Below are 57,671 nucleotides of genomic sequence, written 5' to 3' on the forward strand. Positions count from 1 at the left end.
GCGTCAGCATCGCACGTGCGCTGGTGAACGACCCCGAACTGATCCTGGCCGACGAGCCCACCGGCAACTTGGACCCCGAGACCACGGCGGAGATCGTGGAGCTGCTCTACACCATCAGTTGCGGCGGCCGCTGCGTGATCATGGCCACGCACGACTACACCCATATCAAGAAGGTGAACGCCCGGGTGGTCCGCTGCGAGGAGGGAAAGTTGCTGGAGGTGAGCGCTGCGCCCGTCGTGTGATGGAACGCAGATAACGCTGAAAGGGCTGATCTACGCGGATAAGACCGACCACGCGGCATTTCGAAATTGGCACCAAGCCCCCGGCCGACCACACGCCCACGCGGAAGCACTACACCCGGCCAACACGCAGGTTCAGTTGCCAACGAACATCGCGGCTCGTTGACGGATCACCCCAGGCGGCAAGTAATTCCACATGGATCAGGTCCACGGGATCGATGCCATGTTTGGCGCGATACTTCACACTTGCGCTCCACGTACGCATGTAGCCTTCAACCCCGGCCAGGTCCATCTGGCTGATCATCTCGAAGGACGGCGCATGGACAGGTTCGAAAGCGAAATGCAGGTCCCCGTATCCCCGTTCCACAATGCGGTTCGGCCCGATCCAGAACGGATCAACGATCTCATCATGCAAGCGGTGGATCAAACGGTCCACATCGGGTCCTATGTACGCGAAGGCGAAACTCCACGCGGCGATCACGCCATTGGGATCTAGCACGCGCCGCACCTCCCGTTCAAATGCCTCTCCATGGAACCAGTGCATCGCATTGGCCACGGTCACCAAGTCGATAGATGCATCGTCCAATCCACTGGCCAACGCATCGGCCTTTCTATAGTGGATGCGCTCATGAGGGTCGGCCTGCCCCAACAGTTCCTCGCTGATGTCCGTCGCCACGACTTGATCAAAATGGTCCACCAGACTTGCAGCCGCCTGCCCACTGCCGGTAGCACAATCCCAAACGACCCGCTTTGATGGTGCGATCGATGCCAGATAGGCGAATAGTGCGTCAGGGTAGCGGGGCCTGAAGCGTGCATAATCCTTGGCGATGGACGCGAAGAAATTTTCCTTCATGTTGACTTGGAATGTTGTCAACGTATTTCAGGCTTTGACAAACTGACAACGTTCAACCGACAACTATACCCAGTATCACCTTCGCATTCGCGGTATTGCAGAAGCGCTCCTCCAGCACGCGCACCCGTTTTTCCAACGCGGCCCCACTGGCGGGCACGGCCATACAGGCCTGAATGCTGAGCCGCATGGTCTCCGGATCATCATGCACGCGACAGAGGCTTTCCAGCCCGGTGTCCTGCACCATCGGGGTGTTGCAGACCACATGGCGGCCGATGAAAAGGCAGAGCAGCAGCTTCAGCTTGATCCCGGTGGCCTGAAAGGTGGGCAATACGTTCACTTGTGCGGCGCGCACCAACGCGGTGATCTCCGCCGTGGGGATGTTCTCGCGCAGCTTCACGTTGTTCGCACGGGCCACAGCGGCCCGCAGCTCCGGGCTCGCGCCACGCCCGGCGATCACCAAGGGGATCGGCAGGCCGCGGAACACCTCGTTCACCAAATAGAGCGCGGCCCTGTCGTTCTCCGGCACGCTCAGCGCGCCGTGGTAGAGGCAGAAATCACCCAAGCCGCCGGGCACATCCACTTTGGCGCTGGGGTGAAAGGCGGGCACATGCCTTACATCGCGGAAATGGGAGGCGAAATAGTGCTGGTCGTTGGGTGAGATCGCCAACAGCACATCGGCTTCGCTCAGGATGGTCTCGAACTTCCGGAGCTTCCGCGCTTCTTGCACGAAATATGTCCGCTTGAACGTGCTCCGTTCCGCCAGCGCCAACGCGGCATAGTAGTCGTGTTCCACGTTGTGCGTGCGCACCAAGCGCTTGCGACCGAGCAGGCGCCGGTCACCGAGGTGATAGCAGGAATGCAGCCCTTCGAAAAGGATCGGATGCTCGTCCGAACAGAGCCGGTCCACAAGTTCCTCGCTCCTGCGGCTCTGGACCACATAGGGCAGGCTGCTCAGTAGCTGGTGCTTGCCGGTATCGCGCTTGTAATAGTGGACGCTTTCGCAGATCTCCGCCAGCTCCGGTGCCTCTGCCCTGCCGTATTCGAAGCAGTGCAGATGGATGCGCACACCGATTTCCGCCAAGGCCTTCACCTTGTAAAAGACGTCGATCACCCCGCCGTAATCCGCCGGCCATGGGACATCGAAACTGACAATATGCAGATGGGGTTCAGCCAAGGTGCTCCAAGATCGATCGCAACTTCGCGGTTTCCTCTTCACCGTCCAGCTTGCGGGCCGCGAAAGTAGCGTTTGCGCGCAAGGCGGAAATGCGGGCGGGATCGGCAAGGAGTTGCTGCACGGCTTGGACGATCGCCCCGGGCTCTGCCTGCTTCAGTACCACACCACAATCAAATTCCCTTACAATGCCCGCCACCTCCGGCAGGTCCGTGGCCAATACCGGAATGCCGGCGTGCAAGTAATCGAACAGCTTGTTGGGCAGACTGAAGCGGTAGTTCAGGTTGGTGTCCTTGTCCAGCGTGAGGCCCAAGTCGGCGTTGCGCGTGTAGGCCATCATGCGCTCGTAGGGTAACTTCCCCAGCAGCCGCACCCGGTCTTGCAGCGCATGTTCCTTCACTAGTTGCTCCAGCACCGGCCAAGCATCGCCACCTCCGATGATCAGCAACAGGCACTCCGGTAGCTCCCGCATGGCCAGCACCGCTTCTTCCGCGCCGCGATCGACATTGATGCCAGCGCCCTGCATCACCAGGATGCGCTTGTCTGCTGGTAGCTGAAGGGCTTCACGCGAAGGCATCGGGCCGAGATCGCGCTTCATCGGGATGTTGCGCACCACTTGCACCGTGTTGCCATAGCGCGCATGGTACTGCTCCGCGATGCTCCGGTTCACGGTGATCACGGTCTTCAGTTTCGGGAAGATCCACTGTTCGATCGCGAGCCACACGGCACGGATGCGTGGCCTTCGCACCAGCTCCGGGACTTCCGTATAAAACTCGTGCGTGTCGTAGATGAGCTTCTTCCCCCGCATCCGCGCCACCAAATAATTCGGAAGCAGCGTGTCCAAGTCATTGCTTAGCAACAGCGTGGACCGGCTGAAGAGCAGGAACAGAAAAAGCCGGGTGTTGTATTCCGCGTAGAACAGCGGTCCCTTGTTGAAGAGCAGCCGCATGCGCCGCGTGCGGTACGGCCGTTCCAAAGGCAGGCTGGCCGGGAGTTTCCTACCGACCAACAACACCTCGTAGCCCAGGGCCACAAGCACGGTACAACTGCGGTGGACGCGGTTGTCCGTGGCCAGGTCGTTGGTGACGCTGACAAGGGCGGCTTTCATCCACGCAAAGAAAGGGTCCGGGACCCGTATTTATCCCGGACCCTTCTTTGGCCGTAGAGCACGGAGGTCCTCACTTCACCTTCACCGCACGCTTCACCACCACGGCACCATCCAACATGAAGGTGCAGAAGTAAGTGCCCGCAACTAGCTTAGTGGTGTTCCAACTGTAGGTGTATGCACCAGCTTCTGCCAGTTCCTCACGCAAGGTGGCCAAGCGCTTGCCCTCGCTGGTGCTCACTTGCAGGCTCACTTTGCCCGCCTTTGGCACGTAGTATTCCAGTGTGGTGAGATCTGCCACCGGGTTGGGGATGATCAACAGGCGCTGCTCTTGAAGATCGTTCTCTTGCTGTGTGGATCCTTGCTCCAAACTTCTTCCTGGGGCCGCATCACCTTGTGCCGCACAGCAATGGTTGATCTGGTCCTGCAACTGGGCGATGGTGGCTTGTTGCTCTTGAAAGGCGGCAACGAGCATCGGGGTGATGCCCCCGAGGTTTACAGCTTTGAACGTCACTGCCGGATTCACTTCGTTCCCTAGCGAATCATATTCCGCAGGTTGGACCGTCTCCATCACCATCTCGGGAAACACAGTTTCCAATTCGGAAGCCAGGAAACCATACTGTTGTTCCACTGGGAGACCTATGGTGGGAAATTCGTCGGTACGGAATCGATACGCCTTCGGATTCAGTTGCATGATCCGTTCGCTCGCTTCTGTCAACACGGTGATCTCAGTCTTAAGCGACTCATCCGATGAGGTCCACACACCCCCGGGAGAAAATGTACGTCCATTAAAATACCCCGCCCAATCATTGGCGCCGGAGCCAAAGTTGACACCATAGATGCTATAGTTCTGGTAACCACCTGAGGCATCGCCATAAACCCCATAATTCAAAGCTCCTTTGACCGCGCTTCCCCACACACCTTTTGCGTTGGAAACCACGGTCCCTGCAATGGCCGTAGCATTGCAGCGCAGGCCATACAACTGCGCGGTTGTCCCTCCCACTTGGTTCTCGGCTTTTATCCATGCTCCGTAGGTGAAGCCGTTGTTCGCAACGTTGTTCGTAGCAGACACATCCAAGCCATAGTTGTACAATGCCGCATTTTGAGTCGTCACCTTAAGCCCTGTGATCTGATGGGTTGCACCGGCAGGTGTGGAGGCTACAGAAATGTGCGAACCGTTCACATTACCGGCAGCATCACTTTTAACCTCCACATTGGTCCCACCAGCAACACCACAATTAATACAATCCGTTTCATTCGCGCTGATAGTCAGCTTGTAATACCCTGTGGTCGATGGATGCCCGATCAGCACTCTCCAACTTGCATCAGTACAGCCTCCCACAGGTGGACCAGGAGCTGTATAAACTTGGCGTGAGTAGGCATCCAGATCCCATTCGCAGCCGCTTCCCGTTCCCGGTGGCACGTTCCTCCATTTCACCACGCCAAAGTCCGGGCCCGGCGTATCATCTACCACCAAGAACTTCGTGAGCGTGGGGGCAATAGCGTCAGTGGGCAGTTGCCGAATGCGCAACTTGCCGTTCAGGATATCCAAACGCTCTGTGGGTTCGACCACGGTGGAAGGAAAGGCCAAATTCCCGGCATAGAAGTCACCAAGCCCCACGTTCACATGGTCGTTATCCACGGGGAACAGCCGCATGCCCTCCAAACCCTCCCGGCTGGAGGCACCGCTGGTGGCCGTGGGATCGTAGCCGCTGGTGAAGATCATACGCAAGCGGTCTTTCAGGTATTTGGTGGGGTTGTCGCTCCAGTGATACACCATGTCCGTGAAGTCCAGCTCACCTGCTTTCTGACCAATGTAGCCTTGGTCGGCATTGCCGGTGAAGGTGATGCCGGTCTTCATCCAGTCGCGGTAGCTGCCTTGCTGGGCGGTGTTGTCTGCGGCCGCGAGGTGCAAGAGGCTGTAGGGGCCAAGGGCGCCCGCACCAAGAAAGGTGTTCACATCCGGGCTTAACAATAAGCTACCATCCTTGGTCTGGCTTGGAAAGCCGCCGATGGTGTAGGATATGGTGGGGTTCAATCGCGCTCGCAAAAGATTTCCTGCGCTGAAATCTATGGAAAGGTTAGTAGGCACCGTCTTCAAAAGAAGCGGCACGGTACTCATGCTGTTGGCCCCCAAGTACTCTGTAGTGGTTATCGAATTCCCGCCAAAGTCATTCCATTGCCCGTATGTGGGAAGCAATCCCAGAAATGCAACGGAAGCCAATATGGTTCTTGCGTTCTTCATGGTTTTGGTGTTTTTGTTTGTGCTGTCGTGTTGACTTGTTACTGATGAACGAACTTCAACATGCTTCTACCCTGTTTCTCTCTAAGAACCACCACATAAACCCCGTATCCCAGTTCGGATGGGGTCCAAGTGAAGTGGCCTGAAACTGTTTGCACCGAAAAAATAATCCTTCCTGTTGGGTCCACAATGTGGATTTCTGCATGGTGGTTAACAGGCCATTCCACATGCAATGCGTCGGAATCCCCATCGTACCAAATTCCACGTAACGGGTCATTTTCCGACACGCCATTTCCATTTGACACAGGTGTAACAGAAACGGAATCCACAAAGTAGTACGCTCCTGCTGTGGGTCCATAATCCACGTTGATCGTATCCGTGAGATCATCCTCAAAGAAATTCCCGACCACCAGATAGTTGTATGCACTATCCGCCGTGAAGGTGCCAGCAATCAGGGACCATTGTGCGGTGTCCGCGAGGATCTGGTCAGCTACGACATGTGCGTAATTCCGAAACCCAAAGGACGGTCCGGGAATTGTCGTCCATTCATTGGAATTCATCGTAAAAAGCAGGCCCATCCTATCGGCAGCCACTTTTGAAGGCCAAGTGCTACCTCCCATCGCCAAGTTGACCCGCATCTTAACGGAATACGCTTGACCGATCGCCAATGGTTCCAACAGCTCAACGCCTACGTACTCCCTAAAATTATCGCCCATACTATAAGCGAGCATTCCGACATAGGCATTACCATCCCAAGCATTCTGGAAGCCCCAGCCATTCTGCGGCACACCTACAAGGCTATCTGTTGAACAGCCGTGAAAATACTCCGGAGATTGGCTCCAAGACATCCAATAGAGTGGCCGGTCACCTTCTTGGAACCCAATTGTGTAGGGGCACGTATCCAGCAGTTCAAAGCTTGGGTTTGGCACCAAATTCTGCGCTTCGCAGCGCGGAGAAGCAACAAACAACAGGCAACCCAAGAGCCAAATTGCTCCGGGCCACCTGCCGTTCATTGTTGAGAGAAGCATTCGTTTCAAATCGTTCGTTTACCCCGAACTAAGTCGAGGGGTTCGTGTCGACCGGTTTTCGCATCAGTCCGGTCAAAATGCCGCTCCTTTCCTTGCTCTCCCAACTCGCGGCTTGGTCGGGTGCATGTGGGTCCGGTTCTCCACTCAGACGGAGCCTACTCTGCTTCAGCCTTCGCCTTACCTTTGCTCAGCTTTTGTTCATCTTACTTTCCGGTTTGGTGGGACATTTGCGACTTGGCCCTCGGTGTTACAAGCATCGGGGGCTTTTTTTGTTGCTATGTGAAATAGCGTTCATCACGCCTTGAAGGTAGCATAAATTTTGTTTATGGAAGGTTGATATGGATCACTCTTTGAGCTTGGCATCCATCCCAGATCGCCTGCCTTATGGCCAACGTAATCCTGATCGGCATTACCGGTGAAGGTGATGCCGGTCTTCATCCAGTCGCGGTAGCTGCCTTGCTGCGCCGTGTTGTCCGCAGCGGCGAGGTGGAGGAGGCTCTAAGGGCCGGGTGCGCCGGCGGCATAGAAGCCATCAACATCAGGACTAAGCAAGAGCGAACCGTCCTTAACCTGAGCAGGGAAACCGCCTATGGTGTAGGTGGCATCGGGTAGCAACCGGAAGCGCTTTTCGGCATTTGTGCGAAGAATGAGGTCCGCATTGTTTTGTGTTCCGAGGTAGTCCGTGGTTGGATTAACGGTGCTGTTCCCTGGGAGGACCCAAGGAGTTTGTGCAACGGCCATGGTAGTGATCAACCATGCGCCTATCAACAATTGAGTTTTCATTGCTTGACGGGTATTTCCGCTCGCAACACTTCTTCTTCACTTGACGAACCTTGCTACATACTGGGCGTTTGTGGTACTTGCGATAGCGATGTAGGCCCCAGCGGAAAGTCGAGAAGGTATGGGGAATCGCTTGCTTCCTTCTGAACCACCTGCCACCCAAACGGTACGGCCCGCCGCATCGGTTACGATCAACCTATCGAGATTGAAACCACCCGACCAAACGATGTCCGGCCCTTGAACGGAAAGTAAATGCTCGTCGGGGTTCAATGGCGCAACAGTCTGGCTTGTTACGGCCACTACAGAGATCAGGTCCATGTAGTAGTATACCGCTGGCGGATAGGAACCCCAACCCAACCAGATGCCATCAACATCATCGCCATCAGCAAATGTGCCTACCGTGATCCATTCCTCGTTCCCCGCCGCTTCGATGGTATCGGCCAACTCCTGCCAATCCGTATCCTCTATTTACGCCGAGGTGGACGACCGCAGATGGGCCTGCGGTACAAAAGGCAGAGTAGTCGGGAACGGTGCATGTACACTATCAGGACCGAAATACACCCCGATCGCATTGATGGCACCGTTCACACCACTGGGTTTTGCACAAAACAGCGACACTTTATATGCTACTCCGGCCTCCAATGGCTGCAGCAGCTTTGCTGTGACGTAGTCGCGGGCATTCGAATTCCCGGGCCCGTACCATTGATATCCCCCAAAGAAGCGCTCCCCCTCATATGCGTACTTGTAACCCTGCAATTGGATGGATGGATCATCAGGATCCATAATGTGGTATCCGCAAGGATCCGCCACATTGCAGTTCCAAATATCAGGTGTCGCCGTATTCGCGGTGTACCAAGAAGTAGCTTCAAGCTGTGGTGGTGGCCAACCCGAGCAATAGGTAGTATCCTCAAATCCGGGGTTGGGGACAAGGTTGATCTGTGCCGTCGCTATCCCAGCGAGAGCAAGGTTCATCAAAAAAGCCGCAGCACAGCGGGTTCTGGCTTGTTGCCGGAACCCACTGGCTTTGGCAGTAAAAGGAAGAAGTGCTTTGAGCATTTTGTTTCTTCTTTCTTGTTCACCGCTTCTTCGGCACTTGGAAGACACGCTTGGTTTTCCCAGCATTGTCCTGCGCTTCCGGCCACGTGATCGTGGATACCGGGTGCTCACCGTCCCGCCCGGCATGCGGCTTGCTCCGGGGAGGATCGTACCTTTGCTATCTCTGTTTCATGTTCATTCGCGTGTTCGTGGGACTTGAGTTACGGCCCTCGGTGTTTGCGCACCGGGGGCTTTTTTGTTGAGGCTATCGATGGTTACTACCTTTTCTGCACATTATTGAAGTGTCTTGGCAAAGGGGTATTTTGGCATAGGGTTCGAATTCCTCATGGCATTTACAATATATAGGTTCTTTTCGGTTGGAAGTAGTTCATGGCTGATAAGTTGTCCGTTCAGGTCAGAAGTCTTTCTTGCATGTATTCGGGGGCACGGGAGGACGGCCCACAACGCACATGCCCGCGCTCGCCTAACTCCCGCGCCAGAAATTATTTATGGAAGACTCGCGCGAGTTGGGGGTTACCGAGGAAGGTATTGTCCGGACTGATCAGGGTAAATCCGTTGGCCGGTACACTGCTGAAACCACCCAAGGTCGGATAGGTTTCCGTGGCGTTGACACGGATACGGAACAGATTGTCCGTCCGGAACACCAGTTGATTATTGTCCGTTGTGCCGACAAAATCGGTACTCGGAAAGGTTCCTCCGTTACCGGGCAGCACCCAAGGGGTGGATTGTGCGGTACAGCTCCAAATGGTCAGCAGACCTAGGCCTGCCATGCTTATGCGTTTCATGGGATTTAAGCTTTTCGCTCAATCCCTCCCCCCCTTGACAAAGCTCACCGATCGCCTTTCCGTATCACTGAATACGCTCAGTACATATACCCCTGTTGCCAAGTTCGTTGGCAACATATAGGGTAGTTCTGCTGAACCGTGGATGGGCTTCCATTGCCGGATGACCCGCCCGGTGGCATCAAACAGCATGGCATCCGTCAATGGGGATGATCCATACCAATAGAAGGCATCACCCCTCAGTTCCAAAGAGGGTTTCACCGGTCCTTCAGCTATTCCACTGCCAGCATCAACAGGCTCCACACGGATGTCGTCGAAGTAGTAGTAAGCAGCTCCCAACGGAAAACCGGGAATGACGATGCCGTTCACATCATCCACATGGGTGAAGGTGCCAAAGATCATCCAGCGTTCGTTTCCAATGGCCATAAAGGTGTCTGCCAGTTCCACCCAATCCGTGCTCACCAAGTAACCACTGTCCGGGCTGAACAGTTGCACCTGTGGGATCACTTCAATGGTGTAGAGATCATCTTGGAACAAACTGTCCTGTGCGAAATAGACGCCGATGCGGTCAATAGCCATGTGGGCAGGCGGAGCCAGTGCATAGTGCATTGAAACCCGGTAGGAGTCACCCGCCTCCATTGGCGCCAAAAGCCTTGCCATCAAGTATTCATGGACATCGGAACTTCCAGCGCCATACCACTGCCAGCAACCAGCGAACCGTTCACCTTCATACGGTTCCGTATAGATGTCGCTACCGGGCACCAGATCAACTCCGCATCCACGGACCAAGTCGGCATCGTACATATCTGGCGTGGCTGTGTTCGCGCTGGTCCAATGCAGCGCACTTGTGAAGGGCGGATCCCACCCTGTGCAATGGACCGTATCCTCAAAGCCGCCATTTGGCACGAGGTTTTGTGCCGTCGCTTTTACAGCGAGGGCTGCCACAAGCGCCAAGGGGATGGTGCGAGTGGTGAGGTTTGTCAAGGAAGGAAGGAGTGTATTGAGCATGTTTTTGTTTTTCTCCTTTCTTGTTCACCGCTTCTTTGGCACCTTGAGGACGTGCTTGGTTTCCCAGCATTGCCCTGCGCTTCCGGCCACGTGATCGTGGATACCGGGTGCTCACCGTCCCGCCCGGCATGCGGCTTGCTCCGGGGAGGATCGTATCTTTGCTTAGCTTTTGTTCATCTTACTTTCCGGTTTGGTGGGACATGAGCGACACGGCCCTCGGTGTTAGTAGCACCGGGGGCTTTTTTTTGTGGCATTGCCAAGATGACTTTACCTTGTTTGGTCCAAAAATGGACTGGCGACTGGCGACTGGCGACTGGCGACTGGCTGTACACCGCGCTCATGGCCAAAATTGCTCGTGAGGCATAGCCGAAGTGAAAACCCTGTTGTGTTATGATCGAAGGCTTTCATGCCGATAAAGCTACGCGCAAAATCGGGTCTTCCAAATTTTTGTGAATGCACGTTCTTGGATCGTTGCTCAGTGCATCGCGATGTGGATCACACATACCGGAATGCACGGGCCTTTCCAATTATCAGGACCACACCATTGGATGTTGAGGTCCGTGTTTCCCGAGTGGACCTGGCCCGTCGGAGCAAGCTCTTTCGCAACACTGACAATGGCGCGTTGAAAGGGCGGCGGCATGAGGCCAAAGTAAACGCGCGGTGCCCGGTAAACTTGCACTGCCTACGGAACCAATTTTTCCGCAGCGGACCCCATGGACATCCAGCACGACGTCGAACTCCTTCCTTTCAACACCTTTCATGTGTCGGCCCGCGCGGCGCATTTGGCACGGTTCCGTTCGTTGGACGAGCTCCGTGCCTTGCTGAGCGCCCCGGAACTGAAGGGCCTGCCGCGCTTGGTGATGGGCGGAGGCAGCAACATGCTTTTCACCCGCGATTGGCCCGGCGTGGTGCTGCTGAACGAGATCGAAGGCATCACCGTGGTGGAAGAGAATGATGACCATGTGATCGTCCGTTCCGGTTCGGGCGTGGTGTGGCACGAGTTCGTGGCGCATTGCGTGGGTGAAGGCTGGGGCGGGATCGAGAACCTGTCGTTGATCCCCGGCAAAGTGGGTGCCACGCCCATGCAGAACATCGGGGCCTACGGCGTGGAGATCAAGGACGTCTTTGACCACTTGGAAGCACTGCGGATCAGTGACGGCGAAGTGGTGCGCTTCAATGCGGAGGAATGCCGGTTCGGTTATCGCGAAAGCTTTTTCAAGCATGAAGGCAAGAACAAGTACATCATCCTGAGCGTGGCGTTCAAGCTGTCCAAGCATCCGCTGGTGCGCACTTATTACGGCAGCATCAAGCACGAGCTGGAGCAGCGCGGCATCACCGCGCCCACGATCCAGGACGTGAGCGACGCCGTGATACACATCCGCCGCAGCAAGCTCCCGGACACGCACGTGCTGGGCAACGCGGGCAGTTTTTTCAAGAACCCGGTGGTGGCGGCGGAACTGGCGGAGCGCATCAAAGCGACCCATCCGGACCTGGTCTCCTTTCCCGGTGATGAGGGCCATGTGAAACTGGCTGCCGGTTGGCTGATCGAGCAGGCCGGCTGGAAGGGCTTCCGCGAAGCGGACCTCGGCGTACACAAGGACCAGGCCTTGGTGCTCGTGAACTACGGCGGCTCCACCGGCAGCGCGATCTTCGACCTCTCCACCCGCGTGCTGGAGAGCGTGAAAGAGAAATTCGGAGTGGAGCTGGAGCGGGAGGTGAACATCATTTGAGTCTCTTGGGTTTGGGACGCAGAGACGCGCATCCTTCGTGTCCTTAGCGTCCTTCGTGGTACCCTTTGACCAGCATTCACTTTCTTCGCACCCTCAATCCTCCACCATGCTACGTCGCGCGCTTTTGTTGATCTCGCTCCTCGCAACCACGTTGCTTTCCGCACAGGAGAAAAAGGAACTCACGCTCAAGGCCACCATCCTCGATCGGTCCCTGTATCCGGAACGGATGAGCGGCCTTCAATGGATCACCAGCATCAACAGCTACTCATTCGTCAAGGACAGTGCGCTGATGCGGGGTGGGGCCAGTGAACGCACGGACCGTGTGATCGCCACCTTGAACGACCTCAACAATGGCCGTAGCACCGGTGATAGCCTGAAGCGCTTCCCGGATGTGGAATGGACCAATGCCACCACCTTCATGTTCGGGCAAGGCGATCGCACCTACACCTTCGACGTGACGAAGAAGACCTCGAACCTGCGCCTCACCACCGCCAGTGATGCGGAGAACGAGGACCATGACGATGCCTATGACAAGATCGCTTTCACCCGCGGGGAGAACCTCTTCATCGCGGGCCTCGGAGACAGCATCAAGCAGGTAACCTTCGACGGTAGCGACGGCATCGTGAACGGCAAGAGCGTGCACCGCGAGGAGTACGGCATCACCAAAGGCACCTTCTGGAGCCCGGACGGCAACCTGCTCGCCTTCTACCGCATGGACGAGACCATGGTGACGCCCTACTACGTGGAGGACATCACCACCACACCGAGCACCTTCAAGAAGTTCCGCTACCCCATGGCGGGCCAGACGAGCCACCATGTGACGCTCGGCGTGTACGACACGCGCACCGGCAAGACCGTCTTCATCAACCCGGACGGGCCTGCGGACCATTACCTCACGAACATCAGCTGGGACCCGGACAACACCCACATCCAGATCATCTTGTTGAACCGTGCCACGGACAACTTCAAAGTGATCCGCTATGACGTGAGCACCGGGCGGGCCGTGCGCACCCTTTTCGAGGAATCGGACAAGAAGTGGCTGGAGCCCGAACATCCCCTCACCTTCCTGAAGAAAACTCCTTCCCAGTTCATCCACTGGAGCCAACGTGACGGCTGGTGGCACCTTTACCTGTATGACACGGAAAAGGGCATGATCCGGCAGTTGACCAAGGGTCCGTGGGTGGTGAAGGACATCCTCGGCCTCGATGCCAAGGAGCGTTTCGTCTATGTCTCAGGCACGGCCATGATCGACCCGAAAGATCCGAAAGGTGCTATGGAAACGCAGCTTTACAGCGTAGAGCTGGCCACGGGGAATACCGTGCAATTGACACAGCAGCCCGGCACACACAACGGCCAACTGAGCAGCGACGGCAAGTACATCATCGATCAGTGGAGCAGCGTTAGCGTCCCCGGCCGCGTTGAGGTGTTGGATGCCAGCAACGGTAAGGTCGTGAAGACGTTGTTGAACAGCAAGGACCCGCTGGCGAGCTACAACGTGGGCACGGTGGAATTCACCCAAGTGACCGGCGAGAATGGCGATATCCTGAATGCGCGCATCATCAAGCCCAGCGGCTTCCAAAGCCGGGAACGCTATCCGGTGATCGTTTATTTGTACAACGGCCCGCACGTGCAGTTGGTCACGAACAGTTTCAATGGAGGTGCGCCTTTGTGGATGCTGGAGGCGGCGCAACGCGGTTACATCGTCTTCACCGTGGACGGCCACGGCAGCGGCAATCGCGGGCAGGCGTTCGAGCAGGTGATCTACCGCCAGCTCGGCGTCACCGAGGTGAAGGACCAGTTGGACGGCGCCGAATACCTGAAGAGCCTTCCCTACGTGGACGGCACGCGCATGGCGGTGCATGGCTGGAGCTTCGGCGGGCACATGACCACGGCCCTGATGCTGCGTGACCCCGGCGTGTTCCAAGTGGGCGTGGCCGGCGGTGCCGTGCAGGACTGGAAACTGTATGAAGTGATGTACACCGAGCGCTACATGGACACACCGGAGGAAAACCCGGAAGGCTATGCCGCTACTGCGCTTCCACCGTTAGCGGACAAACTTCAAGGCGACCTGTTGCTGATCCAGGACAACATGGATGAAACGGTGGTGCCGGAGCATGCCCTGCGCTTCCTGAAGAGCTGCGTGGACAAAGGGATCCACCCTGATTTCTTCTACTACCCCGGCCATCCGCACAATGTGCGCGGCAAGGACCGCGTGCATCTGTACACGGAGATCCTGGACTACATCGACGCGAAGCTGGGCGTGAAGAGACCGTAGTCATTTTCACCACAGAGGCACAGAGGGCACAGAGGGGTCCGCCCGCGCTTGCAGCGCGAGTTTATCTGCCGAAGGCACGGCCCGCATGCCGGAGGCATGGCGTGCGAGGTCCGCGCCTGTGGCGCAATGAGGAGCTCACGGAAGCCGCAAAAACCGCTTAGACACTTCTGTGTTTCCGGAACGGAGACTCACGATATAGGCACCGGGCGCAAGGCCACTGACATCCACATCCACCGCTCCTGAACCGCTCATAACAGGCCGTGGCTGACCGATCATTCTGCGGTCCGCCCGCGCTTGTAGCGCGAGGCGTGCGAGGTTTGCGCCTTTGGCGCAACGAAGATCTTAAGGCAGCCGCAAAAAACGCTTGGATACTACTATACGTCCAGAGCGCAAACAGGCGATATATGCACCGGGCGCAAGCCCGCTGACATCCACCGTTCGCGAGCCGTTCTCCATAGATCTTGGCCGGCCTACATCCCGCCCCGTCGCATCTATGATCGACAAGATTGTCGTGGTGGCTGAACTTGTATCGAAGCGAATGTGAAGCAACTCCCGCACAGGGTTCGGGAACAGCTCGATCTCCGCCGCATTGGCGAGAACCGCGGATGACACCTGCGTAGCCGAAACCGGCACCGCCATGGCCGACGCGGTGCCAATGGTCAATTTCGTCAAGCCCTGCCAATAAGCGAGGTCCATGTACTCCATCCGATCGCTCGATGTGTGGTAATGTGGGTTGGGGTCGTTATCGAAATCCTCGATCACCAGGATCGCGCCGTAGCCCTCCGACCAGAACGAGGCATGATCGCTATACGTGGCGCCGGGGTTATTCACCACGATCGGCAGGCCCAGACCGTAGATGGTGTTCACCATCAGCACGGAATCCTTGATGGCGATGCTGTTGGCCACGGGCCGCGTATGGATCCGCATCAGGCCGTCGCCGTTGCCGTCATAGCCGATAGCATCCATCTGCACCGCGGCCAGGATCTCCTCATCATTCCCTGCCGCCGCGCTGGTGTAGTAGGCGCTACCGATCAGGCCCTGCTCCTCCTCATCCCAGAGCGCAAAGACGACCGTGTTCTCAAAGTCATGACCGGCCATGACACGAGCCGCTTCCATCACAGCGCATACTCCGCTCCCATCATCATCCGCTCCGGGCGCGGTGGTTCCGCCGGGCATGCTGTCGTAGTGCCCGCAGATCACCACCTTCCGCTCCGGATGCACCAAGCCTGTTTTCACCGCAAGGACATTCCCGCCTTGCGCACCGAAGACCTGTACCTCCGGCGCATAGCCCATGCGTGTGAATTCCTGCTGCAGCCACTGCGCTGCCAACGCATTCCCCGGCTGGAATTTGTTCCGTGAAAGGATCGTTTGCGCGCCATTGCCCACATCCACCGGCTGCATCCCGCTCAGCCGCTCCAAGCGCCATGTGAGGGAATCAACGTTCACGGCGTCCACGATCTGTTGGATGGTCGGGTTCTGGGCATTGGCCCATATCGGCAGGACTATTAAAAGCAGGACCGCGGCGTGGGGAAGTATGCGCATTGATGCAAGTTATGCCACTCCGTCCTAAAGGTCCCGATCTTTGCTGAATGAAAGATCATACGCTCATCATCCGCAACATGGTCTGCGACCGTTGCAAAGCCGCAGTGAGCAAGGTGATGGAACAACTGGACCTGCCGATCCGCCGGCTTGATCTGGGCGAAATCGAGCTGATGCAAGAACCATCAGCACAAGCGATCGCGGCACTTCATGTCGCCCTTCAACCACTGGGCTTCGAACTGGTGGAGGACCGCGATGCCGCGACGATCGCGCGCATCAAGTCCGCGGTGGTGCAACTTGTGCATCATGCGGATGGTGATGCGGACAAGATGAAATTGAGCACTTGGCTCAGCGATGCGCTCCACAAAGAATATTCAGGCTTGGCAGCGCTGTTCAGCAGTGTGGAAGGGATAACCGTAGAGCACTTCTTCCTGCTTCAGCGCATCGAACGGGTGAAAGAGCTTGTGCGCTATGGCGAACTCACCATCAGCGAGATCGCCTTTTCCACCGGGTTCAGCAGTGCTGCTCACCTGTCCGGGCAGTTCAAATTGTTCACCGGGATGACGCCCACGGATTTCCGCAAGCTCGGTGGCCCACGCATCCCACTGGATCAGGTGGGTTGATACGGCTGACCGTTCCGATGTAAGGCATTACCGGAATGATGTAACCTGCTCCGGCGCGATAGTCCGTTGCTTTGTGTCCTTATCACATCGAAATGGATCACGAGCATTCAGTTACAGGCCCTTCACATTCCGACGAGCAACTCGCCAAAGACCCCGTCTGCGGTATGGATGTGGACCCTACCACCGCCAAGTACAGCAGCGAACACGAAGGCAAGACCTATTACTTCTGTTCCGAAGGGTGCAGGAAGAAGTTCGAGGCGGAACCCGCGAAATACCTCGCAGCAAAGAAGGTGAAGGACCCCGTCTGCGGCATGGACGTGGACCCCGCCACCGCCAAGCACAGCAGCGAACACAAAGGCAAGTCCTATTACTTCTGCTGCGAAGGATGCAAGAAGAAGTTCGACGCCGATCAGGAGCGCTACCTGCAACCGAAGCTGGCCCCGCTGCCACTGATCGGCAAGCAGGTAAATTACACCCATGCTGGCGCGAGCGTCCACGCTCGTGCCAATGCGAACGTGATGTACACCTGCCCGATGGACCCGGAGATCCGCCAACTGGGCCCGGGCACCTGCCCCATCTGCGGCATGGCGCTGGAACCGGAAGTGTACAGCCCGGATGCCGGCCCCAACGAAGAGCTGATCGATATGACGCGGCGCTTCTGGATCGGCGTGGCGCTCACCAGCCCTGTGTTCCTGCTGGAAATGGGCTCGCACATTTTCCCTTCGTTGCACAACATCGTACCCCCACAGGTCTCTGCATGGATCCAGTTCCTGCTGGCCACGCCCGTGGTGCTCTGGGCCGGTTGGCCTTTGCTCCAACGTGGCTGGGCCTCTGTGCGCACCGGCAACCTCAACATGTTCACGCTGATCGCTATGGGCGTGGGCGTGGCGTGGGTGTACAGTGTTGTCGCGCTCTTCGCACCGGGGCTCTTCCCGGAGGCGTTCCGTACAGCGCACGGTGTGGTGGGCGTCTACTTTGAAGCGGCGGCCATGATCACCGTACTGGTGCTGCTGGGCCAAGTGCTGGAGCTGCGGGCGCGTGAAAGCACCGCCGGCGCCATCAAAGCCCTGCTGGACCTCGCCCCCACCACCGCATTGCGTATCAACGCGGACGGTAGCGACGAAGTAGTGGATCTGGACCGCATCTCCGTAGGCGATCGCCTGCGTGTACGGCCCGGCGAAAAAGTGCCGGTGGACGGCGAAGTTCTCGAAGGCCGCTCCGTGATCGACGAGAGCATGATCACCGGCGAATCCATGCCGGTGACGCGTACCGTGGGCGATACCGTGATCGGTGGCACCATGAACAGCTCCGGTGCCTTGGTGGTACAGGCAGGAAAGGTGGGCGCCGATACCGTGCTCTCGCGCATCGTGCAGCTGGTGGCCTCCGCCCAGCGTTCCCGCGCACCCATCCAGCGCATGGCGGATAAAGTTTCCGGCTGGTTCGTGCCGATCGTGATCGGCGCGGCCGTGCTCACCTTCATCGTCTGGATGTTCGTGGGGCCGGAGCCGCGCTTCACCTACGCACTGGTGGCAGCGGTATCGGTGCTCATCATCGCATGCCCGTGCGCATTGGGCCTGGCCACACCCATGAGCATCATGGTGGGCGTGGGCAAGGGCGCGCAAATGGGTGTACTGATCCGCGACGCGGAAGCGCTGGAGCGCATGGAGAAGGTGGATACGCTGGTGGTGGACAAGACCGGAACGCTCACCGAAGGCAAGCCGAGCGTCACCCACATCTTCCCGGAAGAAGGTTTTACCGAAGCGGAAGTGCTGCGCTTCTCAGCAGCCGTGGAGCGGCTATCCGAGCATCCCTATGCAAAGGCCATCGTCGGCGCGGCGCGCGCCAAGGAACTGCAAGTACCGGCCGTCACGGACTTCGATTCGCCCACGGGCAAGGGTGTGCTGGGTACGGTGGAAGGCAAGCGCGTTCTCCTCGGCAGCGCCGAATTCCTGAAGGAGCATAAGATCGAAACGGAGCGACTTTCCGAGCTGGCGGGCGTACGCAGGCGTGAAGGAGCCACAGTGATCTTCGTCGCCATCGATGCCCAAGTGGCGGGCATGCTCTCCATCGCCGATGCGATCAAACCCACCACCGCCAAAGCGTTGGACGGCCTGCGGAAAGAAGGTCTGCACATCGTGATGCTCACCGGCGATGCACAAGCCACCGCCGAAGCCGTGGCCCGCAGCCTCGGCATCAGCGAAGTGGAGGCCGGCGTGCTGCCCGAGCGGAAGAGTGCCGTGGTGCAACGCCTGCAGAAGGAAGGCCGCATCGTGGCCATGGCCGGCGATGGCGTGAACGATGCGCCCGCATTGGCCGCTGCCGACGTGGGCATCGCCATGGGCCACGGCACCGATGTGGCCATGGAAAGCGCAGGCATCACGCTGGTGAAGGGTGACCTCATCGGCATCCTGCGCGCACGCCGCTTATCACAGGCCGTGATGCGCAACATCAAGCAGAACCTGTTCTTCGCTTTCGGTTACAACGCTTTGGGCATTCCCATTGCGGCGGGTGTGCTGTACCCGGTGTTCGGCTGGCTGCTCTCGCCCATCATCGCGGCAGCAGCCATGAGTTTCAGCAGCGTGAGCGTGATCACGAACAGCTTACGGTTGCGGGGGAAGAAGTTTGATCGATCGTAGCATAGCAGGCACTCGCGTACTTCAACCGGGAGAATGGCTCAACGCACCGGAATAAAGCGGTCGGCCAAATGCCCGTCCACCACCGCTATGTACACCGCCATGCTATGCTCGGTGAAGGGGATGCTTGCACTGCGGCCCGCCGCGCTGCGAACCTCCCGCTCCAGCACCAAGCGCCCCTGGGGGTCGTACACCCGCAATTGGTGCGGGCCGTCGCTCAAGTTCAAGAGGTTCAGCACACCGGAAGACGACCATGCCGTCCGAAAAACCTCCTTTGCCGGACTGTTACCATCTATGCCTAATGTGCTGCACTGGTAGCGGATGTCATCGCCCAGGTAGCGCATGAAGCCGTTGCCGAAGCCTGCGGAGATGTACAGCGTGTCGTGGTAGAAGACCGCGTTGGCCGCGCCGGTGGTCGGGGAGATGTCCCCGCCGCCGGGCACGCAGTAGGTGCTGCCGTCCCACACGGCCACGCCGGGGGTGCCCATCAGGCTGGCAAAGCGGAAGCCGCCCACCACCAAGAGCAGACTATCATGCACCACCAAGCGTTCGATCTTCGGGGCGTAGGCATCGGAGTTGTAGATGGTCTGCACCCCTTGGCCCGGCTCGCCGATGGAGTACGCCTGCTCCCCGTCCCAGCGCAGGCCGCCCTGCCCGGGGTTGCCGCTGCTGTAGTGCGACCTGCCCCCGATGTACAGCTCATCCTTGTACACCGCCATCTGCCCGCCGGAATCGAAGCCCCCTTGCAGGCAGTAGCTGCACAGGGGTTCCCAGGCAGTATCCACCAATTGCATCAGGTTGCGGATGGAATTATCTGCGAAATCGAAGATCCCGCTCACCACCAGCTTCCCTTGGTACTTGGCGATATCCTTCATGATCGGCGTTCCTACATATTCGGGCACAGGCCCTACGTTTTCCCAGTGGCCTCCCACGCGCTTGGCCAGGCCGTTGCAGTAATAGCCGTCCGCGTGTGTAAAAGGACCCGTGGCGTACATCTCACCATCGATCACACGCAACGACTGGACATATGCCCCTTCAATGCCACTGTTGATGTCTCCGTACGATTGCCATGTACCGCCAGCAAAGCACGCGATCCTTTTGATCGGCTCGTCCAAGATCGACTTGAATGCTCCACCCACGATCAGCGTGTCGTGGTACATCACCGCTGTCTTCAACTCGTTGCCGAACAGCCCGAGGGTGTCCCAATGCGTGCCATCGTAGCGGTAAAGCGGCCAATAACTTGCCGTGTCCGTATTGAACCAATCACCGCCACCGGCATAAAGCACGTCGTTTACGGTGTCGTTCATGCATATCCAAGCGTTCCCAAGGAACATGCCTTGCCCGGCATCCTCCCAGAACTGCTGGGAGAATGCCGGGCCGCATAAGCATGCCGCCACCATGCAGGCGGCCTTTTTAAAACGGTGCAAAACAGACATGGCTCAGCGCAGCGGGATAAAGCGGTCGGCGAGTTGCCCGTCCACAACCGCTATGTACACAGCCATGGAAGGCTGCGCGAAGGCGATGGCCCCGCTGTGACCCGCCGCACTGCGTACTTCCCGCTCCAGCACCAAGCGGCCCTGGGGGTCGTACACCCGCAGTTGGTGCGGGCCGTCGCTCAAGTTCAACAGGTTCAGCACGCCGTCAACTGTCCAGAACGCCCGGAACCCGGACCGGTCCACCGCTTGGTTTTCCGCAACGCCCACGATGCTCTCGTCACAGAACTGGGTGATGAAGGCGTCGGAAGCGCCGCCCAGCAAGCCGTTGTAGTTGTACAGGGGATTAAAGAAATAGCCGGCGTTCTCCTCGCCGTCCAAGGGGAAATAATTGCCGGGAGCACCATTGGGCATGGTGGTATAGCCCACGGCATAGATGGAACCACCGAAGTCGCTCACGGCCCTGACGTTCTGTGGCTGGGGCAAGCCCCCGGCATCGCCACCGAAGAGGGTGTACCACCGGAGGTCTTGATGTTGATCGAAGTTGGCGATGAACCCATCCTGTGCCAAGAGATTTTGGTCGAGGTTATAGGTCGGCTGGTAATAGTGGCCCGGCCAAGGATGAAGGCCGGGTGCCGCCTCATTCGTGTATCCCCCGACGGTCAGCTCGTCGTCCTGGCCCAGGGTGAGGCAATACGGTGAATGGTTGTCTCCCCCGCCGAGGTAGGTGATCCATTTGCCGGCATTGCTCAGGTGTGCAAACTCCGCAATAAACCCGTTGTTCCCTGATAGATCGCTTTCCTGATCATTCCATCCGTCCCCTTCCACCATTGTGGGCAATGTGCCGCATGAACCCGTGAGGTACAGGTCCTTGTTCACGGCGATACCCTTTGGCGCCAGCTCATCCGCATCCGGTCCCCCCAAATAGGTGGCCCACTCCACGTTCCCGGTATAGCTGTATTGGGCGATGAAGATATCGCGGCTGCCGTGGTAGGCTTCCGCAAAGCTTAGCGTGGGCACATTGGCCAAAACCGGAATGTTGGAGCTCTCCGTATTCCCCGCGAGCACGATCCGATCTTGTGCGGCCTTTACCAGTGCAAGGTTCTCGTTGTTCGCCCCGCCGTAAAAGCGGCTCCAAAGGGGGGACTCGTTGGCATCGAACAAGGCGACGAAGGCGTCCTTCCCGCCGTGATGATCGTTCAGGTGATCCCCGGGCAGGTTGCCCTCGGTGGTCCCCGAGATCACGATCTGGTCCGCATGGGGCACCACGTCCACCGCGTGGATCTGCACCTTCGACATACCGTAAATGGTGGCCCAGTCCCTTACTCCTTGGTCATCAAATCGTGCAAGGAAGCCCTTGTCCTGCGTGTTGTGGGGGTCGACCTCGTTGTAGGCACCAGCCAAAAACGTAGGGAAGAAATTGAAGGAAGCGGTGTTCCCGACCAGGTAAATGCGGACGGGGTCGGCCTTGATCGCCAGGCCCGTGGCCTCGGTATAGCCCCCGTTCCAGATATTCGAGTTGCCGAGGAAGGCCGTCCATTGCAAGAGGTGGGATTGGTTGAACTTGGTGAGCGTGGCCAAGCTGTGTACGTCCCCGGGTGTTATGCTGGTGCCCGTAACACTGGGGAAGTTCAGTATGGGCGATTCGGTCCTTCCGGCCACGTAGAAGTTACCCTCGCTGTCCGGTTTGATGTCGGTGAGCATATCGAAATCCTCGGCGCCGTAGTAGGTGCTCCAGCACAGGCCCTCCTCTTCGTAGATTGTGTTCCCGCCCAAGGCCGGCGGACCGACCAGGAAGACCAGGGGCTTCCCGTGGTCGTAGTTGCTGAAGTTGAAGTAGGCCCTCCCCACGTTTTCGTACGCGTCGTATCCCGCCGTCCAGTTCACCGGGATGATGCTTCCGTCATTGGCCACCTGATAGGCCATGGCCTGGGGGATTGTCACCCATTCACCCTCGAGCAGCAGCTTCAGGTTGCCGTAGATGTCCACGTCCATCTGGTCCTGGCCGGTGAACTTCAACTCGATGTCCTTGGGGTGGCCCTCGGGATTGATGACGAAGGCGATCTTCTGCCCCACCATGCCGCTGTAGATGTGCATGTCGATGTGGGGATAAATGCCGGGGTAGATCACCCGGTGGTAGGGGTGTACGAAGGTGGCACCGTCCGGCGCGCACGAGGGCAGGTAGAAGTGTGCGTACTGGTCCTTCATCTCCCAGACCACCGGATCCGGGTACTGTGCATGTTCTCCGGCGCAAGTGATGTCCAAACGCCGCAGGGTGTCGCCGCTGAGGCTGTCGCCCGGGGTGGCGACCACCAAGGAAAAGGTACCTTCCTTGTGGAAATAGGCGCGGGGCAATGCGCCCGTGGTGTAGAACTTAATGTAGGGGGTGGCGCTGTCCTGAAGGTCCGTCACCTGCCCCATGTTGGGCCAGATGCCGTAGCTCTCCTTCAGCATATCGTTGAAGGGATCAGGCGGTATGTAGTACTGGGCGGATGCTGTCAGGCCCACTGTAAGCATTGCGAGCGTAGAGAGAGAGAGAGAGATTTCATGGCCAATGGGGTGTTGATTAGGTGATGTGAATGTATAATCCAAATTTTGGACATGGCAAATTTTCTTAATGCGTGTTTTGGATTATGGATGTCACGGATGATGATCGCATCCTGCGCAATGCGCAACATCAAGCAGAACCTGTTCTTCGCTTTCGGTTACAACGCTTTGGGCATTCCCATTGCGGCGGGTGTGCTGTACCCGGTGTTCGGCTGGCTGCTCTCGCCCATCATCGCGGCTGCGGCCATGAGTTTCAGCAGCGTGAGCGTGATCACGAACAGCTTACGGTTGCGTGGGAAGAAGTTTGATCGAACGTAGTTCCGCAGGCACTCCCGACAGGCGAATGCCTGCCGAGTTCCCTCAGTGCGGGTCCGACAAGGCCGGGTTGTTCAGGAATTCCGGGTCCGTGAGCGAGCGCATGAAAGCCACCAGTGCAGCGCGTTCATCCGCGTCGAGATCGATCGCACCGGCGATCCAAGGCAGCATGTGCTGCGAGATGTTCGGTGCGTTGACATTCACTGAATCCGCATAGAAGTCGACCACTTCCTCCAGCGTTGCAAAGCGCCCGTCGTGCATGTAGGGCGCCGTCACCTCGATGTTACGCAGCGTGGTGGTCTTGAACTTGCCCCCGTCCGAATGAAGACCTGTCACTTCCTCCAGTCCATGGTCGATCACACTGCCACCATCCATGCCGATACTGAGGATCGAATTGTCAGAGAAAAACGGGGCGGCATGGCAATCGTTGCAATGGGCCTCACCGAAGAAGAGCTCCCTCCCGGCTATTTCCTGCGCCGTGAGCGCCGAGATATCCCCGCCATGCTCGTATCGATCGAATCGCGAATTGAAAGAGAGGAACGTGCGCTCGAACTGTGCGATGGCCTTCACCACACGCGTGCTGTCCACGCCCGGGGATCCGAAGGCCCGTTCGAAAAGCAGCGGATAATCGGGATGCGCGGCCAAACGATTTTCCACCTCAGGCCAGGTATTGCGCATCTCCACCATGTTCGCCACGGGACCAAAGGCCTGCATCTCAAGCGTCGGAGCGCGGCTGTCCCAAAAGAACAGATGGTCCCAGGCCGGGTTCATGATGGCCATGGAATTCCGCCTGCCCGGGGTACCGTCCGTGCCGAGCGAAACAACGCGCGGGTCTGTGAAGGCAAATTCCTGTTGATGGCACGTCGCACAGGACATGGAGTAGTCGTCGGACAGCGCTTTCTCGTAAAACAACTTCCGGCCCAAGGCGATCCCTTCCACGGTCAACGGGTTGTCCGCCGGGAAGATCAATTCGTGTAACGGGTCGGCCGCCCATGCTGGGAACGCCAGTTGGAAGGGCGTTGGGCCGTTCCAAGCACTGGAGGGCTGGGCCATATCGGGGTCCCGCTGGCAGGAATACAGCCCCACCAAGCTCGTACAAAGGGCTGCCAAGACATAGGTGCGTGGGTGCTTCATCCGGGGTAAATATCGCTGAACTTATCCGTGAACATCAATTACTATCTTGTCTATTCTTGGAATGGTGGATCTGGGGTGCCATTGGTCATGGCCGCCACATGCTCCCGGAACGCTGCACATGGACAGACAGACTTCTGAAGGACCGAGCAACGGATGTCCATAACGCTTCATGCACGCTGCACTACTTGCAGGTCATAGGTAGTTCCGTGCAGCAGTCCGAAGTCCGCCGGAAGCTCCTGTGCCATGATCGGTCCTTGGATGTACGCACCCACAAGTCGCCCCGGCCTGTTCCGGTCAGGATCTCTTTGTATCGTCAGGCCGCGGTGGCATGCGGGAGCGGGGAAGTCCCGCCCGATCGGGTGTCGGCGGAAACCTTAGGCGAGTGAGCGTTTTATTACATTACTCCCAAACCTCCCCGGATCATGAAACGTAGCAGGGAAGTTCACCGAAGGTTTAAAACAGCCACCATGACCACTAGAATGAACCCCATGCCTCTACATGACCGGCCTGTGCAGATCCATATGGGATCGTATTTCGGCCCGAACCGGGACAAATTACCGCCGTCCATCAAGTTCTTGAACAAAGTCTTTGGCAGATTAGGTGTCCCCTATGTATTGCTCCCTCGATTTGATCACCAGCACCACATGCTGAGCATCGAGCAAGCGTCCAACATCCATCACCTTGTCGATCGGGTCCTGGATACGGGTGTTCCCGGCGCGTTCGTGGAATTGGGCTGTTATACGGGGAGCAGTGCGGCTCTTATCAGTGGCCTGCTCGAACCACCGGGTGCGCAACGTGAATTCCATGTTTACGACCGCTTTGATATCGAGCTTGGAAAGCAGCAGAACATCCACGAAGTGTTCAAGAACACGATCCATGCGGAAGGTGTGCCTATGCCGATCATCCATGTGGGTGACTTTCTTCAAACCGTGCCAACGGACCTCCCGGAAGTGATCGCATTCGCCCACCTTGACTGCGGTACGGGAGGGAGTGCCGAAGAACATGCGGCATTGATCACCCATTGTTTGGAAGGTGTATACCCGCGGCTGGCCCAAGGTGCGGTGGTGCTACTAATGGATTATCATAGGGCCGGTGCAACGTTGGACGGGTGTAATTCAAATCCCGGTGTACGGATGGCCTGCGATGCCTTTTTCCTGGACAAACCGGAGCAGATCCAGCTTTTATATGGTGGCCCTTGCTCCCATGCATTTGTCCGCAAACGATGATCTGGGAAAATGCGGAGGTTCCCCGATCCACCTTCCACGCGCAGGAGCGTGGGGAGGATGCTGGATCGCGGCATGGCCAGGGGTATGTCCCCCACTTCCTCCAGTTCGGCTTCCAAGGGGTGAGGCCATTTCAGTACTGAACCACTGGATTACTGACTACCTTGTGACTGCATGTGGAAGTTCTCCTTCATCCGAAAGAGCAAGTTGGTGATCCTGCCGCTTGCCGCGTTGCTGCTGTTCGCGGCATTTGCGCCGAAACTTTCGCGGATGACCTGCACCTCAAGTGGCCGTACTTCCGTCAGCTTGGGTGAGGCCAAGGATTGCTGCCCGTCTTCGGAACATCCCGGTTCACAGTTCACACCCACCTGCTGTGAGTTCACCAGTGTGCAGTCTGAGATCCCAACATTCACCTTCGATAAGGTCTTGGTGCCGCCTTCGGTGCATGCCGTTGCTATTCCCTGGCGCACGGTGATCGAAGTGCCCCTTTCCGGGCATGCTTGGACCATCAGGCCGCAATGCCGTCCTCCACGGCTCTTGAAAGCCCGCTTGGCGGAGCTTCAGACCTACCTCATTTAGGATCGTCCCTCCCGGACCCGTTGGTCCGTCGCGCTTGATGGCTTTGTCCCGTCGCGCATTTCTACGACCGTTCCATTTTCATTTCAGCCGTCGGCATTGCCACGCGGCTACACCTTCCGGAAATTGCTCAGGGCCAAGAACGGTGGTCCGTCACTTCCAAAAACCATAAAACAACAACACGACCATGAACAAGTACAGCCTGATCATCCTCGCCCTTGCAGTGACCACCTGGACCGCCTGCGGTACCAGCTCGACCAACGATCAACACCACGACCACATGATGAACGACAGCAGCGCCATGCACTCCAACGAACAGGGCTCCATGCACATGATGGGCGACAGCACCACCATGCACTCCGCGGAGGGAATGGCCTATGCCTGCCCGATGCATCCCGAAGTGACCGGGAAGGAAGGGGACAAATGCTCGAAGTGCGGGATGTACCTCGAACCTGTCAAATAAGCGCAACACCAAAAAAAAACGACCATGAACACCTGGGAGCTCCATCCGGCCTTCGTCCACTTTCCGATCGCGCTGCTGCTGAGCGGCGTGGTACTGGACCTCTATGGTTGGCGAAAGAAGCGGGTGGACCTTTCACGCGTGGCCTTCGGGTTGATCGTGGCAGGGGTGATAACGGGCCTCTTGACGATCATTACGGGTGTGATGGCCTACTACACAGTGCCCGCCCACACCGAGGCTGCGCACGAGCGCATGACCTGGCACATCTGGATCCAGTCCATCGCCATCGGGGTGTTCGGGCTGATGTGCCTGCTGCGCTGGAAGCGGAGAAAAAGCCTCGTCGCGCCAAGTGCCTTGTTCCTGAGCGTGTCGGCGGCGGTGCTGCTGATCGTTGGTTCTTACCTCGGTGCATGGATCGTCTATCGCGGCGGTGCCGGGGTGGATCCCGCGATCCTTTCCCACGAAGTGCGCGAAGGGCACCACCATCATCACGGCGGGGAGATGGACGATGACCACGACGGCGATCATCATGATGGGGATCATCACGATGACGATCACGACGAAGACCAGCATCATTGACCCCTGAACAGGCCCACTCCTGATGGTACACGCCCTCATCCGCTTCGCACTCCGCAACCGCTATTTGGTGCTGTTGACTGCCGCCGCCTTGTTCGGCTGGGGCATCTACTCGGTGCAGCGCAACCCCGTGGACGCCATCCCGGACCTCTCGGAGAACCAAGTGATCGTCTTCACGGAGTGGATGGGGCGCAGCCCGCAGGTGGTGGAGGACCAGGTGACCTATCCCTTGGTGAGCAACCTGCAGGGCATTCCGCATGTGAAGGACATCCGGGCCACATCGATGTTCGGGATGAGCTTCGTGTACGTGGTGTTCGACGACGATGAGGACATTTATGCGGCGCGCACGCGGGTACTGGAGAAGTTGAACTACGCCCAGCGCGCCTTGCCGCCCGGGGTCACGCCGAGCCTCGGCCCCGACGGCACCGGCGTGGGCCACATCTTCTGGTACCATTTGAACGCGCCCGGGATGGATCTCGGCGAGCAGCGCGCCTTGCAGGATTGGTACGTGAAATTCGCGTTGCAAACGGTGCCGGGCGTGGCGGAAGTGGCCTCGTTCGGCGGCTTCGAGAAGCAGTACCAGTTGGTGATCGACCCGCTGAAGCTCCAGTATTACGGCCTGTCCATGAAGGATGTGATGGACAAGGTGAAGGCGAACAACAACGAGGTGGGCGGGCGCAAGTTCGAGATGTCGGACATGGCCTACATCATCCGCGGGCTGGGCTACATCAAGAGCAAGGCGGACATCGAGCGCATTGCGCTTACCGAGCGCAACGGCATCGCGGTGCGCGTCAGCGATGTGGGCACGGTGCAGATGGGCGGCGACCTGCGCCTCGGGATCTTCGACGAGAACGGGGACGGGGAAGTAGTGGGCGGCATCGTGGTGATGCGCTACGGGGCCAATGCCGACCAAGTGATCCAGGATGTAAAAGCGAAGATGAAGGACGTGCAAAAAGGCTTGCCCGAAGGGGTGACCTTCCGCACCTCGTACGACCGGAGCACGTTGATCGACGAGGCGATCGCTTCCGTGAAAGGCACCTTGATCGAGGAGATGATCGCGGTGTCCCTCGTGGTGCTGCTCTTCCTCTTCCATTGGCGCAGCGCGTTGATCATCCTTATTCAGTTACCGATCTCCGTGGCGATCAGTTTCATCCTCCTGCAGGCCTTCGGCATCTCGTCCAACATCATGTCGCTCACGGGAATTGCCTTGGCCATCGGGGTGGTAGTGGACGATGGCATCGTGATGGTGGAGAACGCGTATCGGCATCTTTCCGAGGAACAGTTGAAGAAGATGCCGCTGCCGCAGAAGGTGGCCTTGGGCTGGCGCTCGTGGTTCACGCGCCGGCCGGACCCGCTGGGCGCGGATGAACGGGCCTCCATCATCGAGCGGGCCGCTGTGCAGGTGGGTCCGGGCGTGTTCTATTCCACCATCGTGGTGATCGCGTCCTTCCTGCCGGTCTTCATGCTCACCGGCATGGAAGGCAAGCTCTTCCATCCGCTGGCCTGGACCAAGACCTTCATCCTGCTGGTGGACGCCTTCCTCGCGATCACCCTCACCCCGGTGCTGGTAACGCTGCTGCTACGGGGCCGGATGCGCCCGGAATCCGCCAATCCCATCAACCGCTTTCTGGAGCGGCTCTACACTCCGGTGCTCCGGTGGTGCATGCACTGGCGGCGCACCACGTTGGCGATCAACATCGCGGCGCTGGCCATCGGCGGCTTCATGCTTACCCGCTTGGGCACGGAGTTCATGCCGCCCTTGGATGAAGGTTCTATCCTCTTCATGCCCGTCACCTTGCCGGACATTTCCAACGCGGAGATCAAACGGATCCTACAAACGCAGGACAAGTTGATCACTTCCGTGCCCGAGGTGGACCATGTGCTGGGCAAGGCCGGGCGGGCGAGCACGGCCACGGACAATTCCCCCATCAGCATGATCGAGACGCTGATCATGCTGAAGCCGCGGGACCAGTGGCGGCCGGGCATGCGCAAGGCGGACATCATCGCGGAGCTGAACGCGAAGATGCAGATCCCGGGCGTCACCAACGGATGGACGCAGCCGATCATCAACCGGATCAACATGCTCTCCACTGGCGTGCGCACCGACGTGGGCCTGAAGATCTACGGGCAGCAGTTGGACACCATCTACGCCGTGGCCCAGCGCCTGAAGAAAGCATTGGTCGGCATCGACGGGGTGAAGGACCTCTACGTGGAACCGATCACCGGCGGAAAGTATCTCGACGTCTCCATCAAACGCGACGAGCTGGGCCGCTACGGATTGACGGTGGACGACGTGAACGCCATGGTGGAAACGGCCATCGGGGGCCTGCCCATCACCACCACCATCGAAGGGCGACAGCGGTTCAGCGTCAGCGCGCGCTTCGGGCAGGACTACCGGAACGACCTGCCCGATTTGCGACCGCTGCCCGTGCAGACCATGTCCTTCGGTGCCATACCGCTGGAGGCCGTGGCGGACGTGTCCCTCAGCGATGGCCCTTCGATGATCAACTCGGAAAACGCGATGTTGCGCGGCATGGTGCTGTTCAACGTGCGGGATCGGGACATGGGCAGTACGGTCAACGAGGCGCAGCAGCGGATCGCCGCGCTGCACCAGCCACTGCCCAAGGGCTACTACATGGAGTGGAGCGGGCAATGGCAGAACCAGATCCACGCGAACCGGACGCTCAAGCTCGTGCTCCCGATCGTGCTGATCATCATCGTGCTGGTGCTCTACTTCACCTACCGCTCGGTGAAGGAGGCCCTGCTCACCTTGATCACCGTGCCCTTCGCACTGATCGGCGGGGTGTTCATGGTCTACTTCTACGGCATCAACCTGTCAGTGGCGGTGGCGGTGGGCTTCATCGCGCTCTTCGGCATGGCGGTGGAAACGGCGATGATCATGACGATCTACCTCAACGAGGCGATGCTGGAGCTGGTAAAGAAGAAGGGCAACAGCAGCGACACCATCACCAATGCGGACCTGCGGGAATATGTCTTCGACGGAGCGGCCAAGCGCCTGCGCCCGAAACTGATGACCGTATCGGTGGCGCTCTTCGGCCTCATCCCCATCCTGTGGGCCACCGGCGCGGGCTCGGACGTGATGCTGCCGATCGTGGTACCGTTGATCGGCGGCACGCTCACCTCCTCTATCTACGTGCTCCTGGTAACGCCTATTGTTTTCGAGATGACCAAAGAGCGGGAGCTGAAACGCCACGGAAAGATCGAGATCATCGAAGCGCAATGAACATGGACAAAGCACGATATATCCTCCTCCCGTGGCTGTGCCTCTTCGCATTGCACACCTCCGCCCAGACGATGAGCTTGGGCATGGTGCTGGACAGCATCACCGCGCACCACCCGGCCCTGCTGATGGCGGATGCGGATATCAAGGCCATGGACGCGGAGGCGAAAGGCGCACGCAACTGGATGCCCACGCAGCTCGGTACCGGATTCAACATGACACCCTATGATGCCTCGACCTGGCAAAAAGGAGCCAATGGAATGAATGGCATGGGCAGCTACATGTTCTCCATCCAGCAGATGTTCCCCAAGGCCGGCCAGCTGAATGCGAACGCCGACTACATGGGCCGCTTGGCATCCGTGGGGCGTGAGGACAGCGTGAGCACCTTGGCCGACCTGCGCGCACAGGCCGAAGTCAGCTACAACGCGTGGCTCGTGGGGTTGAAGAAGCTCGAAGTGCTGCGCAAGGACAAGGCCTTGCTGCAAGCGATGGTGGTGAACGCCGAGCAACGATACCGCGACGGCAGTAGCGCCCTCGGGGCCTACTACAAGGCCACCGCCGCCGTGGGCGAGGCCGATCGCATGATCTCCGTGGTCTCCGCCGGGATCGATCAGCAACGGATCGCCTTGAACACCCTGATGGCGCGCGACCCGCTGCTTGTGTTCACCATCGACACCACATACGTCATCCGGGACTATGCCACCCAGCCGTTGGACACCGCGGCGTTCAATGCCGACCGCAGCGACCTGCGCGCGATCGACCGGCGCATCGGCATCGCTGCCGCCCAAGCGGACTTGGCGCGTACGGACCTCAAACCGGACTTCGGCTTGCGCTATGACCACATGATCGGCTTCGGTGGATCCTACGATATGTTCAACCTGATGGCGATGGTGAGCGTGCCGCTGCCGTGGTCCACGCGTTCCGCAAAGGCCCGCGCCACCGGCTTCGAGCTGCGTGGCCAGGCCCTCCGCGAGCAGAAGGTGATGAAACGGAATGAACTGATGGGCGCCGCGCATCAGCTCTTAGCCGAATTGAAGGCCGGTCGCGAGCAGATGGACCTTTATGCGAACGTGATCATCCCCGGGGCGCAGCGCAATCTCGACGCCGTGCGCTTGGGCTATGCGCAACAGACCGATGACCTCTTCACCTACTACGATGCGTGGGAAACCGTCTACTCTGCGGAGTTGGCCCGGCTGGACCGCCTGCTCGAGATCCTGAACGCACAGGCTCGCTTGGAACGCGTGCTGCAGATCAATTCAGCAACCCCATGAGCGTCCGGATCCTGCCTCTGTTGATGCTTTCCGCTCTGCTGTTCGCCGCCTGCGAGGAGCGGAACACTGGCGGGCAGCGCCATGCTCCGGTCCCGCCGGACAGCGTGCTCGCGCCGCTGCTCCGCTCCACGGACGAATACGCATTGAGCCAGCTGCCCACCGTGGAACTGCGGCATGGCACGGAAACCATTTCGCTGAACCTCGAAGGGCTCTTGGCGTGGGACACCCGGGCCGTGGGCTCCATCACCGCACGCGTCAGCGGCCGCATCCAGAAGCTGCACGTCCGGTCCATGTTCGCAAGGGTGACCAAGGGACAGGCCATTGCGGAGATCTACAGTCCCGAGCTGGCCACGGCCCAAGAAAACCTCTTGTTCATCCTGAAGCAGGACCCGGGCAATTCCTCCCTGATCGCGGCGGCACGGAGCAAATTGCTTCTGCTCGGAATGACCGAGGGACAATTGAAGCGGATCACGGACCAGGGCACCATCGACCCCACGGTCACCATCGTCAGTGCGTACTCGGGCCGCGCGATCGATCCCGGCATGGAAATTCCCGGTCCCACAACTTCAACCTCCGGCCTTCAGCCTACGGCGGCGTTGGCATTGAAGGAAGGCGACTACGTGGCGAAAGGTGCAACGCTGATGAGCATCGCAGATGATCGGAAGATCTGGGCCTTGATCAAGATCCCGCCGGCGCAAAGCGATGTGCTCGCTTCCGGCGACAGCATCACGATCGTTACGCCCGCAGGTAGCGGACACAGCGTTAGGGCGCGCATCGGGTCCATCGAGCCGTTCTTCCGCGAAGGGGAATGGAACCTCACAGCGCGCGTGCCGCTGGACAACTCCACACTGGGCCTTCCTGTGGGCATGCCCGTTCATGCCATCGCAAAGCGCAAGGTGAAGGATGCGGATTGGTTGCCGCGACCGGCGGTAGTTTCCCTCGGTACGGAGCAGGTCGTCTTCGTCGCTGCCGACGCGGGCTTTACCGCACGAAGCGTCCAGGTCGGCGTGCGTTCAGACAGCCTCGTGCAAGTCCTCGGCGGCATCAAACCGGCCGAACGCGTGGCCGCCAACGGCCAGTTCCTCATGGACAGCGAAAGCTTCATCCAGACCACACCATGATGCGATACCTGCAGCTCCTCCTCTTCACGGCCCTGCTCTTGGCGGGTTGCCGTTCTTCCACTCCTGAAAAGGCGACGGATCCGGACACCTACTACACCTGTTCGATGGATCCCCAAGTGATCGAACATCAGCCGGGCTTGTGCCCTATCTGCCACATGGAGCTGACCCCGGTTAAGAAGAGCATGGCCGACATGGAAGGACAGGTCCGGCTCAGCAAAGAACAGATCAAGTTGGGCAATATCATCACGGACACCGTTCGCGCGGGCAGCGTGGTGCAGCGTGCGGCGTTCAGTGGCGCGCTCGGCCTGGATCAGGATAAAGTGACGGTTGTCGCGGCCCGTGTCGGAGGCCGCATTGAACGGCTGTACCACAAGAGCATCGGTGAGCATGTGCGGCAAGGGGAGCCGCTGTTCGACATCTACAGCGAGAAGATGAACCTCTCCAAGCGGGAATATCGGACAGCGACGCAAGCGGCTGTTGGCAACAGTACGGATACGCTGGTGCTGCACGCAGCGGCGGAACGGCTGAAGCTCTGGGGCCTGTCGAACGCGCAGATCGCATCGTTGGGCACTGCTGCATCCATCCCGGTGAACACCACCATCCTTTCCCCGTCAAGCGGGATCATCACCGCCCTTGATGTGTTGGAAGGCGGGCAGGTGATGGACGGCGGCGCAGTGGTGGAGATAGTGGACCTCAGTAGCCTCTGGGTGGAAGCGGATGTGCTGTGGAACGGCCCGGTAAACAGCGATGGACATTCCGAGGCGGAGGTCACCTTGCCAGACCGGTCGGGCTACTCTTTCCGAGGGCCGATCGAACTGGTGCGACCGGAAGTGGCCATGGGCTCGCGCCTTACCCGCATCCGCCTGCGTGTACCCAACCCAAAGGGTGATCTAATGCCCGGACTTCCCGCAACGGTCCACTTGCTCGGCAAGACTGTTGACGGCCTCTCCCTGCCCACCGATGCCGTGATCCGCGACGGGAAGGGCGCGACCGTATGGGTGCTTACCTTGCCGGGTACCTACATGAACCGCATGGTGATGACGGGTGTCGAGGCAGGCGGCCGTATCGCCATCACGGACGGGTTGCATGCCGGCGAGGTGGTCGTGGTCACAGGTGCCTACCTCATCAACAGCGAATACATCTTCAAGCACGGCGCGGACCCGATGGCGGGAATGGCGATGTGACAAGCAGCGCTCCAACGAACAAGATCCACGATCCCTCTCGACCGGAATAGAAACACGAAACCAAACCACCAAGCACACCAAAACCCAAAGACGCATGAAGAAGCTTTTACCCCTCGTATTGGGAATGCTGCTGTTCCCCGGACTGCTGCAAGCTCAAGTACCCATCACCATAGACATCCTGACCGATGCCTACGGTTATGAAGGTTATTGGCAATTGGTCCCTGACGGATCCGCTTGCGGTAGCAACACCATCGCATTCGGCGGCAACAGCGCCGTGGGCTGCAACGGTGGCGGCGCGCAGAACCAGACCCCCGGTGGATATGGGAACAACCTGTCGATTACATCAGGTCCGTACGACCTCACCGACGGTGCCACGTACAGTTTGATCGTCGTTGACGATTGGGGCGATGGCGGCATCCACTACAACGTGCGTGCGAACGGTTTTCTCATCGGGGAGTTCGCTGCCACCGGAACGGGTAACACCTTCTCATTCGTGGCGGCACTGCCCGCTGCACTGGACCTCGGCCTCAGCGACCTGAGCAACCCGAAGTACGCCTTCGCGAACCAGCCCATCACTGTTTCGGGGACGCTCCGGAACCGCGGTACAGCTACCATCACCTCGATGGACCTGAACTACACCATCGATGGTGGCACGCCAGTGGTCGCTTCACTCACGGGTCTCAGCATCGCCGCTGGTGATATGTACGCTTTCCAGCACAGTACGCCTTGGACACCGACGCAGACCGGCACCTACGACCTGGACGTGTGGGCCAGCAACCTGAACGGTGCTGCGGACCAAGTACCGGGAAACGACCATGCCATGATGCAGGAGGTGATCAACGAACCGATCCCGAACATCATCGACCAATACTTCTATGGTACGCCCACCTTCACCACCGTGGGCAGCAGCAGCGACCAAGTGAGTTCGCCACGCGACCTCGATTTTCATCAGGACCTCGCTCGCAATGAGCTCTGGGTGATCAACAAGGGCACGGAGAACTCCGGCGGAAGCACTGTCACCTTCTTCGATGCCGGTGAAACGGACATGACCCATGAATACAAGCAGGATGGAAATGCATGGCACTTCATGAGCTTGCCCACGGCCATCGCCATGTCCGACAACGGCAACTTCGCCACCTCGCCCGGCGTCTATGACGCCAATCACGACGGGGGTACACCGTTCACCGGCCCGTCGCTCTGGAGCTCGGACATGAGCATCTATGCTGAACCTTCCGGCGGCAACGGCAGCCACCTCGATATGCTGCACGAAAGCCCTTACAGCCAAGGGATCGCCTCGGAAACGCTGAACCGATTCTGGGTGGTGGACGGCAACCTCGGCGACATCGTCATGTATGATTTCGAGCAGCCTCATGAACCCGGGGGCTCGGACCATTCCGACGCGGTGATCCATCGTTTCAACGCCTTTACCATCACCAAGGACCCGAACAACAATGTGGTGAGCCACTGCGTGCTCGACCACAACACCAACTGGCTGTACGTCGTGGACTTCGGTGGGCACAGGGTGCTGCGCTTGGACATCCACTCCGGCACCGTCGGTGCCCCTCCCACCTTTGGACCGCACGAACCCTTTGCGGAGTACGAGACCATCACCGGGGCTACCTGGGAGCCGGTGATCACCACGGGCCTTGTGCAGCCGGCCGGAATCGAAGTGATCGATGACCGCTTGCTCGTCTCCGACAATGCCACTGGTGACATCCTGATATACGACCTCAACTCTACGCCACCGTTCACGCAGGTGGGCACCATCGCCACGGGAACGCCCGGCATCATGGGCATCAAGGTGGGGCCCGACGGCCGGTTGTGGTATGTGAACACGCCGAACAACGAGGTGGTGCGGATCGATCCGGCCGAGAACGTCGGCATCGCGGAGAACACGCTGCCAACACTTAGCGCCCATCCGAACCCCACGACCGGAATGGTATATCTCGCCGGCCTCTCCGCAGTGGACCGCACCGCGACCTTGGACGTGCTGGACATAACAGGTAGCAGCGTGCTCTCCCTGCCGGTCTCCACTGCCTCCAATGGGATCGACCTCAACGGGCTGGCCAACGGTGTTTACGGGGTTCGCATCCGCGAATACTCCCGCAGCATGGTCCGGATCGTTGTGGAACATTGATCCACGCGGAAAGATCCCGGATGCATATCCTGCGGAGCAACTGCTTGTGCTCGCGTGTTGCGAGCACAAGCAGTTGTCCGAGCTTTGGCGCACCAAACCCCGAACATGGAACTTGTGGATATCGCCCATGATGGCGACTTGAAGATCCTTGGTCAGGACATTCCCTTGGGAACCAGCTGTCGCTTGGACCTGGGTATTGCCAGCCTCTTCACCGATACGCCGGTGGAGGTGCCGATCCTCATTGAGCGCTCGGCCGTTCCCGGCCCCACGGTATTGATCACCGCCGGTATCCATGGCGACGAGGTGAACGGCGTGGAGGTGGTGCGGCAGGTGATCTCTCACGGTGTGAACAAGCCTGCGAAAGGCACGATCATCTGCATCCCGGTGATCAATGTCTTCGGCTTCATAGCCAAGTCCCGGTATTTTCCCGATGGCCGAGACCTCAACCGTGTGTTCCCCGGCATCAAGGGCGGATCGTTAGCCAGCCGGGTGGCCCATCGCTTCACTACGGAAGTGCTGCCTGTCGCTGATCTCTGCATGGATTTCCACACGGGCGGTGCGGACCGTTTCAATGCTGCACAGGTACGTGTGGTACCCGACGATGAGCATGTGAAGGCCCTCGCGGCGATCTTCCATGCGCCCTTCACCCTCTATGACCCATACATCCCCGGCTCTTATCGCGAGACCTGCGGCAAGCTGGGCATCCCGTTGCTGCTGAACGAAAGCGGAATGAGCCTGAACTTGGACAAGGAAATGGCGCGTGAGGCTGTGGAAGGAGTGATCCGTGTATTGAGCTACCTCGGCATGCTGGCCCCGGGCATACGTGTCCCGATGCAGCGCCACCAGAGCATTGTGGTGAAGGAGACCAAATGGGTGCGCGCGGACCGCTCCGGCTTCCTGCATGTAAAAGTGGTGATGCACCAGCACGTGGAAGCGGGTGAAGTGCTCTGCACGATCTCCGACCCGTACGGCTCCCGCAGCGAACCCATGGTAGCACCGAAGTCCGGCTATGTGATCAACATCAGCAAGGCGCCGATGGTCTATCAAGGTGATGCCATTTTCAACTTGGCCGTCCAAACATCGCCGAGTAAATGATCGGGGGAATGTGCCCAACCTCGCTTTAGAGGCCAATTCATCGTAATATTGCGATCTATTCGACCATGGGACTCTCCAAGACCGGGACATTCACTGCAAGCGACAAACGCTTGGCACGCTATGCCAAAGCGCTGGGGCACCCGGCGCGCGTCGCCATCCTTCGGCTGCTCGCCAGCAAACGCAATTGCATCTGCGGCGACATCGTGGACGAGCTGCCACTGGCACAAAGCACGGTGAGCCAGCACTTGAAGGAACTGAAACAAGCCGGGCTGATCCAAGGAACGATCACCGGCACCAGCGTGTGCTATTGCATCGACCCGAAGGAATGGGCCTTGGCGCAACAGACCTTTTGGGAACTGATGCAGAGCTTCCGCGAACCGGACCCGGACTGCTGCTCCACCACGGACTCCTGCAACACCTGGAACGAAACGAGAACACCAACAACATGAGCACCATGAAAAGCGCTGAGGAACTGAAGGAGAACGTGCGCAACACCTACGCCCAAGTGGCTTCACAAAGCAAGGAGGCCAACGCCTCCTCGTGCTGCGGCGCCGGGGATTGCAGCACCGAGGTGTACAACATCATGAGCGACGATTACGCCGGGCTGGAGGGCTACACGGCGGACGCTGACCTCGGTCTGGGCTGTGGCCTGCCCACGGAAACAGCGGGTATCAAAACCGGTGACACCGTGCTGGACCTCGGCAGCGGCGCAGGCAACGACGCCTTCGTGGCGCGCGCAGCCACCGGAGCGGACGGTCGCGTGATCGGTGTGGACTTCACCCCGGAAATGATCGCCAAAGCGAAGGAGAACGCCATGAAACTCGGCTACGCCAATGTCGAGTTCCGCCAAGGTGACATCGAGGACCTACCGCTTTCGGGCAACATGGTGGACGTGGTGGTGAGCAACTGCGTGCTGAACCTCGTGCCCGATAAACGCAAGGCCTTCGCGGAAATGCACCGCGTGTTGCGCGTAGGCGGGCACTTCAGTGTTTCGGACATCGTGCTGACACGCGAGCTTCCTGACGAGCTGCGTCAAGCCGCCGAGCTCTATGCGGGCTGCGTAACGGGCGCTTCGCAAGAAGCGGACTACCTCGGTCTCATCACCGAGGCCGGTTTCACCGATGTGCAAGTGCTGAAGCGCAAGGCCATCACCATACCGGGCGACATCCTCTCGCGCTACCTGTCCGCTGAAGCCGTGGAGAACGTGAAGAACGAAGGATTGGGCATTGAGAGCATCACCGTGCGCGGGGAGAAAACCGCGCAAGGCGCCTGCTGTGGACCTGGCAGCTCATGCTGCTGAGGCAGACCAAAGCACGCTTTTCCAAGCTAAAAGGCGGCATCCGTTGGATGCCGCCTTTTAGCTGATGTTTCCCGCTCGCGCTACATGGGCGCAAGGAAAGCTGGTGACCTACAAGCTCACCACCCGCTCCACGAAACTGCGCTCCGCTGTGCGGATCACCACGATGTAGGTGCCGTTGCCCGGCAGGCGTGTCCCCCATGTTCGTTCGTTCGTGCCTTTGCGTTCGGTGACCTTGCGTCCGCCGGCATCATAGACCTCGATGGCCGTGACACGCCCGTCGATGCCAGTGATGTTCAACATCCCGTTCCGCACCGGATTCGGGAACACATGCACGCCCAGCTCCCGCAGGTCGTCGATGCCCACGGTCATGTCCGTTTGCGTGGCGCGGCGGACCATGACCGGGGTGTTGTCGGCCGCTTGGAACATGCCTTGAAAAAGGTCGATCTCCGGGCTGGTATGCAAGAACATCTCCTGCATGAAGCGCGGCGGTGCCGTTTGGTACCAGACCTTGGCGGTGATGTTGATCAAGCTTGTGTTGCCGCCCATGGGCACATGGTAATGGACCACGTCCGTACCGCTTCCCTCCACGCCGATCTCATCATGGTTGAAATCAAGGTCCGCGGCGGCCCCGCCTACGATCTGTGTGGTGTCATACGTGGTGTGGGTCACGCTGAAACCTGCCGGTGCGAGCCGGTTGTCCTTCAACGGCTGCTTGGCCCGTTCGAGCACCGTGGTCATGTCACCGTTCACATCGCCCATCACCATTTCATAGATCTGTACCTGATCCGCCGAGGTAATGACGTTATAGTGCGGCTCCCAGATCGGGTCATGGCCCACAATGTCGTGATCCGCGGAGGGCTCACCGTTGATGTACAGGGTATCACCGCCCGCATTGGTCACCAACAACTCCACCCACGCACGCCGTGAGGGGTAGCCGCTGGGGAATTTGTGACCGGCGAGGTTGGTGAGCTTGACATCGATGAACGCGGTATCAGCATCACGCCATGGCACGCTGGTCTCCACCATCAGGGTGTGCTGCTGCAGCATGCGCTCCGCCCGTGCGATGGAGGTGTCGAACTGGGCCTGTGAAGCGGTCACTTGCAGGGTGTCGCCATTGTCCTTCAGCATGGTTAGCATGAAGGTGTTGGCACCGGAGAAGTGATGCTGGCCGAACGGGGATTTAGGCTGGAGAAAGACATAGTTGGCGGAGAGCACCACTCCGACGGTATCATCCAGCAAGGGAACATGGCAGCCTTGGCAAGTGATGCCCGTGGCAGGGTGTTCCTCATTGTTGAACTCGGAGTTGAGCCATTCGTGGTAGGTGGCCTGTTCCACGAACTCATCGCCGGTGAGGTTCCCATCGAGGTCGACCGTCCCCGTAAGGAGCGAATGGCAACCGGCGCAAAGGCCCGCATCGAGGATCTGGGCGCCGTATCTCGGGGAATAGTGAACGAAATCCTGCATGGGGAAGGGGAAAATATCCTCATCGGCGTACGGCCCGTAGATGGGCCTCCCGGCGGTATCGAGCTGAAGGTTACCGGAAAAGAAATTGCCGATGCCTTCTTCCTTCTGCATGTGACAAGGCACGCAGCTCACCCCGTCGCGCGCGATGTCGTCCTGTTCCAAATACGCGATGGAGTAAGGCCCTTGGCCCGTGAAATGATGTTCGAAGTTCCCCATTGGGGCATGGCAGGTGGTGCACTTGTCCTCCAACTCCACTTGGTGGGCGGGGTCGACGAGCACCTCGTGGCTCACCTTGGCCCGCCAGAAGGGGTCCCGGGCGGAATTGGCCATCATGCTGCTGCGCCAAGCGTCCGACACGTTCACATCCCTACCGTCGGCGCTCACCATCGCATACTCCGACGGGTCGTGACCGTGGCAGCCATTGCAGTGGCCACTTCCCGCGAAAAAGGTGTTCGCGTTCGAGTCCAGTGGCAAGCCGTTGACACTGCGGAACGATGAGATCTCTCTGGCGGTGTGGTATGCCGCACGGGCCTCAGGCACTTGCCCTTGGGACCAGGCTACCGAAAGTGCCACGGCCCCGGCGATGGCGGCCAATACCAACGACTTCGTGACCAACGAGTATTTACTTTTCATGTCGGAACGCTTATGGAACGTCCGCAAGATAGGTGTGTGGCAGGATAAAAAACCACCCCCACGCCCTGTCAGCTACCGCGCTGGGCGCCCTTGTGCATCGGCTTGGCCTTTGCTTTGGAGGCTCCGCCAGCTTTGGGTGCCGAGGATCTTTTTGCCGCAGATGCCTTTTTCTTGGGCGCGCCCTTCGCACCGGCGGGTTTCGCCTTCTTGTCTTCCTTGGCCTCATTCTCGGCTTCGGCCTTCTTCTTCTTCTTGTCCACCTCGAAGAGGCCTGCGGCCACCATCATCTGGTACCACATGAAGAATTTCCGCACGTCGCTGGAATAGATCCGGTCGCGGTCATAGTTCGGCAAGGCTTCGCCCAGTTTGTCATACAGTGCTTCCAGATCCCCCTTAGGGTCCACTGAGAGCTTGCCCTTCTCCATACCGTGCAGCTTCTCCAGCACGGTTGAGAGCAGGACGTCATCTCCCTTGGTGTACATGCTCACCTCGTCCAAGGAGCTCACGCGCACGCTGGAGTGGACAGGGATCCGCTTTTTATCGGTAAGCGATTCCGCGATCAAGGCTTGGCGGCCTTGGGCCACTACCCGGTACAACCCGGATTTGCCGGTAATGGAAATGATCTTTGAGAGGTCCATGAACAGGGATTACAGGCACAAACATAGGGATGCCCCGGCTGGATCGTCCTTGTTCCGGGACATTTCCTGTTCCATTCCGCGCTGACACCCCATTTTATTGCCCTCTGAACGTTCTGCCGGGCTGAGGATGACAGACCGATGGAGGTCACGGACACCTCAAGTCTTTTGTTTGCGCTTGCGGGCCGCCGGGAAGAGGATGTTGTTCAAGATGAGGCGATAACCCGGTGAGTTCGGGAACAGGCTCAGGTCCGTGGGGGGGTCGCCTACCATGTGTTGATAGTCCTCGGGGTCGTGGCCTCCATAAAAGGTCCATTGCCCCAAGCCAAATTCACCGTGTACGTATTTCACCGTGCCTTGCGGCTTGTTCTCGCCCATGATGGTGATATTCGGCTTTACGAACTGCTTGCGGAAGGCGGTGGTCTGGCCCATGAAGCCATGTATCACCTGCTCGTGGTCCTGGCAGAGCATGGTGGGCACCACGTCCCATTTGGCGCTGAAGTCGAAGAGTGTGAAGAAGTCCCGTGTCTCCCCGATGGAGTTGTGGATGTCCGTGGCGTCTATGTCGCTGAACTCATACACCATGGGGTCGGTGATGATGTGGAAATCCTTGAAGGCAAAAGTGTTCGAGAAGTCGAGCTTCTGCTGGGCCTGCGGGTCTGGTGGATCGCCATCGAAGGGCGTGTCACAGATGTCCACTCCTTCGGCCGCCAATGCGATGTCGTAGCTGTCCGTGCCACTGCACATGGTGAAGAGATATCCGCCACCTGCCACGTAGTCGCGGATCTTGGCAGCCACGGCGCCTTTCATCCGGCTCACCTTCGCGTAGCCCATTTCCTTGGCCATGGACTCGGCCTCCTTGACCTGATCGAGGTACCAGGGGGCATTGCGGAACATGCGGTAGAATTTGCCGTATTGCCCGGTGAAGTCCTCGTGGTGGAGGTGCAACCAGTCATACTTGGGCAGTACGCCGTCCAACACTTGCCTGTCGTAGATCTTCTCGTAAGGGATCTCCGCGTAGGTCATCACCAAGGCCACGGCATCATCCCAAGGTTGGAATCCGTCCGGAGCATAGACGGCGATCTTGGGGGCCTTTTCCAGCTTCACCACCTCCATATTGGCCTCCGCATCACCGATCTCGGTAAGAATGGCGGTGGCCTGTGCGTCGGCGATCACATTGAAGGATACTCCGCGGACGGTGCATTCCTGCTCCACCTCGGGTATCCTGTCCAGCATGAAGCTGCCGCTGCGGTAGTTCAACAACCAGTCCACGGTCAAGTCGCGCTGAAGGGCCCAATACACGATCCCGTATGCCTTCAGATGGTCCGTCTGGCTTTTGTCCATGGGGATCAGAAGCTTCGCCGCCGAGGCGGAAAGCGTGCATACCAGCACCAACAAGGTGACGATCAGCGTGCGAAAGATCCGCGCCACGGGGCCACGGTCAGAAGGGGGCATCCAGATCCGTGTCATCGTTCATCCGGCTGGGCCGCGTGATGGTCTGCATGCTTTCCGGGGCCATGCTGCCCGCAAAGTTCATGTCACCCGTCTCGAGGTCCGCGAATTTGGCCAGTTCGGAGATGAAACGCAGGCGGACGTTGTCAATTGCCCCGTTCCTGTGCTTGGCCACGATCAGCTCGCCCATGCCCAACGTGCTGCCGTGCTCGTCCTCGTAGATCTTGTAGTACTCCGGTCGATAGAGGAAGCAGACCAGGTCGGCGTCCTGCTCAATGGCGCCGGATTCGCGGAGGTCGCTCAGCATGGGGCGTTTATCGCCACCGCGGGTCTCCACGGCGCGGCTTAGCTGGCTCAGCGCAATGATGGGCACATCGAGTTCCTTGGCGATGCTCTTGATGGAGCGCGAGATGTTGCTGATCTCCTGTTCCCTATTGCCTCCACGGTTCCCTTCGGTTCCGGAGGTCATCAGTTGCAGGTAGTCGATGACGATGAGTTGCACGTCGTGCTGGCTTTTGAGGCGGCGGCACTTGGCGCGCAGCTCGAAGATGTTGAGCGCCGGGGTGTCGTCGATGAACATCGGTGCATTGGTGAGCCGGGCGATGTGCTGGTGCAGGACAGTGAACTCCGCATCGGTGAGCTCGCCTTTGCGCAGCTTTTCGGAACTGATACCGGATTCACTGGCGATCAAACGCGTGACGAGCTGGGTGCTGCTCATTTCCAGACTGAACACGGCCACGGGCTTCTTGTGCTCTACGGCGATGTTGCGGGCCATGCTCAGCACGAACGCCGTTTTCCCCATGGCCGGCCTAGCTGCCACGATGATCATGTCGCTGCGTTGCCAGCCCGCGGTGAGCTTGTCCAACTGGGTGAAGCCGGTGGGCACGCCGCTCATGCCGCCCCCTTTGTTCTTGGTGTTCTCGATCTGCGCGATGGCGCCCTGGATCAGGTCGCTCATCGGTTCGTAGTTGCGCCTGAGGTTGCCGCTGGTGACGGCGAACATCTCCTGCTCGCTCTTGTCCAACAGCTCGAAGACGTCGGTACTGTCATCGTAAGCGTCGCGCATGGTGTCTGCGCTGATGCGGATCAGCTCGCGGAGGATGTGCTTCTGGCTGATGATGCGTGCATGGAACTGCACGTTGGCACTGCTGGCGACCTTATTGGTGAGCTGGCTGATGTAAAAAGCACCGCCCACTATGTCCAGTTCGGCGCGCTTCTTCAGCTCCTGCGTCACGGTGAGGATGTCGATGGCCTGGTCGGTGCGGAAGAGGTTCTGGATGGCGTCGAAGATCCGGCGGTGAGCGTCCACATAGAAGCTCTCGGGGCGGAGGATGTCGATGGCCTCGTTCACCGCGTTCTTCTCCAGCATCATCGCGCCCAGTACGGCCTGCTCCAGCTCCGGCGCCTGCGGTGGAAGCTTGCCCGCCTCCATGGCGGTATCGATCAATGAGGCCGCAGGGCGGCGCTTCCGGTCCATGGTACGGGTGCCGGAGGAAGAAGAGGAGAAGTCGTTCATAAGGATGATCGGCGCAAGGAAAAAAGGGACACCGGTCGGGTGGGTCAAAAGTAACCCGCACAAGGTGGTGGTCAGGGTCGCGCCCCGACCTTCTTTGCCCAGCGTATCAACAAGCCGCCTTCCAATGGTTGTTAGTACATGAGATAACCTGCGCCCATCGTTACTTTGTGATGATGCGTTATCAACATGTCCTCCTTCTATGCGCCCTTTCCGGGGTAGTTCTCAACGGTTGCAAGAAGGACCGGGAGAACGAAGCACCGCACATCACCATCACCTCCCCTGCCGACGGCTTCTCGCTCACCGTGCCGGACACGCTGGTGGTGACGGTGCAGGCCAGCGATGATATCGCCTTGGAGCAGATCTCCGTCTCACTGTTGGACCAGAACAACATTCCCGTGGTGGATGCCGTGGGCACATCGGTGTCCGGGACTTCGGCGACGGTGACGCTCGGGCTGCCCATACTTTCCGAACAGCTCGAAAGCGGCGACTACAAGCTGTTTGCCACCGCCTCGGACGGATCGCTCAGCGGCAAGGATGTGCGGACGCTCCACGTCACTGCCGTCCCCTTGCGGTTGCGTGCGCTGTTCACCGTTACCGCTCCAAGCGCCGGCACCGTGGCCTTGTACAAGACGGACAGCTTGGGGCAGACCGCTCTGGCAACCTCATGGCCCATGGACCTCGGCGGTACGGCCATCAGTTCCGCGGCCCAACGGCTCTGTGTTGCCGGTGGCTCCAGCGGGGACCTCCGCGTCTTTTCACCGGACAACCCGGGCATCATCTGGCAGCGCCCCAACCTCAGCTCGATCGGTGCGCCTTGGTTCACCAGTGTGGACCTCTGCGCGGATGGTCGCTTCTATGTCGGGCAAGATGATGGCACCCTGCGCGGCTTCACGGCCAGCAACGGCACGGGCACAATGAACGCGGCGCTTCCGGCGCAGTTCCGGGTGGAACAGTCCATCACAAGCGGTGAGCTCGTCGTGACCACCGAGCGGCACTTCGTGACCCAGGAACAACGGGTGGGCACTTATTTCAAGGCCTCGGGATCACTGGTTTCCTCCCAACCCTTGGGCCTAACACCTGTCCGGGTCTTTGAGCGCATCGCGGACTTTGTTCTGATCTTCGGCAACCAAGGCGGTCAAGGTCATGTCTTGGATCGGAACCTGCCCGGCGGCGGTGGATGGGAGCCGTACACATGGCCAAGCACCATCACGGCGGTGGAACAGATCGGCAGCGGCACTTGGCTGGTGGCCTTAGCGAACGGCGATCTGCAGCGCTTCACATACTCCGATGCGGGATCCCTGAGCATCGGCACCACGCCCGTGTTAAGCACTTTGGTGAAAGACAAGGTGAGCGGCGCGATCTACGGCGGGGCCGATGGCCACGTGCTCATCCTTGATCCCTCGAACGGCGCCATTCTCGGCGACTTTCCCGTGGGCGGCCAAGTGCTGAAGGTCTTGCCCCTGTTCAACCGGTGATCGGTTACAACGCTCGGACTCCCGACTCAAGACTCCCGGACCCGGGACTATCGGCTACCCCTTCTTCACCACGCCCATCTTACAGAACTTGGCGATCCGCTTCTCCACGCGCTTCTCGGGATCCAGCTTGGTCAGCTTTTCCAACTGTTTTGCCACCTCCGCTTTCACCATGCGGCAGGCTTCCTCCGGATCGGCATGGGCGCCGCCCACGGGTTCGGGGATCACGCCGTCCACCAAACCGTTCTTGAACATGTCCGTGGCGGTAAGCTTCAGGGCTTCGGCGGCCTGCTCCTTATAGTCCCACGTGCGCCACAGGATCGTGGAGCAGTTTTCCGGTGAGATCACGGAATACCAGGAGTTCTCCAGCATGAGCACCTTGTCGCCGATGCCGATGCCGAGCGCGCCGCCCGATGCCCCTTCGCCGATGATCACGCAGATGATGGGCACCTTCAGCTGGCACATCTCCAGCAGGTTCCTCGCAATGGCCTCTCCTTGCCCGCGCTCCTCCGCCTCCAAGCCTGGAAAGGCACCGGGCGTATCGATCAACGTCACTACCGGCTTATTGAATTTCTCAGCAAGTTTCATCAACCTCAGCGCCTTCCGGTAACCTTCCGGGTTCGGCATGCCGAAGTTGCGGAATTGGCGCATCTTGGTGTTCACGCCCTTCTGCTGGCCGATGAACATCACCGTCTTTCCGTCCATCAGGCCAAAGCCGCCCACCATGGCCTTGTCATCCTTCACGGTACGGTCCCCATGGAGCTCGATGAAGCTGCCGTCGCTGAGGTAGTTGATGTACCGCATGGTATACGGCCGGTCGGGATGGCGGCTGACCTGCACGCGTTGCCACGGTGTGAGCTTGCCGTACACCTCTTTCCGTGCGGCGACGAGCTTCTTGTTGAGGTCCTTCAACGTGGCCTTGATGTCCACCTCGCCGTCCGAGGCCACCTCGTTCAGCTTCTCGATCTGCTCCACGATGGTCTGGATCGGGCTCTCGAATTCAAGGAAGGTGCTCATGGGGAAAGATTAGCGAACGGGCGAAGGTAGAGCGGTCATTGAAAACACATCGGCCGCGGCCCGGAACCATCCAATGCGCCGCTCGTCCATCGGGCAGGCCCGGTCACGCCTATTTTCGCGGCATGTCCCCCCACGAGTTTATCGTTCTCGGCGTCATCGTGGCGGCCGTAATCCTGTTCATCAGCGAGTGGATCGGCATCGACTTGATCGCGTTGATGATCGTGGCGGTGCTGGTGCTCACTGGCGTGATCACGCCTCAGCAGGGCCTGGCCGGTTTCAGCGATCCGGCCACGCTTACCGTTGGCTTCATGTTCGTACTGAGCGCCGCGATACTTCGCTCCGGCATATTGCGCACATTGGCCCCCCGGCTGTCGGTGCAGATGCGGCGCAACGAGGTTATGGGCATGCTGATCCTGATGGTCGCCACGGCCTTTCTCTCGGCCTTCCTGAACAACACGCCCATCGTGGCGGTGTTCATCCCCATCGTGGTGCAGGCCGCACGTTCCGCGGGCCTCAGCGCCTCACGGATGCTCATCCCGCTGTCCTTCGCCACCATCATGGGCGGCACCACCACGCTCATCGGCACTTCCACCAACATCCTTGTCAGCGGCATTGCCGTGGATCATGGTCTGGCCCCTTTCACCATGTTCCAAATGGCCCCGTTGGGGATCGTGCTGACCGTCGCCGGCATTGCCTACATGCTGCTTTTCGGCAGGCGCTTGCTGCGGAAGGAGCGCGACCCCACCGGGCTCAAGGAGCGGTTCGGCGTAAAGGACTATGTCACCGAGATCGAACTGTTGCCAGGGGCTCCCTCGATCGGTGAACGGATCATGGACTCCCGCTTGGTGAAGGAGCTGCACACGGACATTATTGAGATCCGGCGCGGCGAGGAGATCTTCACGCTCCCGGCCGGCGACATGGTGCTACAGGCTCGTGACATGCTAAAAGTCCGCTGCGAGGCCGCCCATGCCAGGGAACTGAACGCCGACCGGCATATCCGGATCCATCCCGCCACGAGCAAGGCCTCCGACATGGGGAGCGAAAATGCCGAGGCGGGACAGCACGGGACCAAGTTGGTGGAATTGGTGATCACCGGCAATTCGCCGTTGGACGGCAAGACCATCGGCGAGGCGGATCTCATGCGCATCTACCGCGCCGTACCATTGGCAGTACGGAAGCGGGAAGAGGTGATCAATCAGCGCATGGTGGACATCGTGCTGCGGCCCGGCGACGTGATCTTGGCGGAAGTGCGCAGCCACTACGTGGAACGGCTGCGTGCCTTGGACCGCACACCCGAAAGCCCCTTCGCCATTTTGGACGAGCAGGAAGGCACGGTCGGTTTTGACAAGCGCAGTGCGATCATCACGGGCCTGGTTCTGCTCGGGGTGGTGCTCAGCTCCGCGTTCGCCCTGCTGCCCATCGTGGTGAGCACCTTGGTGGGCGTCTGCTTGATCGTGCTCACCCGTTGCATCCCCATGGAGGAGATCTATGACGCGATCGATTGGAAGATCATTTTCCTCATGGCCGGCGCGCTCAGCCTTGGCCTCGCGATGACCGAGACCGGTCTGGCCGCAAGGGTCGCGCATGGGCTGGTCCATCTGCTGGGCGCATGGGGACCGTTGGCCGTTCTGGCCGGGATCTTCACCTGCACGGTGATGCTCACCGAGGTCATGTCGAATACGGCGACCGCCGCGCTGCTGGCACCCATCGCGATCTCCACGGCGGCGGCCTTGGGGGTGAGCCCGCTGCCCTTCCTCATGGCCGTCACCTTCGCGGCCTCGGCCAGCTTCATGACCCCTGTCGGCTACCAGACCAACACCATGGTGTACAGCGCGGGCCGTTACAAATTTCTTGATTTCACGCGGGTGGGAGCGCCTATCACCTTCTTGTTCTTCATCCTGGCGATGCTGCTTATCCCGGTGTTCTACCCGTTCTAAACGGCATGCTGGTCTTCCCCTTCGCCAAAATCAATCTCGGCCTACAGGTGCTTCGCAAGCGGCCTGATGGCTTTCACGACATCCGCACCGTCATGGTCCCCATCCCCCTGTGCGATGCGCTGGAGGCGGTGGTGGATGAAGGGGCCGCCCCGGGTGAGGTGCGATTTGAACGGACGGGTATCCCGGTGCCGGGCGATGCGTCCGGCGACCTATGCATGAAGGCCGTGGAACAGGTCCGGAAGTTCCGCGAACTGCCGGGGCTGCGGATCCACCTTCACAAAGCGGTTCCCATGGGCGCCGGGCTGGGCGGGGGATCCAGCGACGCCGCCCACACACTGCTTCTGCTGAACGCACTGTTGGACCTTGGCTTAGCACCGAAGGAGCTTCACGCCATGGCGGCCACATTGGGCAGTGATTGTCCGTTCTTTCTTCAGCAAGGAGCACAGCTTGCCGATGGGCGGGGGGAGGTCCTTAGCCCCTTACACGTTGATCTTACCGGGCATTGGCTAGTGCTGGTGAATCCAAGCATCCATGTGCCTACGGCGGAGGTGTACGGGAATATGCGGCTTGCCGAGCACCACGACGATCTGCCTCGAATGATCGCTGCGCCGATCGCCTCCTGGCAAGGGACCGTGGTGAATGACATGGAGGAATACGTGTTCGCGAAATACCCGGCCATCAAAGCGATCAAACAGGAGCTATTGGCCAGGGGTGCGAGCTATGCGGCCATGAGCGGCTCAGGTTCCAGCGTGTTCGGGGTCTTTTCAAGGAAGCCCATGGACTTGGTCTTCCCTGAAGGATATAGTATGTGGGTGTTCCCCGGTCGGGCCGAAAGTTGACCCCTACGATCCTGATCCAGGTCGGTTGACGACTTCTCCGTGCCACAGCCAACCGGCATGCTTTGGTATCCCTCCTCCCCTTCCCTACTTTGCGACATCCTTATTCACCCATCCCCATGGACATCACCCGCATCCGCACCAAAGCCGATTACGACGAAGCCTACCGCCTCAGCGCGGAGGACCCCGAAGGATTCTGGGCCGCGCAGGCCGAGACCTTCACTTGGCGGAAGAAGTGGGACAAGGTGCTGGAATGGGATTTCGAGAAGCCCGAAGTGAATTGGTTCAAGGGCGGAAAGCTGAACATCACCGAAAACTGTCTGGACCGGCACTTGGAGAAACGGGGCAACAAACTGGCGCTGATCTGGGAGCCGAACGACCCGCAGGAGCGCTTCGTGCGCTACACCTACCGCGAGTTATATGAGCGGGTGTGCATGTATGCCAACGTGCTGAAGCGCAACGGTGCGAAGAAGGGCGACCGCATCTGCATCTACATGCCGATGATACCGGATCTTACCATCGCCATCCTCGCCTGCGCGCGCATCGGTGCTATCCATTCCGTGGTGTTCGCGGGCTTCAGCGCCAAGTCCATCGCCGACCGCGTGAACGATGCGCAGTGCTCGATGGTGCTTACCAGCGACGGCCTGAACCGCGGCCACAAGCAGATCCCCGTGAAGCGCATTGTGGACGAAGCCTTGGAGGAATGTCCCAGCGTGAAGTGCGTGATCGTGGCCGACCGCCTCGGATGGGCCGTGGACATGAATGAAGGCCGCGACGTATGGTTGCATGAGGAATTGAAAACGGTGGACAAGGACTGCCCTGCGGAAGTGATGGACGCCGAGGACCCGCTGTTCATTTTGTACACCAGCGGCAGCACCGGCAAGCCGAAAGGCGTGGTACACACCTGCGGCGGCTACATGGTCTTTTGCGACTACACCTTCCGCAATGTCTTCCAGTACGAGGAAAGCGACATCTTCTGGTGTACCGCCGACATCGGTTGGGTCACCGGGCACAGCTACATCATCTATGGGCCGTTGAGTGCCGGCGCCACTACGGTGATGTTCGAGGGCGTGCCCACCTTCCCCGATGCGGGCCGCTTCTGGCAGGTGATCGACAAGCACGGCGTGAACATCTTCTACACCGCGCCAACGGCCATCCGCAGCCTCATGGCGCACGGCCTCGATCACGTGCTGGCCTATTCGCTGGATTCGCTGAAAGTGATCGGCAGCGTGGGCGAACCCATCAACGAGGAGGCGTGGCAATGGTACAAGCTTCACGTGGGAAAGAACCGTTGCCCGATAGTGGACACCTGGTGGCAAACGGAAACGGCAGGCATCCTGATCTCGTCCATCGCGGGCGTCACCGATGAAAAGCCCAGCCACGCCGCGTACCCGTTGCCCGGTGTACAGCCCGTACTGCTCACCGCCGACGGCAAGGAGATCGCCGAGAACGAAGTGGAAGGCATGCTCTGCATGAAGTTCCCGTGGCCCGGCATCCTCCGTACCACATGGGGCGACCACGACCGTTACAAGCAGACCTATTTCAGCAGCTATCCCGGCCACTACTTCAGCGGCGACGGCGCCAAGCGAGATGCCGATGGCCGGTACCGCATCATCGGTCGCGTGGATGATGTGATCAACGTGAGCGGACACCGCTTCGGCACCGCGGAAGTGGAGAGCGCCATCAACCTCAGCGAGTTGGTGGTGGAAAGCGCCGTGGTGGGCTATCCGCACGACATCAAGGGGCAGGGCATCTACGCCTATGTCATCACCGCCGAACCGCTGGACCTGAACGACAAGGCGGCCGTGGACCGCATCACCGGCGAGATCATCGAATCCGTGGTGGAGAACATCGGTCGCATTGCCAAGCCGGACAAGATCCAGTTCGTGAGCGGCCTGCCGAAGACGCGTTCAGGGAAGATCATGCGCCGCATCCTGCGCAAGATCGCCGAGGGCGAAATGAGCAACCTCGGTGATACTACCACGCTGCTGGACCCGGATGTGGTGGAGGAGATCAAGGCGGGGAAAGTTTGAAAACCACCTGTTGGACCGACCTGAAAGACATTGATCGACAATTCCAAGGATCCGACCATCTCGAGTAGATCCGAACCATCATGGCAAAGACCACCGCAACTCACGTCAAGAAATTGACCAAGAAGCTTCTGGAGTTCCAAGGCCACGGCCTGAAACAATATGGCAAGTACCTCGACGATCAATTGAAAAAGGCCGGGGATAAAAAGTCGAAACAGGCCTACGTGAAATACCTCAACGCACAGGTGATCCAGAACGACAAGCGGGTCAAGAAGTTAAAGGATAAGATCAAAGGGCTGTGAACGGCGCCCTGTACAGCCGTCCCATACCTGCCCGCTGGCGGTCGTTGACCATCTTTGTCCCATGGCATCCAAACTACACGACGCCTTCGACCACGGCAAGAAGATCAGTCCCGTGCTGCCTGAAGGGAAGAAGAACTTCCTGATCGACATCGACGGCACGGTGTGCGAGGACATCCCCAACGAGGAGCCCGAGCGCATGGCGGACGCGGCGGTGTTCCCGGACGCGGTGGAGACCTGCAACAAATGGTATGACGAGGGGCACATGCTCTACTTCTTCACTTCACGCACCGAGGAACACCGTGAAGTGACGGAGGGCTGGCTGAAGAAGCACGGCTTCAAATACCACGGCATCGTGTTCGGCAAGCCGCGCGGGGGCAACTACCACTGGGTGGACAACCACATCGTGCGGGCCACGCGCTACAACGGCAAGTTCACCGATCTGGTGGAGGTCGATGCCAAGGTCCAGGTGTTCAAGCAGTAGGGGCGATGCATGCATCGCCCCTACTGCCATTCTGAAAAAAAACCGGGGCGAAGCGTCAAATGATGTAGTTTCGTATTCCAAATAACAGTACAATGGCCACAGGCACAGTAAAGTTCTTCAACGAAACCAAGGGTTTCGGATTCATCACCCCGGACGAGGGCGGTAAAGATGTGTTCGCACACAAGACCGGCCTTCAAGAACCCATCCGCGAGGGTGACAAGGTGAGCTACGACGTGGAAGACTCCCCAAAGGGTCAGAACGCGATCAACGTACGCCGCGCCTAAGCAGCAGCACGAACAACGCAGGTTTTGCGGCCCCGATCGGCACCAGCCGGTCGGGGTCTTTTACTTTCGCCGCACCCTGAACCCACAGCCCATGAAACTGGTCTCCTTCAACGTCAACGGCATCCGCGCCTCCGTAAAAAAAGGCTTGGCCGATTCCCTCCAAGCCATGGACGCGGACATCGTCTGCTTCCAGGAAACGAAGGCCAACCCCGAGCAGGTGGCAGAGGCCTTAGCGGATGTGAAGGGCTACCACCTTACCGCCTATTCCGCAGAGAAAGCGGGCTATTCCGGTACGGCGATCCTCTCTCGGGAAGAACCCGTCCGCGTGGACCACGGCATCGGCGGGGACGAACACAACAGTGAAGGCCGCGTGATCACCGCGACGTTCGCGGACCATATCGTGGTGAACGCGTACATTCCCAACAGCGGGCAAGGCCTGAAGCGCCTGGAATACCGCCAGCAATGGGATATCGCCCTGCGCGAATACTTGGTGAGCCTCGCTTCCGGCAAGCGACCCGTGATCTTCACCGGAGACCTGAACGTGGCGCACCAGCCCATCGACATCGCGCGGCCGAAGCCCAACTACAACAAGACAGCGGGCTACACACAGGCCGAGATCGACGGCATGAACGCCTTGCTGGACGCGGGCTTCGTGGACACCTTTCGTCATTTTCACCCGGAAGTAGTGAAGTACAGCTGGTGGAACCAACGCTTTAATTCGCGGGCGACCAATGTGGGCTGGCGGATCGATTACGTGCTGGTCAGCAAGGGTTTTGAGAAGAGGGTGAAGGAAGCGTTCATCCTGAACGAGATCATGGGCAGTGACCATTGTCCGGTGGGGATCGAATGGTAGTGCCCATGTACTCAAAACAAGATCGCTTCGCCGAGGCGGCTCGCGATGCCGGCTAACATGGGGATCGAAAAATGAAGAACCTGCTCAAGCTGGAGGAACTGGCGCAGTTGCTGGTGTGCATTGCCTTGCTTGGGATGAACGCAGTGCCTTGGTGGGCGTACTTGCTACTGGCCTTGGGGCCGGACATCGGCATGCTCGGCTATCTCATCGGGACGCGCACGGGGGCCTTCACCTATAACCTTCTTCACCACAAAGCCTTCGCGCTAATGGTGGCGGGCCTCGGGTTGGCGAGTGAAGGGCTGAGCTTGCTGATGGGCACGCCGGCCCTTGGGCAAGTCCTCCTGCTGGCGAGCATCATACTGTACGGCCACTCCTGCTTGGACCGCGTGTTGGGCTACGGCCTGAAGTTCGGTGACAGTTTTCAGCATACGCACCTGGGCTGGATCGGGAAGGCTGTCCACGGAGAAGCGAAAGCGTGAACACGGCCGGACATGCGCATTCTTCTTCTCGACAACTACGACAGCTTCACCTGGAACCTGCACCATCTGCTGGAACCACTGGCGGAGGTGGACGTGGTGCGGAATGACGCGATCACCGTGGATGAGGCCGCACGCTTTGACCGCATCGTGCTCTCACCCGGGCCGGGGCTTCCTTCCGAGGCCGGCATCATGCCATCGATCGTCCGCGACCTGATGGCGACACATCCGATCCTCGGTGTTTGCTTGGGCTTGCAGGCGATCGTGGAAGCCTGCGGTGGAACCCTGTTCAATCAGGAAATGGTGCGCCACGGCGTGACCGTCCCGTGCTATCCCGAAGTGCCGATCGACCCTTTATTCGCCGGGATCGAAGCGCCGTTCGATGTCGGTCTTTACCATAGTTGGGCGGCAGACCCCTCCACACTGCCACCCGAACTTCAGGTCACCGCCTACAGCACGGAGGGCGTCATCATGGCGCTTCGGCACTCGCGCTACAACACCTGCGCCGTGCAGTTCCATCCGGAAAGCGTGATGACGCCTGCCGGTGAGCAGCTCATCCGGAACTGGATCACCGGATACAGCCCCGGACCGCTCAAGTAGCGCACCGGCATTCCATCCGGGTTTTCAACGAAAATGCCGTTCCGATCGTTGATCAAAAGCACCTTAACCATCCGGGAACCACCCGTCATGCCCGATAATTTTACGGCATGAACCGCCTCGTCCTATTCCCATTGGCCTTGCTGTTGGCCCCGGTCCTGTCCGCGCAGAACATCTTCCAGCGGGCGCTGAACAATGACACCATGCCCAACCTCGTGACCAACCCGGGGTTCGAGGAGGTGAAGAAGATCCCGTGCACATGGACGCAGGACGCGAGCAAATTCAACAACGACGTGATGAACGGCTGGAACTCGCCCACCGAGACCACGCCCGACCTCTTCAGCACGCGCGCCCATTCCGACTGCTGGTCTAATCCCGCCAAGCGCACCCAGGGTAAGACCAGTCCGCATGGCGGCGAGAACATGGTGGGGATCAAGACCTGGGGCAAGGGCAACACACCCACGTTTTGGCACGAATACCTGCAGACCACCTTGCCGGAACCGTTGAAGGCCGGTGAGCGCTACATCGTGGAATGCTGGGTGCAGCGGGCGAATTTCAGCGGTGAGGCCAGCAACAACATCGGCATGCGGCTATCGGCGTTGCCGGTGAAGACACGCGACAACCTGCCGCTATACTTCACCCCGCAGGTGAACGCCGACGAAATACTGGACGCGAAGGGCTGGCGAAAAGTCTCGGGTGTCATTGAGGCGAACGGGGACGAACGTTATTTGATGATCGGCAACTTCTACAGCGATGAGACCACGCTCCATAAGCAACAGCCACAGGGCGAGCGCGGTGCGTACTATTTCATCGATGACGTGAACCTGCGTGTGGCGCCACCGGGCACTGCGCTCACTCCAAGGCCCAAGGAGAGCATGCCGCCGCAGCCCAAGGTGATCGTGGCGGACCATGCGAGCACCAAGGACGTGGAACTGGCAATGGTGGAACCGCCGTCAGTGGGCAAAAGCATCCGCTTGGACAACATCGGTTTCGAGTTCGCCAAGGCCACCCTGACCCCGGAGAGCAAGAAGGAACTGGATGAACTGGCCGATATGCTGATCGACTATCCCTTGATGCGGATCGAGGTGGAGGGGCACACCGATGACGTGGGCAGCGACGCGAGCAACCTCACCCTCAGCGAGGACCGCGCCAAGGCCGTGGTGGATTTTCTACGCGACAGAAAAGTGGAAAAGGAACGGATCGGTTGGAAGGGCTATGGCGAAACCAAACCGCTCGTTCCCAACGACAGTGAGGAACACCAAGCGTTGAACCGCCGTGTGGAGTTCCGCGTGGTGGAGAAATAAAAACCCTTTCCGGACCATCCTTGGCCCGGCATCCCTTCGATCGCAGGGAAACACGGAAGACCGGTCGAGGTCAGACGCGCTGGGGCTGCTGCTCCCCGATCATCCGCTTGGCGATATCCAGGATGCGGGTATCGTCCAGCCTGACCACGCCCCCATCGGCGCCGCCTTCCAAATGCACGCCCATCGGCTTGCCTTCCGGATGCGTATACCCACCGAAGTAGTTCCAGACCGTTTCCACGTTCAGGTCCAACTCTTTTGCGATCTGGTGGATGCTCCCGTCCGGAAGACTGTCCTTGATGTCGCGAAGCTCATTGAAGGTAATGTTCATGGCCGGATCATTTAGGGGTTCGATGGCCTGAAGATAGCCCATTGACGGATCGAACGGTGCATTGCTCAGCGATTTTTCACCTAGCCGAAGGCTGGCATACCCCGTCTACTTTTCAACCATTGAGGCTCCGTTCCACGCAGCTTTCAACGCATAAAAAGTTTGGCATGCCCCCTTGGCCGCGCAACAATAGCAGTGATAGCCGGATGACAAACGGGTCCGGGGATCGGTGGACTCCCGTCTCAAGACTCACGGACTCAGGAGTGATCTAGCTCAATCCGCTGATCACGCCGTTGGCATCGATGTCCATGTGCTCGCTCGCGGGCACCTCCGGCAGGCCGGGCATGCGCATCATCTTGCCGAGTATCGGCACCACGAAGCCCGCTCCGGCCGCGATCTCGATGTCGTTCACCGTGATCTCGAAATCGGTGGCGGCACCGAGTTTCACGGGGTCGTCGCTGAAGCTGTACTGCGTCTTGGCCATGCACACCGGCAGGTGGTCCAGCCCCAGGTTGTGGATGCGGCGCAGGGCGGTCTTCGCCTCGCCGCTGTACGCCACGCTCTTGGCGCGATAGATCTCCTTGGCGATGATCTCCACCTTCTTCTCGATGGGCTGCTCCAGGTCGTAAAGGAGCTTGAACTTCGTCTCGTTACTGTCCACCACCTTCACCACGGCCCCGGCCAGGTCGGTCATGCCCTTGCCACCTTCCGCGAAGCCCTTGGCCAGCACCGCCTCCACCCCTAAGGCTTTGCAACGCTCCTTCACCAAATGGATCTCCTCCTCGGTGTCGGTGGGAAAATGGTTGATGGCCACCACGGCCTTCACGCCGAACTTGGCCACATTCTCGATGTGGCGCTCCAAGTTGGCCATGCCCTTCTTCACCCGTTCCACGGAAGCGTCGTTCACTTCCTTGATCGGGGACCCGCCTTGGTAGCGCAAAGCACGGATCGTGGCGACGATCACGGTGGCGTGCGGTGCCAGGCCCGCCGCACGGCACTTGATGTCGAAGAATTTCTCCGCGCCGAGGTCCGCGCCGAAGCCGGCCTCGGTCACCACGTAATCCGCCAGGCTCAGGCCCATCTTCGTGCCCAGGATGCTGTTCACGCCCTGCGCGATGTTGGCGAAAGGACCGCCATGGATGATCGCGGGATTGCCCTCCATCGTCTGCACGAGGTTCGGCTTGATGGCGTCCTTCAGCAGCACGGCCATGGCGCCTTGCGCATTGAGGTCGCGGGCGTAGACGTACTTGCGGCTCGCTGAGCGGGAGTTGCCCACGAAGATGTTGCCGAGGCGTTCCTTCAGGTCCTCGTATCCGGTGGCTAAACAGAGGATCGCCATCACCTCACTGGCCGCGGTGATGTTGAAACCGTCCTCGCGGG

The 57,671-nt window shown here is 59.2% G+C and carries 50 protein-coding genes and 1 pseudogene (2 of these 51 cut by a window edge); 29 read left to right on the plus strand and 22 right to left on the minus strand.

Annotated elements, in window-relative coordinates:
• Positions 1-242, plus strand: partial view of an ATP-binding cassette domain-containing protein gene (locus IPP95_06770; protein ID QQS73904.1) — the end only. It extends 451 nt beyond the left edge of the window; 242 of the gene's 693 nt are visible here — the last part of the coding sequence; the start codon falls outside the window, past its left edge; it ends in the stop codon at positions 240-242.
• A 109-nt stretch (positions 243-351) separates the two neighbouring features.
• Here the strand turns inward: IPP95_06770 and IPP95_06775 are convergent, their stop codons facing one another.
• The 11 genes from IPP95_06775 to IPP95_06825 form a co-directional block, all read right to left on the minus strand.
• Complete coding sequence (locus IPP95_06775; protein ID QQS73905.1) at positions 352-1,092, minus strand: class I SAM-dependent methyltransferase; 741 nt, start codon at positions 1,090-1,092, stop codon at positions 352-354.
• Positions 1,093-1,144: 52 nt separating this feature from the next.
• The gene (locus tag IPP95_06780) at positions 1,145-2,266 is read right to left on the minus strand and encodes a glycosyltransferase (protein ID QQS73906.1); all 1,122 of its coding nucleotides are present in this window, start codon (positions 2,264-2,266) and stop codon (positions 1,145-1,147) included.
• On the minus strand, positions 2,259-3,371 hold the full coding sequence (locus IPP95_06785; protein ID QQS73907.1) for a glycosyltransferase: 1,113 nt from the start codon (positions 3,369-3,371) through the stop codon (positions 2,259-2,261). The genes IPP95_06780 and IPP95_06785 overlap by 8 nt, the downstream gene beginning before the upstream one ends.
• 70 nt (positions 3,372-3,441) lie before the next feature.
• Positions 3,442-5,406, minus strand: a complete 1,965-nt coding sequence (locus tag IPP95_06790) for a tail fiber domain-containing protein (protein QQS73908.1) — start codon at positions 5,404-5,406, stop codon at positions 3,442-3,444.
• A gap of 245 nt (positions 5,407-5,651) precedes the next feature.
• A complete protein-coding gene (locus IPP95_06795) occupies positions 5,652-6,638 on the minus strand; it encodes a hypothetical protein (GenBank protein QQS73909.1) in 987 nt (328 codons plus the stop codon).
• A gap of 294 nt (positions 6,639-6,932) precedes the next feature.
• Positions 6,933-7,076: a hypothetical protein gene (locus IPP95_06800; GenBank protein ID QQS73910.1), complete on the minus strand. Its 144-nt coding sequence runs from the start codon at positions 7,074-7,076 to the stop codon at positions 6,933-6,935.
• Positions 7,077-7,136: 60 nt separating this feature from the next.
• On the minus strand, positions 7,137-7,421 hold the full coding sequence (locus tag IPP95_06805) for a hypothetical protein (protein ID QQS73911.1): 285 nt from the start codon (positions 7,419-7,421) through the stop codon (positions 7,137-7,139).
• Positions 7,422-7,457: 36 nt separating this feature from the next.
• Positions 7,458-7,862 (minus strand): hypothetical protein, encoded by a 405-nt coding sequence (locus IPP95_06810; protein ID QQS73912.1) that lies wholly within the window; start codon positions 7,860-7,862, stop codon positions 7,458-7,460.
• A gap of 24 nt (positions 7,863-7,886) precedes the next feature.
• On the minus strand, positions 7,887-8,474 hold the full coding sequence (locus IPP95_06815) for a hypothetical protein (GenBank protein QQS73913.1): 588 nt from the start codon (positions 8,472-8,474) through the stop codon (positions 7,887-7,889).
• A gap of 482 nt (positions 8,475-8,956) precedes the next feature.
• Positions 8,957-9,259, minus strand: coding sequence for a hypothetical protein (locus IPP95_06820; GenBank protein QQS73914.1), 303 nt, complete (start codon positions 9,257-9,259; stop codon positions 8,957-8,959).
• Positions 9,260-9,277: 18 nt separating this feature from the next.
• Complete coding sequence (locus tag IPP95_06825; GenBank protein ID QQS73915.1) at positions 9,278-10,264, minus strand: hypothetical protein; 987 nt, start codon at positions 10,262-10,264, stop codon at positions 9,278-9,280.
• A gap of 713 nt (positions 10,265-10,977) precedes the next feature.
• On the opposite strand from IPP95_06825, the gene murB reads away from it, so the two are divergent.
• Together murB and IPP95_06835 are read left to right on the plus strand one after the other, a co-directional pair.
• Positions 10,978-11,994 carry a UDP-N-acetylmuramate dehydrogenase gene (gene murB, locus IPP95_06830; protein QQS73916.1) on the plus strand — a complete coding sequence of 339 codons (1,017 nt, stop codon included), beginning with the start codon at positions 10,978-10,980 and terminating at the stop codon, positions 11,992-11,994.
• Positions 11,995-12,100: 106 nt separating this feature from the next.
• Positions 12,101-14,269 (plus strand): S9 family peptidase, encoded by a 2,169-nt coding sequence (locus IPP95_06835; GenBank protein QQS73917.1) that lies wholly within the window; start codon positions 12,101-12,103, stop codon positions 14,267-14,269.
• 342 nt (positions 14,270-14,611) lie between these two features.
• Here IPP95_06835 and IPP95_06840 read toward each other — a convergent pair whose 3' ends face one another.
• A complete protein-coding gene (locus IPP95_06840) occupies positions 14,612-15,811 on the minus strand; it encodes a M20/M25/M40 family metallo-hydrolase (GenBank protein QQS73918.1) in 1,200 nt (399 codons plus the stop codon).
• 47 nt (positions 15,812-15,858) lie between these two features.
• Here IPP95_06840 and IPP95_06845 point away from each other — a divergent pair, with 47 nt between their 5' ends.
• Together IPP95_06845 and cadA are read left to right on the plus strand one after the other, a co-directional pair.
• Positions 15,859-16,431, plus strand: a complete 573-nt coding sequence (locus tag IPP95_06845) for an AraC family transcriptional regulator (GenBank protein ID QQS73919.1) — start codon at positions 15,859-15,861, stop codon at positions 16,429-16,431.
• 92 nt (positions 16,432-16,523) lie between these two features.
• The gene (gene cadA, locus IPP95_06850) at positions 16,524-19,067 is read left to right on the plus strand and encodes a cadmium-translocating P-type ATPase (protein QQS73920.1); all 2,544 of its coding nucleotides are present in this window, start codon (positions 16,524-16,526) and stop codon (positions 19,065-19,067) included.
• Positions 19,068-19,105: 38 nt separating this feature from the next.
• Here the strand turns inward: cadA and IPP95_06855 are convergent, their stop codons facing one another.
• Together IPP95_06855 and IPP95_06860 are read right to left on the minus strand one after the other, a co-directional pair.
• Entirely contained in the window at positions 19,106-20,371 is a 1,266-nt protein-coding gene (locus tag IPP95_06855; GenBank protein ID QQS73921.1) for a hypothetical protein, read from the minus strand.
• 132 nt (positions 20,372-20,503) lie between these two features.
• Positions 20,504-23,014, minus strand: a complete 2,511-nt coding sequence (locus IPP95_06860; GenBank protein ID QQS73922.1) for a hypothetical protein — start codon at positions 23,012-23,014, stop codon at positions 20,504-20,506.
• 150 nt (positions 23,015-23,164) lie between these two features.
• Between IPP95_06860 and IPP95_06865 the strand changes: the two are divergent.
• Positions 23,165-23,362, plus strand: a pseudogene (locus IPP95_06865) (hypothetical protein).
• 42 nt (positions 23,363-23,404) lie between these two features.
• On the opposite strand, the gene IPP95_06870 reads toward IPP95_06865, so the two are convergent.
• Entirely contained in the window at positions 23,405-24,493 is a 1,089-nt protein-coding gene (locus tag IPP95_06870; protein QQS73923.1) for a cytochrome-c peroxidase, read from the minus strand.
• Between the two features lie 644 nt (positions 24,494-25,137).
• Here IPP95_06870 and IPP95_06875 point away from each other — a divergent pair.
• The 12 genes from IPP95_06875 (at position 25,138) to IPP95_06930 (ending at position 38,677) form a co-directional block, all read left to right on the plus strand.
• Positions 25,138-25,719, plus strand: a complete 582-nt coding sequence (locus IPP95_06875; protein QQS73924.1) for a hypothetical protein — start codon at positions 25,138-25,140, stop codon at positions 25,717-25,719.
• Between the two features lie 171 nt (positions 25,720-25,890).
• Positions 25,891-26,295, plus strand: coding sequence for a hypothetical protein (locus IPP95_06880; GenBank protein QQS73925.1), 405 nt, complete (start codon positions 25,891-25,893; stop codon positions 26,293-26,295).
• A 184-nt stretch (positions 26,296-26,479) separates the two neighbouring features.
• The gene (locus IPP95_06885) at positions 26,480-26,755 is read left to right on the plus strand and encodes a hypothetical protein (GenBank protein QQS74305.1); all 276 of its coding nucleotides are present in this window, start codon (positions 26,480-26,482) and stop codon (positions 26,753-26,755) included.
• A 24-nt stretch (positions 26,756-26,779) separates the two neighbouring features.
• On the plus strand, positions 26,780-27,331 hold the full coding sequence (locus IPP95_06890) for a DUF2231 domain-containing protein (GenBank protein ID QQS73926.1): 552 nt from the start codon (positions 26,780-26,782) through the stop codon (positions 27,329-27,331).
• Positions 27,332-27,353: 22 nt separating this feature from the next.
• Positions 27,354-30,572 (plus strand): efflux RND transporter permease subunit, encoded by a 3,219-nt coding sequence (locus IPP95_06895; protein ID QQS73927.1) that lies wholly within the window; start codon positions 27,354-27,356, stop codon positions 30,570-30,572.
• Between the two features lie 2 nt (positions 30,573-30,574).
• Entirely contained in the window at positions 30,575-31,840 is a 1,266-nt protein-coding gene (locus IPP95_06900; GenBank protein QQS73928.1) for a TolC family protein, read from the plus strand.
• The gene (locus tag IPP95_06905; GenBank protein ID QQS73929.1) at positions 31,837-32,961 is read left to right on the plus strand and encodes an efflux RND transporter periplasmic adaptor subunit; all 1,125 of its coding nucleotides are present in this window, start codon (positions 31,837-31,839) and stop codon (positions 32,959-32,961) included. Before IPP95_06900 ends, IPP95_06905 begins: the two co-directional genes overlap by 4 nt.
• Positions 32,958-34,145 (plus strand): efflux RND transporter periplasmic adaptor subunit, encoded by a 1,188-nt coding sequence (locus IPP95_06910; GenBank protein QQS73930.1) that lies wholly within the window; start codon positions 32,958-32,960, stop codon positions 34,143-34,145. Before IPP95_06905 ends, IPP95_06910 begins: the two co-directional genes overlap by 4 nt.
• 94 nt (positions 34,146-34,239) lie before the next feature.
• On the plus strand, positions 34,240-36,282 hold the full coding sequence (locus IPP95_06915; protein ID QQS73931.1) for a T9SS type A sorting domain-containing protein: 2,043 nt from the start codon (positions 34,240-34,242) through the stop codon (positions 36,280-36,282).
• A 105-nt stretch (positions 36,283-36,387) separates the two neighbouring features.
• Positions 36,388-37,377: a succinylglutamate desuccinylase/aspartoacylase family protein gene (locus IPP95_06920; protein QQS73932.1), complete on the plus strand. Its 990-nt coding sequence runs from the start codon at positions 36,388-36,390 to the stop codon at positions 37,375-37,377.
• Between the two features lie 65 nt (positions 37,378-37,442).
• Entirely contained in the window at positions 37,443-37,826 is a 384-nt protein-coding gene (locus IPP95_06925) for a winged helix-turn-helix transcriptional regulator (GenBank protein ID QQS73933.1), read from the plus strand.
• A gap of 5 nt (positions 37,827-37,831) precedes the next feature.
• Positions 37,832-38,677: an arsenite methyltransferase gene (locus IPP95_06930; GenBank protein QQS74217.1), complete on the plus strand. Its 846-nt coding sequence runs from the start codon at positions 37,832-37,834 to the stop codon at positions 38,675-38,677.
• Between the two features lie 108 nt (positions 38,678-38,785).
• On the opposite strand, the gene IPP95_06935 is transcribed toward IPP95_06930, so the two are convergent.
• The 4 genes from IPP95_06935 to dnaB all read right to left on the minus strand — a co-directional run bounded on the left by IPP95_06935 (position 38,786) and on the right by dnaB (position 44,377).
• A complete protein-coding gene (locus IPP95_06935; protein ID QQS73934.1) occupies positions 38,786-40,774 on the minus strand; it encodes a T9SS type A sorting domain-containing protein in 1,989 nt (662 codons plus the stop codon).
• 68 nt (positions 40,775-40,842) lie between these two features.
• Complete coding sequence (locus tag IPP95_06940) at positions 40,843-41,412, minus strand: DUF5606 domain-containing protein (GenBank protein QQS73935.1); 570 nt, start codon at positions 41,410-41,412, stop codon at positions 40,843-40,845.
• A gap of 156 nt (positions 41,413-41,568) precedes the next feature.
• On the minus strand, positions 41,569-42,831 hold the full coding sequence (locus IPP95_06945; protein QQS74218.1) for an asparagine synthetase B: 1,263 nt from the start codon (positions 42,829-42,831) through the stop codon (positions 41,569-41,571).
• A 19-nt stretch (positions 42,832-42,850) separates the two neighbouring features.
• A complete protein-coding gene (dnaB, locus tag IPP95_06950) occupies positions 42,851-44,377 on the minus strand; it encodes a replicative DNA helicase (protein ID QQS73936.1) in 1,527 nt (508 codons plus the stop codon).
• 170 nt (positions 44,378-44,547) lie between these two features.
• Here dnaB and IPP95_06955 point away from each other — a divergent pair, with 170 nt between their 5' ends.
• Positions 44,548-45,852: a hypothetical protein gene (locus IPP95_06955; GenBank protein QQS73937.1), complete on the plus strand. Its 1,305-nt coding sequence runs from the start codon at positions 44,548-44,550 to the stop codon at positions 45,850-45,852.
• A 54-nt stretch (positions 45,853-45,906) separates the two neighbouring features.
• Here IPP95_06955 and IPP95_06960 read toward each other — a convergent pair whose 3' ends face one another.
• Positions 45,907-46,866 carry an acetyl-CoA carboxylase carboxyltransferase subunit alpha gene (locus tag IPP95_06960; protein ID QQS73938.1) on the minus strand — a complete coding sequence of 320 codons (960 nt, stop codon included), beginning with the start codon at positions 46,864-46,866 and terminating at the stop codon, positions 45,907-45,909.
• A gap of 122 nt (positions 46,867-46,988) precedes the next feature.
• Between IPP95_06960 and IPP95_06965 the strand changes: the two genes are divergently transcribed.
• The 10 genes from IPP95_06965 (at position 46,989) to IPP95_07010 (ending at position 55,966) form a co-directional block, all read left to right on the plus strand.
• Entirely contained in the window at positions 46,989-48,803 is a 1,815-nt protein-coding gene (locus IPP95_06965) for an SLC13 family permease (GenBank protein QQS73939.1), read from the plus strand.
• 5 nt (positions 48,804-48,808) lie between these two features.
• Positions 48,809-49,642 carry a 4-(cytidine 5'-diphospho)-2-C-methyl-D-erythritol kinase gene (ispE, locus tag IPP95_06970; GenBank protein ID QQS73940.1) on the plus strand — a complete coding sequence of 278 codons (834 nt, stop codon included), beginning with the start codon at positions 48,809-48,811 and terminating at the stop codon, positions 49,640-49,642.
• A 116-nt stretch (positions 49,643-49,758) separates the two neighbouring features.
• On the plus strand, positions 49,759-51,672 hold the full coding sequence (gene acs, locus IPP95_06975) for an acetate--CoA ligase (protein ID QQS73941.1): 1,914 nt from the start codon (positions 49,759-49,761) through the stop codon (positions 51,670-51,672).
• A gap of 80 nt (positions 51,673-51,752) precedes the next feature.
• Positions 51,753-51,971 carry a hypothetical protein gene (locus tag IPP95_06980; GenBank protein ID QQS73942.1) on the plus strand — a complete coding sequence of 73 codons (219 nt, stop codon included), beginning with the start codon at positions 51,753-51,755 and terminating at the stop codon, positions 51,969-51,971.
• A 61-nt stretch (positions 51,972-52,032) separates the two neighbouring features.
• Positions 52,033-52,452, plus strand: coding sequence for a phosphoheptose isomerase (locus IPP95_06985; GenBank protein ID QQS73943.1), 420 nt, complete (start codon positions 52,033-52,035; stop codon positions 52,450-52,452).
• A gap of 92 nt (positions 52,453-52,544) precedes the next feature.
• Positions 52,545-52,736, plus strand: a complete 192-nt coding sequence (locus IPP95_06990) for a cold-shock protein (GenBank protein ID QQS73944.1) — start codon at positions 52,545-52,547, stop codon at positions 52,734-52,736.
• 91 nt (positions 52,737-52,827) lie between these two features.
• The gene (xth, locus tag IPP95_06995) at positions 52,828-53,589 is read left to right on the plus strand and encodes an exodeoxyribonuclease III (protein ID QQS73945.1); all 762 of its coding nucleotides are present in this window, start codon (positions 52,828-52,830) and stop codon (positions 53,587-53,589) included.
• Between the two features lie 71 nt (positions 53,590-53,660).
• Positions 53,661-54,068: a DUF4260 domain-containing protein gene (locus tag IPP95_07000; GenBank protein QQS73946.1), complete on the plus strand. Its 408-nt coding sequence runs from the start codon at positions 53,661-53,663 to the stop codon at positions 54,066-54,068.
• 12 nt (positions 54,069-54,080) lie between these two features.
• Positions 54,081-54,665, plus strand: a complete 585-nt coding sequence (locus IPP95_07005; GenBank protein ID QQS73947.1) for an aminodeoxychorismate/anthranilate synthase component II — start codon at positions 54,081-54,083, stop codon at positions 54,663-54,665.
• 107 nt (positions 54,666-54,772) lie between these two features.
• The gene (locus tag IPP95_07010) at positions 54,773-55,966 is read left to right on the plus strand and encodes an OmpA family protein (GenBank protein QQS73948.1); all 1,194 of its coding nucleotides are present in this window, start codon (positions 54,773-54,775) and stop codon (positions 55,964-55,966) included.
• Positions 55,967-56,036: 70 nt separating this feature from the next.
• Here the strand turns inward: IPP95_07010 and IPP95_07015 are convergent, their stop codons facing one another.
• Both IPP95_07015 and IPP95_07020 read right to left on the minus strand, forming a co-directional pair.
• Entirely contained in the window at positions 56,037-56,294 is a 258-nt protein-coding gene (locus IPP95_07015; protein ID QQS73949.1) for a DNA-binding protein, read from the minus strand.
• 265 nt (positions 56,295-56,559) lie between these two features.
• Positions 56,560-57,671, minus strand: the 3' portion of a protein-coding gene (locus IPP95_07020; protein ID QQS73950.1) for a formate--tetrahydrofolate ligase. 571 nt of this gene lie beyond the right edge of the window; the window shows 1,112 of its 1,683 coding nt (coding positions 572-1,683); its start codon lies off the right edge, out of view; it ends in the stop codon at positions 56,560-56,562.

The organism is Flavobacteriales bacterium (assembly GCA_016700415.1).
In the GTDB taxonomy this organism is placed as follows: Bacteria; Bacteroidota; Bacteroidia; order Flavobacteriales_F; family PHOS-HE28; genus PHOS-HE28.

What these genes read in the sequence shown, in the direction of transcription:
- IPP95_06990 (QQS73944.1), top strand. Translation starts at nt 52,545, where the DNA reads ATGGCCACAGGCACAGTAAAGTTCTTCAACGAAACCAAGGGTTTCGGA.
- IPP95_06985 (QQS73943.1), top strand. Translation starts at nt 52,033, where the DNA reads ATGGCATCCAAACTACACGACGCCTTCGACCACGGCAAGAAGATCAGT.
- IPP95_06925 (QQS73933.1), top strand. Translation starts at nt 37,443, where the DNA reads ATGGGACTCTCCAAGACCGGGACATTCACTGCAAGCGACAAACGCTTG.
- IPP95_07015 (QQS73949.1), bottom strand. Translation starts at nt 56,294, where the DNA reads ATGAACATTACCTTCAATGAGCTTCGCGACATCAAGGACAGTCTTCCG.
- IPP95_06825 (QQS73915.1), bottom strand. Translation starts at nt 10,264, where the DNA reads ATGCTCAATACACTCCTTCCTTCCTTGACAAACCTCACCACTCGCACC.
- IPP95_06820 (QQS73914.1), bottom strand. Translation starts at nt 9,259, where the DNA reads ATGAAACGCATAAGCATGGCAGGCCTAGGTCTGCTGACCATTTGGAGC.
- IPP95_07005 (QQS73947.1), top strand. Translation starts at nt 54,081, where the DNA reads ATGCGCATTCTTCTTCTCGACAACTACGACAGCTTCACCTGGAACCTG.
- IPP95_07010 (QQS73948.1), top strand. Translation starts at nt 54,773, where the DNA reads ATGAACCGCCTCGTCCTATTCCCATTGGCCTTGCTGTTGGCCCCGGTC.
- IPP95_06785 (QQS73907.1), bottom strand. Translation starts at nt 3,371, where the DNA reads ATGAAAGCCGCCCTTGTCAGCGTCACCAACGACCTGGCCACGGACAAC.
- IPP95_06890 (QQS73926.1), top strand. Translation starts at nt 26,780, where the DNA reads ATGAACACCTGGGAGCTCCATCCGGCCTTCGTCCACTTTCCGATCGCG.
- IPP95_06905 (QQS73929.1), top strand. Translation starts at nt 31,837, where the DNA reads ATGAGCGTCCGGATCCTGCCTCTGTTGATGCTTTCCGCTCTGCTGTTC.
- IPP95_06930 (QQS74217.1), top strand. Translation starts at nt 37,832, where the DNA reads ATGAAAAGCGCTGAGGAACTGAAGGAGAACGTGCGCAACACCTACGCC.
- ispE (QQS73940.1), top strand. Translation starts at nt 48,809, where the DNA reads ATGCTGGTCTTCCCCTTCGCCAAAATCAATCTCGGCCTACAGGTGCTT.
- IPP95_06920 (QQS73932.1), top strand. Translation starts at nt 36,388, where the DNA reads ATGGAACTTGTGGATATCGCCCATGATGGCGACTTGAAGATCCTTGGT.
- IPP95_06935 (QQS73934.1), bottom strand. Translation starts at nt 40,774, where the DNA reads ATGAAAAGTAAATACTCGTTGGTCACGAAGTCGTTGGTATTGGCCGCC.
- IPP95_06815 (QQS73913.1), bottom strand. Translation starts at nt 8,474, where the DNA reads ATGCTCAAAGCACTTCTTCCTTTTACTGCCAAAGCCAGTGGGTTCCGG.
- IPP95_06860 (QQS73922.1), bottom strand. Translation starts at nt 23,014, where the DNA reads ATGCTTACAGTGGGCCTGACAGCATCCGCCCAGTACTACATACCGCCT.
- acs (QQS73941.1), top strand. Translation starts at nt 49,759, where the DNA reads ATGGACATCACCCGCATCCGCACCAAAGCCGATTACGACGAAGCCTAC.
- IPP95_06940 (QQS73935.1), bottom strand. Translation starts at nt 41,412, where the DNA reads ATGGACCTCTCAAAGATCATTTCCATTACCGGCAAATCCGGGTTGTAC.
- IPP95_06835 (QQS73917.1), top strand. Translation starts at nt 12,101, where the DNA reads ATGCTACGTCGCGCGCTTTTGTTGATCTCGCTCCTCGCAACCACGTTG.
- IPP95_06900 (QQS73928.1), top strand. Translation starts at nt 30,575, where the DNA reads ATGGACAAAGCACGATATATCCTCCTCCCGTGGCTGTGCCTCTTCGCA.
- IPP95_06795 (QQS73909.1), bottom strand. Translation starts at nt 6,638, where the DNA reads ATGCTTCTCTCAACAATGAACGGCAGGTGGCCCGGAGCAATTTGGCTC.
- IPP95_06855 (QQS73921.1), bottom strand. Translation starts at nt 20,371, where the DNA reads ATGAACGACACCGTAAACGACGTGCTTTATGCCGGTGGCGGTGATTGG.
- IPP95_06955 (QQS73937.1), top strand. Translation starts at nt 44,548, where the DNA reads ATGATGCGTTATCAACATGTCCTCCTTCTATGCGCCCTTTCCGGGGTA.
- IPP95_06840 (QQS73918.1), bottom strand. Translation starts at nt 15,811, where the DNA reads ATGCGCATACTTCCCCACGCCGCGGTCCTGCTTTTAATAGTCCTGCCG.
- IPP95_06805 (QQS73911.1), bottom strand. Translation starts at nt 7,421, where the DNA reads ATGAAAACTCAATTGTTGATAGGCGCATGGTTGATCACTACCATGGCC.
- IPP95_06885 (QQS74305.1), top strand. Translation starts at nt 26,480, where the DNA reads ATGAACAAGTACAGCCTGATCATCCTCGCCCTTGCAGTGACCACCTGG.
- IPP95_06845 (QQS73919.1), top strand. Translation starts at nt 15,859, where the DNA reads ATGAAAGATCATACGCTCATCATCCGCAACATGGTCTGCGACCGTTGC.
- IPP95_06980 (QQS73942.1), top strand. Translation starts at nt 51,753, where the DNA reads ATGGCAAAGACCACCGCAACTCACGTCAAGAAATTGACCAAGAAGCTT.
- IPP95_06915 (QQS73931.1), top strand. Translation starts at nt 34,240, where the DNA reads ATGAAGAAGCTTTTACCCCTCGTATTGGGAATGCTGCTGTTCCCCGGA.
- murB (QQS73916.1), top strand. Translation starts at nt 10,978, where the DNA reads ATGGACATCCAGCACGACGTCGAACTCCTTCCTTTCAACACCTTTCAT.
- IPP95_06965 (QQS73939.1), top strand. Translation starts at nt 46,989, where the DNA reads ATGTCCCCCCACGAGTTTATCGTTCTCGGCGTCATCGTGGCGGCCGTA.
- xth (QQS73945.1), top strand. Translation starts at nt 52,828, where the DNA reads ATGAAACTGGTCTCCTTCAACGTCAACGGCATCCGCGCCTCCGTAAAA.
- IPP95_06880 (QQS73925.1), top strand. Translation starts at nt 25,891, where the DNA reads ATGTGGAAGTTCTCCTTCATCCGAAAGAGCAAGTTGGTGATCCTGCCG.
- IPP95_06960 (QQS73938.1), bottom strand. Translation starts at nt 46,866, where the DNA reads ATGAGCACCTTCCTTGAATTCGAGAGCCCGATCCAGACCATCGTGGAG.
- IPP95_06875 (QQS73924.1), top strand. Translation starts at nt 25,138, where the DNA reads ATGCTGAGCATCGAGCAAGCGTCCAACATCCATCACCTTGTCGATCGG.
- IPP95_06895 (QQS73927.1), top strand. Translation starts at nt 27,354, where the DNA reads ATGGTACACGCCCTCATCCGCTTCGCACTCCGCAACCGCTATTTGGTG.
- IPP95_06910 (QQS73930.1), top strand. Translation starts at nt 32,958, where the DNA reads ATGATGCGATACCTGCAGCTCCTCCTCTTCACGGCCCTGCTCTTGGCG.
- cadA (QQS73920.1), top strand. Translation starts at nt 16,524, where the DNA reads ATGGATCACGAGCATTCAGTTACAGGCCCTTCACATTCCGACGAGCAA.
- IPP95_06870 (QQS73923.1), bottom strand. Translation starts at nt 24,493, where the DNA reads ATGAAGCACCCACGCACCTATGTCTTGGCAGCCCTTTGTACGAGCTTG.
- IPP95_07000 (QQS73946.1), top strand. Translation starts at nt 53,661, where the DNA reads ATGAAGAACCTGCTCAAGCTGGAGGAACTGGCGCAGTTGCTGGTGTGC.
- IPP95_06800 (QQS73910.1), bottom strand. Translation starts at nt 7,076, where the DNA reads ATGAAGACCGGCATCACCTTCACCGGTAATGCCGATCAGGATTACGTT.
- IPP95_06775 (QQS73905.1), bottom strand. Translation starts at nt 1,092, where the DNA reads ATGAAGGAAAATTTCTTCGCGTCCATCGCCAAGGATTATGCACGCTTC.
- dnaB (QQS73936.1), bottom strand. Translation starts at nt 44,377, where the DNA reads ATGAACGACTTCTCCTCTTCTTCCTCCGGCACCCGTACCATGGACCGG.